This window comes from Mycobacterium sp. E3198, assembly GCF_001667015.1.
In the GTDB taxonomy this organism is placed as follows: Bacteria; Actinomycetota; Actinomycetes; order Mycobacteriales; family Mycobacteriaceae; genus Mycobacterium.
Map to the genome: position 1 here is coordinate 1 of NZ_LZIS01000099.1, position 57671 is coordinate 57671.

The 57671-nt window shown below is 68.8% G+C and carries 49 protein-coding genes, 3 tRNA genes and 2 pseudogenes (1 of these 54 running past the window's edge); 35 read left to right on the forward strand and 19 right to left on the reverse strand.

Features of this window, described 5'->3' with window-relative positions; all coding sequences use genetic code 11:
* A pseudogene (locus A5673_RS11415) lies at positions 1-220 on the reverse strand (hypothetical protein); the annotation flags it as partial.
* A 69-nt stretch (positions 221-289) separates the two neighbouring features.
* On the opposite strand from A5673_RS11415, the gene A5673_RS11420 reads away from it, so the two are divergent.
* Positions 290-1123 (forward strand): hypothetical protein, encoded by an 834-nt coding sequence (locus A5673_RS11420; RefSeq protein WP_068231541.1) that lies wholly within the window; start codon positions 290-292, stop codon positions 1121-1123.
* A 21-nt stretch (positions 1124-1144) separates the two neighbouring features.
* On the opposite strand, the gene A5673_RS11425 is transcribed toward A5673_RS11420, so the two are convergent.
* Positions 1145-2086: a class I SAM-dependent methyltransferase gene (locus A5673_RS11425; RefSeq protein WP_068231673.1), complete on the reverse strand. Its 942-nt coding sequence runs from the start codon at positions 2084-2086 to the stop codon at positions 1145-1147.
* A 136-nt stretch (positions 2087-2222) separates the two neighbouring features.
* Between A5673_RS11425 and A5673_RS11430 the strand changes: the two genes are divergently transcribed.
* The 3 genes from A5673_RS11430 (at position 2223) to A5673_RS11440 (ending at position 4485) form a co-directional block, all read left to right on the forward strand.
* Positions 2223-3221 carry a phosphotransferase family protein gene (locus tag A5673_RS11430; protein ID WP_068231544.1) on the forward strand — a complete coding sequence of 333 codons (999 nt, stop codon included), beginning with the start codon at positions 2223-2225 and terminating at the stop codon, positions 3219-3221.
* A gap of 83 nt (positions 3222-3304) precedes the next feature.
* Positions 3305-3925: a hypothetical protein gene (locus A5673_RS11435; protein ID WP_068231547.1), complete on the forward strand. Its 621-nt coding sequence runs from the start codon at positions 3305-3307 to the stop codon at positions 3923-3925.
* Between the two features lie 17 nt (positions 3926-3942).
* Positions 3943-4485, forward strand: coding sequence for a GNAT family N-acetyltransferase (locus A5673_RS11440; RefSeq protein WP_068231551.1), 543 nt, complete (start codon positions 3943-3945; stop codon positions 4483-4485).
* Between the two features lie 76 nt (positions 4486-4561).
* On the opposite strand, the gene A5673_RS29050 is transcribed toward A5673_RS11440, so the two are convergent.
* From A5673_RS29050 to A5673_RS11455, 4 genes are all read right to left on the reverse strand, one after another.
* Complete coding sequence (locus tag A5673_RS29050; RefSeq protein ID WP_156748090.1) at positions 4562-4705, reverse strand: hypothetical protein; 144 nt, start codon at positions 4703-4705, stop codon at positions 4562-4564.
* Between the two features lie 47 nt (positions 4706-4752).
* The gene (locus tag A5673_RS11445; RefSeq protein WP_068231554.1) at positions 4753-5502 is read right to left on the reverse strand and encodes a TrkA C-terminal domain-containing protein; all 750 of its coding nucleotides are present in this window, start codon (positions 5500-5502) and stop codon (positions 4753-4755) included.
* An 87-nt stretch (positions 5503-5589) separates the two neighbouring features.
* Positions 5590-5662: transfer RNA gene (locus A5673_RS11450), tRNA-Arg, on the reverse strand.
* 23 nt (positions 5663-5685) lie between these two features.
* A tRNA-Ser gene (locus A5673_RS11455) sits at positions 5686-5774 on the reverse strand.
* A gap of 90 nt (positions 5775-5864) precedes the next feature.
* Here A5673_RS11455 and hisC point away from each other — a divergent pair.
* Both hisC and A5673_RS11465 read left to right on the forward strand, forming a co-directional pair.
* A complete protein-coding gene (hisC, locus tag A5673_RS11460; protein WP_068231557.1) occupies positions 5865-6929 on the forward strand; it encodes a histidinol-phosphate transaminase in 1065 nt (354 codons plus the stop codon).
* Positions 6926-7387, forward strand: coding sequence for a DUF4334 domain-containing protein (locus tag A5673_RS11465; RefSeq protein ID WP_068231560.1), 462 nt, complete (start codon positions 6926-6928; stop codon positions 7385-7387). Before hisC ends, A5673_RS11465 begins: the two co-directional genes overlap by 4 nt.
* A gap of 150 nt (positions 7388-7537) precedes the next feature.
* Here A5673_RS11465 and A5673_RS11470 read toward each other — a convergent pair whose 3' ends face one another.
* The gene (locus tag A5673_RS11470) at positions 7538-8122 is read right to left on the reverse strand and encodes a TIGR03086 family metal-binding protein (RefSeq protein WP_197518352.1); all 585 of its coding nucleotides are present in this window, start codon (positions 8120-8122) and stop codon (positions 7538-7540) included.
* 23 nt (positions 8123-8145) lie between these two features.
* Here A5673_RS11470 and A5673_RS11475 point away from each other — a divergent pair, with 23 nt between their 5' ends.
* Genes A5673_RS11475 through A5673_RS11490 form a run of 4 tightly spaced genes read left to right on the forward strand, consistent with a single transcriptional unit; the run spans position 8146 to position 11596 of the window.
* A complete protein-coding gene (locus A5673_RS11475; RefSeq protein WP_068231566.1) occupies positions 8146-8970 on the forward strand; it encodes a crotonase/enoyl-CoA hydratase family protein in 825 nt (274 codons plus the stop codon).
* Between the two features lie 26 nt (positions 8971-8996).
* Positions 8997-10232, forward strand: coding sequence for a lipase LipE (lipE, locus tag A5673_RS11480; RefSeq protein WP_068231571.1), 1236 nt, complete (start codon positions 8997-8999; stop codon positions 10230-10232).
* 29 nt (positions 10233-10261) lie between these two features.
* Positions 10262-10453: a hypothetical protein gene (locus tag A5673_RS11485; protein ID WP_067315711.1), complete on the forward strand. Its 192-nt coding sequence runs from the start codon at positions 10262-10264 to the stop codon at positions 10451-10453.
* Positions 10454-10489: 36 nt separating this feature from the next.
* Positions 10490-11596, forward strand: coding sequence for a hypothetical protein (locus A5673_RS11490; protein WP_068231574.1), 1107 nt, complete (start codon positions 10490-10492; stop codon positions 11594-11596).
* Positions 11597-11681: 85 nt separating this feature from the next.
* Here the strand turns inward: A5673_RS11490 and A5673_RS29055 are convergent, their stop codons facing one another.
* Together A5673_RS29055 and A5673_RS11495 are read right to left on the reverse strand one after the other, a co-directional pair.
* Positions 11682-12365 (reverse strand): DUF6338 family protein, encoded by a 684-nt coding sequence (locus A5673_RS29055; RefSeq protein WP_255396641.1) that lies wholly within the window; start codon positions 12363-12365, stop codon positions 11682-11684.
* Between the two features lie 697 nt (positions 12366-13062).
* A tRNA-Ser gene (locus A5673_RS11495) sits at positions 13063-13149 on the reverse strand.
* 37 nt (positions 13150-13186) lie between these two features.
* Between A5673_RS11495 and A5673_RS11500 the strand changes: the two genes are divergently transcribed.
* Positions 13187-14158, forward strand: a complete 972-nt coding sequence (locus tag A5673_RS11500) for an NAD(P)H-quinone oxidoreductase (RefSeq protein ID WP_068231577.1) — start codon at positions 13187-13189, stop codon at positions 14156-14158.
* An 8-nt stretch (positions 14159-14166) separates the two neighbouring features.
* Here the strand turns inward: A5673_RS11500 and A5673_RS11505 are convergent, their stop codons facing one another.
* Positions 14167-15363: a cysteine desulfurase-like protein gene (locus A5673_RS11505; protein WP_068231580.1), complete on the reverse strand. Its 1197-nt coding sequence runs from the start codon at positions 15361-15363 to the stop codon at positions 14167-14169.
* A gap of 102 nt (positions 15364-15465) precedes the next feature.
* Between A5673_RS11505 and A5673_RS11510 the strand changes: the two genes are divergently transcribed.
* From A5673_RS11510 to A5673_RS11575, 14 genes are all read left to right on the forward strand, one after another.
* Positions 15466-17445, forward strand: coding sequence for a DUF6541 family protein (locus A5673_RS11510; RefSeq protein ID WP_068231584.1), 1980 nt, complete (start codon positions 15466-15468; stop codon positions 17443-17445).
* Positions 17446-17459: 14 nt separating this feature from the next.
* The gene (locus A5673_RS11515) at positions 17460-17996 is read left to right on the forward strand and encodes a bacterial proteasome activator family protein (protein WP_156748093.1); all 537 of its coding nucleotides are present in this window, start codon (positions 17460-17462) and stop codon (positions 17994-17996) included.
* A 10-nt stretch (positions 17997-18006) separates the two neighbouring features.
* The gene (locus tag A5673_RS11520; protein ID WP_068231585.1) at positions 18007-18804 is read left to right on the forward strand and encodes an ABC transporter ATP-binding protein; all 798 of its coding nucleotides are present in this window, start codon (positions 18007-18009) and stop codon (positions 18802-18804) included.
* Complete coding sequence (locus tag A5673_RS11525) at positions 18801-19718, forward strand: glycosyltransferase (protein ID WP_068231588.1); 918 nt, start codon at positions 18801-18803, stop codon at positions 19716-19718. The genes A5673_RS11520 and A5673_RS11525 overlap by 4 nt, the downstream gene beginning before the upstream one ends.
* The gene (locus A5673_RS11530) at positions 19715-20545 is read left to right on the forward strand and encodes an ABC transporter permease (RefSeq protein WP_068231592.1); all 831 of its coding nucleotides are present in this window, start codon (positions 19715-19717) and stop codon (positions 20543-20545) included. Before A5673_RS11525 ends, A5673_RS11530 begins: the two co-directional genes overlap by 4 nt.
* A 130-nt stretch (positions 20546-20675) precedes the next feature.
* Entirely contained in the window at positions 20676-21005 is a 330-nt protein-coding gene (locus A5673_RS11535; protein WP_068231595.1) for a hypothetical protein, read from the forward strand.
* 33 nt (positions 21006-21038) lie between these two features.
* On the forward strand, positions 21039-22460 hold the full coding sequence (locus A5673_RS11540) for an HNH endonuclease signature motif containing protein (RefSeq protein WP_068231598.1): 1422 nt from the start codon (positions 21039-21041) through the stop codon (positions 22458-22460).
* Between the two features lie 54 nt (positions 22461-22514).
* On the forward strand, positions 22515-23054 hold the full coding sequence (locus tag A5673_RS11545) for a 6-carboxytetrahydropterin synthase (protein WP_082958678.1): 540 nt from the start codon (positions 22515-22517) through the stop codon (positions 23052-23054).
* A gap of 133 nt (positions 23055-23187) precedes the next feature.
* Positions 23188-23667, forward strand: a complete 480-nt coding sequence (locus tag A5673_RS11550) for a GreA/GreB family elongation factor (RefSeq protein WP_068231603.1) — start codon at positions 23188-23190, stop codon at positions 23665-23667.
* Between the two features lie 102 nt (positions 23668-23769).
* A complete protein-coding gene (locus tag A5673_RS11555; RefSeq protein WP_156748099.1) occupies positions 23770-24135 on the forward strand; it encodes a GtrA family protein in 366 nt (121 codons plus the stop codon).
* 31 nt (positions 24136-24166) lie between these two features.
* Positions 24167-25531, forward strand: a complete 1365-nt coding sequence (locus A5673_RS11560) for an FAD-binding oxidoreductase (protein WP_068231609.1) — start codon at positions 24167-24169, stop codon at positions 25529-25531.
* Positions 25532-26314 carry a decaprenylphospho-beta-D-erythro-pentofuranosid-2-ulose 2-reductase gene (locus A5673_RS11565; RefSeq protein WP_068231612.1) on the forward strand — a complete coding sequence of 261 codons (783 nt, stop codon included), beginning with the start codon at positions 25532-25534 and terminating at the stop codon, positions 26312-26314.
* 32 nt (positions 26315-26346) lie between these two features.
* Positions 26347-28179, forward strand: coding sequence for a galactan 5-O-arabinofuranosyltransferase (locus tag A5673_RS11570; RefSeq protein WP_068231614.1), 1833 nt, complete (start codon positions 26347-26349; stop codon positions 28177-28179).
* Between the two features lie 3 nt (positions 28180-28182).
* Positions 28183-31431 (forward strand): arabinosyltransferase domain-containing protein, encoded by a 3249-nt coding sequence (locus A5673_RS11575; RefSeq protein ID WP_156748095.1) that lies wholly within the window; start codon positions 28183-28185, stop codon positions 31429-31431.
* A gap of 9 nt (positions 31432-31440) precedes the next feature.
* Here A5673_RS11575 and A5673_RS11580 read toward each other — a convergent pair whose 3' ends face one another.
* Positions 31441-31767, reverse strand: coding sequence for a hypothetical protein (locus A5673_RS11580; protein WP_068231620.1), 327 nt, complete (start codon positions 31765-31767; stop codon positions 31441-31443).
* A 21-nt stretch (positions 31768-31788) separates the two neighbouring features.
* Positions 31789-32088: a hypothetical protein gene (locus A5673_RS11585; protein WP_068231623.1), complete on the reverse strand. Its 300-nt coding sequence runs from the start codon at positions 32086-32088 to the stop codon at positions 31789-31791.
* Positions 32089-32210: 122 nt separating this feature from the next.
* On the opposite strand from A5673_RS11585, the gene A5673_RS11590 reads away from it, so the two are divergent.
* Genes A5673_RS11590 through A5673_RS11600 form a run of 3 tightly spaced genes read left to right on the forward strand, consistent with a single transcriptional unit; the run spans position 32211 to position 33636 of the window.
* A complete protein-coding gene (locus A5673_RS11590) occupies positions 32211-32537 on the forward strand; it encodes a helix-turn-helix transcriptional regulator (RefSeq protein WP_068231626.1) in 327 nt (108 codons plus the stop codon).
* Positions 32534-33016: an SRPBCC family protein gene (locus A5673_RS11595; RefSeq protein ID WP_068231629.1), complete on the forward strand. Its 483-nt coding sequence runs from the start codon at positions 32534-32536 to the stop codon at positions 33014-33016. The genes A5673_RS11590 and A5673_RS11595 overlap by 4 nt, the downstream gene beginning before the upstream one ends.
* Positions 33013-33636: a maleylpyruvate isomerase family mycothiol-dependent enzyme gene (locus A5673_RS11600; RefSeq protein WP_068231632.1), complete on the forward strand. Its 624-nt coding sequence runs from the start codon at positions 33013-33015 to the stop codon at positions 33634-33636. The genes A5673_RS11595 and A5673_RS11600 overlap by 4 nt, the downstream gene beginning before the upstream one ends.
* 2 nt (positions 33637-33638) lie before the next feature.
* On the opposite strand, the gene A5673_RS11605 is transcribed toward A5673_RS11600, so the two are convergent.
* Positions 33639-34778, reverse strand: a complete 1140-nt coding sequence (locus tag A5673_RS11605; protein ID WP_068231679.1) for a BTAD domain-containing putative transcriptional regulator — start codon at positions 34776-34778, stop codon at positions 33639-33641.
* 141 nt (positions 34779-34919) lie between these two features.
* On the opposite strand from A5673_RS11605, the gene A5673_RS11610 reads away from it, so the two are divergent.
* The 7 genes and pseudogenes from A5673_RS11610 (at position 34920) to A5673_RS11640 (ending at position 45713) form a co-directional block, all read left to right on the forward strand.
* Positions 34920-38192 (forward strand): arabinosyltransferase domain-containing protein, encoded by a 3273-nt coding sequence (locus tag A5673_RS11610; RefSeq protein WP_068231635.1) that lies wholly within the window; start codon positions 34920-34922, stop codon positions 38190-38192.
* Between the two features lie 5 nt (positions 38193-38197).
* Complete coding sequence (embB, locus tag A5673_RS11615; protein WP_231971009.1) at positions 38198-41422, forward strand: arabinosyltransferase EmbB; 3225 nt, start codon at positions 38198-38200, stop codon at positions 41420-41422.
* Positions 41423-41573: 151 nt separating this feature from the next.
* On the forward strand, positions 41574-42080 hold the full coding sequence (locus A5673_RS11620; protein ID WP_068231638.1) for a hypothetical protein: 507 nt from the start codon (positions 41574-41576) through the stop codon (positions 42078-42080).
* Between the two features lie 154 nt (positions 42081-42234).
* Positions 42235-42702: a hypothetical protein gene (locus tag A5673_RS11625; protein WP_068231685.1), complete on the forward strand. Its 468-nt coding sequence runs from the start codon at positions 42235-42237 to the stop codon at positions 42700-42702.
* An 8-nt stretch (positions 42703-42710) separates the two neighbouring features.
* Positions 42711-43145 carry an FHA domain-containing protein gene (locus tag A5673_RS11630; RefSeq protein ID WP_068231682.1) on the forward strand — a complete coding sequence of 145 codons (435 nt, stop codon included), beginning with the start codon at positions 42711-42713 and terminating at the stop codon, positions 43143-43145.
* A 41-nt stretch (positions 43146-43186) separates the two neighbouring features.
* Complete coding sequence (locus A5673_RS11635) at positions 43187-43912, forward strand: Crp/Fnr family transcriptional regulator (RefSeq protein WP_369806477.1); 726 nt, start codon at positions 43187-43189, stop codon at positions 43910-43912.
* A 27-nt stretch (positions 43913-43939) separates the two neighbouring features.
* Positions 43940-45713: pseudogene (locus A5673_RS11640) on the forward strand (acyl-CoA dehydrogenase family protein).
* An 11-nt stretch (positions 45714-45724) separates the two neighbouring features.
* Here A5673_RS11640 and A5673_RS11645 read toward each other — a convergent pair.
* The 6 genes from A5673_RS11645 to ag85A form a co-directional block, all read right to left on the reverse strand.
* Positions 45725-47299 (reverse strand): acyl-CoA carboxylase subunit beta, encoded by a 1575-nt coding sequence (locus A5673_RS11645; protein WP_068231641.1) that lies wholly within the window; start codon positions 47297-47299, stop codon positions 45725-45727.
* A gap of 11 nt (positions 47300-47310) precedes the next feature.
* On the reverse strand, positions 47311-52620 hold the full coding sequence (gene pks13 / locus A5673_RS11650) for a polyketide synthase Pks13 (RefSeq protein WP_068231643.1): 5310 nt from the start codon (positions 52618-52620) through the stop codon (positions 47311-47313).
* A 10-nt stretch (positions 52621-52630) separates the two neighbouring features.
* Positions 52631-54529 (reverse strand): long-chain-fatty-acid--AMP ligase FadD32, encoded by a 1899-nt coding sequence (gene fadD32, locus A5673_RS11655; protein ID WP_068231646.1) that lies wholly within the window; start codon positions 54527-54529, stop codon positions 52631-52633.
* A 246-nt stretch (positions 54530-54775) separates the two neighbouring features.
* Entirely contained in the window at positions 54776-55786 is a 1011-nt protein-coding gene (locus A5673_RS11660) for a cutinase family protein (RefSeq protein ID WP_068231649.1), read from the reverse strand.
* A 98-nt stretch (positions 55787-55884) separates the two neighbouring features.
* A complete protein-coding gene (locus A5673_RS11665; protein ID WP_369806478.1) occupies positions 55885-56763 on the reverse strand; it encodes an alpha/beta hydrolase-fold protein in 879 nt (292 codons plus the stop codon).
* Between the two features lie 159 nt (positions 56764-56922).
* Positions 56923-57671: the 3' portion of a diacylglycerol acyltransferase/mycolyltransferase Ag85A gene (gene ag85A / locus A5673_RS11670; protein WP_068231652.1), read on the reverse strand. Its footprint extends 292 nt past the window's final position; 749 of the gene's 1041 nt are visible here — the last part of the coding sequence; its start codon lies off the right edge, out of view; its stop codon occupies positions 56923-56925.

Consider the following 57671-nt stretch of genomic DNA (forward strand, 5'->3'; position numbering starts at 1 on the left):
GCTTGTCGCTCTCCGACTCCACCCAGAGCATGATCACGTCGGCGTAGCGTTCGCCGGTGTCCGGATCGGTCGCGTCGGGTTGGGGAGTGCGAAAGAAGACGAACGACTTTCCGCCGACCTGATAGATCGCGTTGCCCTTCGGGCCATCCAACCTCCTGACGTGGGGCATCGACGCGGCGATCCGATGCACGTCGCCTACCCGGGCGGGCCGATCACCCATGGCCGCGACATTACCGTCCGGATCTGTAGCATGGCGAGTGGTGTTGCGGTAAAGGGGGATTGATGAGCGGTGACTGACACGCTGTTCGCCGACGTCTCCGAATTTCAAGTGCCCGTGAATGATTCGTATCCCTACCGGGTACTTTCGATCCGCGCCTGTGACGGCACCTATCGAGATCACAACTTCGCGGCCAACTATGCGTGGATGCGGACGGCCTTGGACAGCGGGCGCCTGACATTCGGAATCGTCTACACCTATGTCCGCCCGAATTGGTTGGACAACGCCAACACGGTGCGGTCGATGATCGAGGCCGGCGGCGGACTGCATCCGCGGGTCGCCTTGATGCTCGACGTGGAATCGGGCGGCAACCCGCCCGGTGACGGTTCGAGCTGGATCAATAATTTGTACTGGAACCTGGCCGACTACACCGGCGAGCCCGCGCGAATCATCGGTTACGCCAACGCCTATGACTTCTACAACATGTGGCGGACGCGGCCCGAAGGTCTGCGGGTCATCGCGGCCGGTTACGGGTCCAACCCCGACCTGCCGGGCCAAGTCGCGCATCAGTACACCGACGGCACGGGCTTCAGCCCGAACCTGCCGCAGGGGTGTCCACCGTTCGGAAACTGCGACATGAACTCGGCCGACGGGCTGACACCGGAAGAGTTTGCCGCCGCGTGCGGCATCAGTGCGAACGGAGGATGGCTGATGGCACTCACCGACGCGGAGCAAGCCGAGCTGTTGAGCAAGGTCCGCGACATCTGGGACCAACTGCGCGGGCCGGACGGGGCGGGCTGGCCGCAACTCGGTCAAAACAGCGAGGGCCAGGACCTCACGCCCGTCGACGCGATCGCGGCGATCAAACAGGACGTGGCGGCGATGCGGGCGACTACGGCGGGCTAATCGCCCGCCCCGCCACGCATTTCATGCGCGCCGCTGCGCCGACACATACAGCGTCGGCGGCATCACGTGCCCGGCGCCGTCCGGAATGCTGCGGCCATAGCGGGCCATCAGTTCGGCGAAGGTCGCCGTCGACACGTCCCAGCCGTGATCGCGCAGCCAGGCGTCGACGGGGGTGCGTTCCTCCGGATACCAGAGGTCGTCGAAGTCGGTGATCTCGGTGTCGACCAGCCGGGCGGCCGCCGCCCGCATGCGCTGCATGTCCTCGCGCTGGCGCCGGACGAGGTCGGGGTCGGTGAATCCGGGCCCGGGCACATTCGACGCCAGCCAACTGCCCGGGGCACTCAACGAGTGGACGCGCTCGAACAGCAGGTCCTGGGCCCGCGCCGGCAGGTAACGGACCAGCCCCTCCGCCGACCAGACCGCCGGGCGCGAGGAGTCAAAGCCCGCTTCCCGCAGCGCTTTCGGCCAATCCTGGCGCAGATCGATCGGCACGTTCACCAGCCGCGCCTTCGGGTCCGCGCCGTGCTCGCGCAGCGTCTTGGACTTGAATTCCAGCACCTTGGGCTGGTCAAGCTCGTACACGACCGTGCCGTCCGGCCACGGCAGCCGCCACGTGCGTGCGTCCAGGCCCGCGGCCAGGATCACCACCTGTCGGACGCCGCCGTCGGCCGCGCCGAGGAAGAATTCGTCGAAAAACGCTGTGCGCGTTGCCATGAAGTCGATCATCAGTTGTATCCGCGCCCGCACGTCCGGCTCCAGCTCGACCGCCTTGGCCAGCAGCTTGGGGTCCGCGTAGATGCTCCACATCCCCTCGCCCGCAGCATCCACGAACACGCGCGCGAACGGATCGCTGATGAGCGGGTTCGCGCTCTCGGTCTCGGCGGCACGCGCCGCGGCGACGCCCAGCGCGGTGGCTCCCACGCTTTGCGTGATGTCCCAGGAATCGTTGTCGGTACGCGGCATCGCCATCCCCTTCAGGCCCGAAGTCCGTTAGTTCCGCATACTATTGTTCCAGCCTCCTGCGCGACCCGCCGCCCCTGCCGGGTGACCTAGGCTGCTGGACGTGGATCACGTCGACCTCGAGGCCGTAGCGGGATGGATGTCCGAGCAGGGGCTCGGCGACGGACCGCTCGAGGACGTCGCCACCGTCACCGGCGGAACGCAGAACGTCATGCTGCGGTTCACTCGGGCCGGCCGGCCATACGTGCTGCGGCGCGGGCCACGCCACCTGCGGCCGCGCAGCAACAGCGTGATCCTGCGGGAAACCAAAGTCCTTGCGGCGTTGGCCGGCTCCGACGTGCCGCATCCCCACCTGATCGCCACCTGCGAGGACCCCGCCGTGCTCGGCGATGCCGTCTTCTACCTGATGGAACCGGTCGACGGGTTCAACGCCGGCGAGGGGCTGCCGCCGTTGCACGCGGGCGACCCGGACATCCGGTTCGGGATGGGGCTGTCGATGGCCGACGCGCTGGCGAAGTTGGGTGCCGTCGACCACGTCGCGGTGGGCCTCTCGGATTTCGGCAGGCCGGAGGGCTTTCTGGAGCGCCAGGTGCCGCGCTGGCTCTCGGAGCTCGACTCCTACCGCGAGTACGACGGCTACCCCGGGCCGGAGATCCCCGGGATCGAGGAAGTGTCGGCCTGGCTGGAGCGCCGCCGTCCGGCCACGTGGACGCCCGGAATCATGCACGGCGACTACCACGCCGCCAACGTCATGTTTTCTCGCACCGGGCCCGAGGTCGTCGCGATCGTCGACTGGGAGATGTGCACGATCGGTGACCCCCTGCTGGACCTGGGCTGGCTGCTGGCCACCTGGCGCCAGCCCGACGGCTCCAGCGTCTTCAGCCACGCCCTCGGCGGCCAGGACGGGCTGGCCAGCACCGACGACCTGTTCGCGCGGTACGCCGCCAACACCACCCGTGACCTGTCGAACATCACCTGGTACACGGTGCTGGCCTGCTTCAAGCTGGGCATCGTGATCGAGGGCACGCTGGCCCGGGCCTGCGCGGGCAAGGCCGAGAAGGAGGTCGGCGACCAGCTCCACGCCGCCACGGTGCATCTGTTCGAGCGGGCGCTCACGCTGATCGACACGCAACCCTGACCGTGACCGTCCCCCTGCGGCGACCGTTCCAACCGCGCCCATAGTGCAGACATCGCGGGTCCCGGGTCGATAGCATCCGACACGTGGAAGTCGGGGACTCCGTAAGGCACTCACTCGACCACTGGGAACGCGGCGAGTGGGATGCGGCCATGGTGCACGCCGGCAACGCGGTCGATGAAACCGCGAAGAAGCGTTACCCGCAGCTGGGAGTGGCGACCCGCTACAAGCGGACGATCCGCGACTCGCTGGACATCTTCCGGGTGATGGCGGCGCCGGACATCGACTTGGAGCAGAGCCGGTTTCCCATCGTGGTCAAGTCGGACATGCCCGACGGCCGCCCCGACATCGCCGACGTCCTGTACGGCGTTCACCGCTGGAGCCACGGCCACGACGACGAACTGCCCCAGGGATTCGAACTGACTCCGCACGGGCCCCGACCCCTGGGAATCCATCTCTGGAAATCCGGGAAGATCCAGCTCCCCGCGGCGGCCGCAATCGGTCTGCTGGCGATCGCCGTGTTCGCGCCGGAGAACAAGGGGCAGGCCATCCCGGACGGCTACCAGCTGAGCTGGTACCAATACGTCTTCATCATCTGCCTGTGGTGGGGGTGGCAGGATCACTTCCGCGAGATCATCCGCACCGCCCCGATCCCGCAAACGACACTCGACTTCCCCGAGTTCTGGGATGACTGGACACCGGTTTGACGGCTGAGACTGCCAGCATGCACGCGAGCATCGGCCGGGTCCGCCCGGCAGGCCCAGAGGATGCGCCGGCCTGCGTGGCGATCTACCGCCCCTACGTCCTGAACACGGCGATCAGCTGGGAACTCGAAGTCCCGGCCGTGGACGAGATGGCGGCGCGCATCACCGCGGCTCGCCAGACCCACGACTGGCTCGTCCTCGAGCGGGACGGCCGGGTCATCGGCTACGCCTACGGGCACGCCCTGTATCGAGTGGCGTCCTACCAGTGGGCGGCTCAGACCGGCATCTACGTCGACACCGCCCACCACCGCGCCGGCGGCGGCCGCGGGCTGTACACGCAGCTGCTGCGCCGGCTCGCCGAGCGCGGCTACCGCCGAGCCATCGCCGGCATCACCCAACCCAACGAGGCCAGCAACGCTTTTCATCGATCGTTCGGGTTCACCGACGCCGGCCTGTACCGGCGGGTCGAATGGAAGCACGGCAGCTGGCACGACGTCGCCTGGATGCAACTCGATCTGCTCGGCGATGCCGATCAGGGCGCGCCGGCCGGCCCGATCACCTAGGCGGACAGGCATGCTTCAGCTCGGGACGGGCGGCGCCTTGGACGCGCCCGTCCCGAGCCGGAAGGTTGTAAGAGGGTTAGCGGCCGCCGCCGGCGCCACCACCGAAACGGCCGCCGCCGGCGCCACCGCCCATGCGGCCACCGCCCGCGCCGCCGCCGAAGCGGCCACCGCCCGCGCCGCCACCGATACCCATCGTTTCCACACTGCTGATCGTCATCATGGGCCGGAGGTTATAGCCAAATATCCGCGGCCACAACAAACTCCGTCTTAACGATTCGGACTACGCCCAGCTTCAGCCGCATGCCGCTGCACCGCACGGGCATGGGAATCGTCGCCGCCGTCGACGGTGCGGTGGTCGAGAGCGGCGATGGCGTCGGCGCGGCCATAGAGCACCAGCACGTCGCCGCACGCCAGCCGGCTGCTCGGGGCCGGATGCGCCACGTCGTCGCCGTCCGTGCGGTTGATGCGGAGCACCAGCAAGCCCTCGTCCGGCAACCGGAGTTCCGCGAGCGTGCGTCCGGTCGCCCAGTCGTTCGCCGCGATCGCCAACTCGCTGACGACGTATCCGTCCCCGAGCTCGGTCAGCACCGTGGAGTCGCGGCCCGCCAAGTCGGTCCAGCGGCGCAGTGCCCGGCCGATGAGCGCGGTCAACCAGCGGTTCACCCGGGGACTTCGGGAGAGGAACACCAGCACGATCAGCCCCGCGGCCAGCACGAAGACCCGCAACCATGAGGCCCCCTGGGCGCCGCCCCGAAACCCGAGGATCAGCGAACTCGCGGCCGCGACGAAGCCGATGTTGCCGACCAGCATCAGCAGCATCACCACGCGGCGGCGCACCGGATGGGACACCACGGTCTCGGATTCGGTGGTGGTGAAGCCCGAACCGGTGAAGGCCGACCGCGCTTGGAACCGCGCTGACTCTCCGGACATCCCCGAGGCGGCGAGCACCACGGTGGCGAACCTGGTGATGAGCAGCGAAACGGCGAGCACGGCGAGCAGCGAGGTGATGGCGTACACATCCCGAGCGTGCCCTGACGGCAAATCGGGTAAACCCACTGCTCGTGAGCGAGCCCGTTCAGAGTCAGCGCGCCTGTTCAGAGTGAGCGCGCCCGAAGGGATTCGAACCCCCAACCTTCTGATCCGTAGTCAGATGCTCTATCCGTTGAGCTACGGGCGCCTGTGTTCAGTTGTCTCGCGCGGCGGAGGCGAGAGGATTTGAACCTCCGGTCCCCTTTGAGGGGGACAACTCATTAGCAGTGAGCCCCATTCGGCCGCTCTGGCACGCCTCCATCGAACTTCCTGAGGGTACCCGAACCCCTTCGGGTGTCCGGAGAACCGCCGGAGGCATAGCGTACACAGCGCCGACATATGCTGTCGAAGTGACCGCCCGCCTGCGACCCGAGTTGGCGGGGCTTCCGGTCTACGTCCCCGGTAAAACGGTGCCGGGTTCGGTCAAACTGGCCAGCAACGAGACGGTGCACGGCCCGTTGCCCAGTGTCCGGGCGGCGATCGAGCGGGCCACCGACACGATCCACCGCTACCCTGACAGCGCCAATCTGCAACTCAAGGCGGCGCTGGCGAAACACCTCGGTTCGGACTTCGCGCCCGAGCAGGTGGCCGTGAGTTGCGGTTCGGTGAGCTTGTGCCAGCAACTCATCCAGATCACCGCCTCGGCCGGCGACGAGGTGGTGATGGGGTGGCACAGCTTCGAGCTGTATCCGCCCATGGTGCAGGTCGCCGGCGCCGTCGCGGTCAAGGTGCCCTTGGCCGACCACGTGTTCGACCTCTACGCGATGCTGGCCGCGGTCACCGACCGCACGCGGTTGATCTTCGTCTGCAACCCCAACAATCCGACGTCCACGGTCGTCGACCCCGACGCCCTGGCCCGGTTCGTCGAGGCCGTGCCGCCGCACATCCTGATCGCCATCGACGAGGCCTACGTCGAGTACATCCGCGACGGCATGGCGCCGGGCAGCCTGGAGCTGGCCCGCTCCCACAGCAATGTCGTTGTGCTGCGGACCTTTTCGAAGGCGTACGGGCTGGCGGGCCTGCGCGTCGGCTATGCCGTCGGCCACCCCGACCTGATCACCGCGCTGGACCAGGTCTACGTGCCGTTCGCGGTGACGAGCATCTCCCAGGCCGCCGCCCTCGCCTCGCTGGACGCGGCCGAGGAGCTGCTGGCCCGCACCGACGCGGTGGTCGCCGAGCGCACCCGGGTCACCGCCGGTTTACGCGAGGCCGGCTACGCGCTGCCGCCGTCGCAGGCCAACTTCGTCTGGCTGCCGCTGGGCGCTCGCACGTCCGACTTCGTGACGCGGGCGGCCGAAGCGCGCATCGTGGTCCGCCCGTTCGCGCCGGACGGCGTCCGGATCACCGTCGGGGCGCCCGAGGAGAACGACGCCCTGCTGGGGTTTGCCCGCGACTGGATCAAGGAGAACCAATGAGCCTGGCCCGCAAGAAGTTCACCGAGTTCAAGGAACGCACCGACAGCATCGCCGACGCCGAGCTGGACGACTTCTGGGCGACGCTGGAGCCCGCGACCATCGAGGGCATGATCGGCGAGTGGAAGGGCGGCGAGTTCCACACCGGCCACAAGATGAACGGCCAGCTGGAAAAGGCCGGCTGGTTCGGCAAGACCTTCGCCTCGGCCGCCGACGTGCAGCCGCTGGTCTGCCTGGACGCCGACGGGAACAAGTTCTCCAACAAGGCGATGGGCAAGGGCGAGGCCAGCCTGTGGCTCGAGGACTTCCGCGGCGAGGTCACCGCCACGATGGTCTACGACGGCCAGCCGGTGCACGACCACTTCAAGAAGATCGACGACGACGCCGTGATGGGCATCATGAACGGCAAGGGCGTCCTGGACAACGGCCGGTATTACTACTTCTACCTCGAACGGGTGTAGCTCTCCCGCTCGAGCGTGCATCTACGGCTTCGCCTGTGCGGCTGCGGCTTTCCGTGTGAGCCCAGGGCGGGATTACGGGCCGAATTGCGCCCTGAACGCACTCACGAAGCCCTCATCGCACACTCAATGGGGCGGGAAACCCTCGCGAAGCTACCGCGCCGGGTTGCGGCCCGTGAACGCGATCAGCTGCTCGAGGGCGCCGGCGTCGGCGGGCGCGTCGACCGGGTCGTCGAACCCGGCGCCGCCGCGCAGCTCCGGCCGGATGATCTGGCGCGCCAACCCCAGCACGTACTCCGACAGCGGTTCGGGGGCGTCGACCCGGTGCCCGACGGCGGCGGCGTAATCCCAAGCGTGGACCAGGAATTCGATCGAAAAGATGCCGCACGCGCTCTTCGCCGGTAGCTCGCCCTTGCCGAACGGAACGGTGCCGTCCAGGCCGCGGCGGTGCCAGGCGTCCAGGGCCGGCCGGGCCGCGGCGATGACCTGCCGCTCCACCGAATCCCCGTCGTCGCGCTCCGGCATCTCCGCGCCCACCATGCCGCCGAGGCCGGCGATCGACTTCAGCAGGTGCGCCGTCAGCTGCGTGACGTCGAACTCGCGGCACGGCGTTTGCCGGGCCAGGTCGTCGGCGGCGATCGGGTGCAGGACGCGCTGCAACACCCCGAGCGTGTCCTCGGCGCTGTGCAGCTCGTCGGTGGGCGGGGAATGAGGTCCAGGTCGCAAGTCGGGAGCCATGTTTGCCACGCTACGGTCTGCTGATGGGCGAAACCTACGAATCCGTCACCGTCGAAACGAAGGACCACGTTGCGCAGGTGACGCTGGTCGGACCGGGCAAGGGCAACGCGATGGGGCCCGCGTTCTGGTCGGAGATGCCGGACGTGTTCGCGGCGCTGGACGCCGACCGCGACGTGCGGGCCATCGTGATCACCGGATCGGGCAAGAACTTCAGCTACGGCCTGGACGTGCCCGCGATGGGCGGATCGTTCACCCCGCTGCTGTCCGGTGACGCGCTCGCCGGCCCGCGGGCGGAATTCCACCGCGAGGTCAAGCGCATGCAGGGCGCGATCACGGCCATCGCCGACTGCCGGACGCCGACCATCGCGTCGGTGCACGGGTGGTGCATCGGCGGCGGCGTCGACCTGATCTCCGCGGTCGACATCCGCTACGCCAGCGCCGACGCCAAGTTCTCCGTGCGGGAGGTCAAGCTCGCCATCGTCGCCGACGTCGGCAGCCTCGCCCGCCTGCCGTTGATCCTGAACGACGGGCACCTGCGGGAACTGGCGCTGACCGGCAAGGACATCGACGCGGCCCGCGCCGAGAAGATCGGCCTGGTCAACGACGTCTACGCCGACGCCGACGCCACGCTGGCCGCCGCCCACGCCACCGCGGCCGAGATCGCGGCCAACCCGCCGCTGACCGTCAACGGCATCAAGGACGTCCTGGACCAGCAGCGCATCGCGGCGGTGTCGGAAAGCCTGCGCTACGTCGCCGCCTGGAACGCGGCGTTCCTGCCGTCCAAGGACCTGACCGAGGGCATCTCGGCGACGTTCGCCAAGCGCCCGCCGCAGTTCACCGGGGAGTAGTGCGCCCCTCGGCTACTCTCGCGGAAGTGACTCCCGACGGCAGAATCCGCGTCCCGGCAGACCTGGACGCCGTGACGGCGATCGGCGCCGAGGACCACTCCGAGATCGACAGCGCGGCCGTCGAGCGCGTCTGGCAGGCCGCCCGGCACTGGTATCAGGCCGGCTTCCACCCCGCCATCCAGGTGGCCATCCGGCACCGCGGCCGCGTCGTGCTGAACCGCGCGATCGGCCACGGCTGGGGCAATGCGCCCACCGATCCGCCCGACGCCGAAAAGAAGCCCGTCACCACCGACACCCCGTACTGCGTGTACTCGGCGGCCAAGGGCATCACCGCGACCGTCGTGCACATGCTCGTCGAACGGGGGCACTTCTCGCTCGACGACCGGGTCTGCGAGTACATCCCCAGCTACACCAGCCACGGCAAGCACCGCACCACGATCCGGCACGTGCTGACCCACAGCGCGGGTGTCCCGTTCCCCACCGGCCCCAAGCCGGACCTGCGCCGGGCGGACGACCACGAGTACGCGCAAGAACAGCTCGGCAAGCTGCGGCCGCTGTACCGGCCGGGGCTGGTGCACATCTACCACGCGCTCACCTGGGGCCCGCTGATGCGCGAGATCGTCTACGCCGCCACCGGTAAGGACATCCGCGAGATCCTGGCCACCGAGATCCTCGACCCGCTGGGCTTCCGCTGGACCAACTTCGGCGTCGCCAAGGAGGACATCCCGTTGGTGGCGCCCAGCCACGCCACCGGGAAGCCCCTGCCGCCGGTGATCGCCGCGCTCTTCCGCAAGGCGATCGGCGGAACCGTGCACGAGATCATCCCGTACACCAACACCCCGGCGTTCCTGTCCACCGTGGTGCCCTCGTCCAACACCATCTCGACCGCCAACGAGCTGTCGCGCTTCGCCGAAATGTGGCGTCGCGGTGGGGAACTCGACGGCGTGCGGATCATCAGCCCGGAACGGATGTACGGCGCGGTCCAGGAATGCCGGCGGTTGCGGCCGGATGTCGCCCTCGGCCTGCAGCCGGCCCGCTGGGGCACCGGATACATGCTGGGAACAAAGCGCTTCGGGCCGTTCGGGCGCAACGCGCCGAAGGCATTCGGCAACCTCGGCCTGGCCAACATCGCGATCTGGGCCGACCCCGAGCGCAGCCTCGCCGCCGGCGTGATCAGCAGCGGCAAGCCCGGCCGCGATCCCGAAATCCGCCGCTACACCGCCCTGATGGACACCATCGCCGCCGAGATTCCGACCGGTTGAGCCCTGCCGGCGGTGGGAACACTGCGGGCATGGCTACCTACCGAGTGCTCAACCCGAAGGGCGACGTCGTCGCGACCAAGAACATCGACAGCGCCGACAAGGCCCACGCGTGGTTCGCCGACGACGCGGTCGAGGGCAACGAACTCGGCTGGCGCATGGAAGTCGAGCAGGACGGCGAATGGCACTTCTTCGACCACAGCGAGGGCGATCGAAGCTACTAGGGTTTGCCTCCCGACTAGCGGGGCAACCAATTACGCATGGATTCACACCGCTTCCGTAGGCTGCTGGACGCGCCCGGCCCGTTCGCGTCGGTCTACTTCGACGACTCACACGACACGCACGACGCCGAGGCTCAGCTCGAGCTGAAGTGGCGGGCGGTGCGCGAAGAGCTCGACAACCAGGGCGTCGACCAAGCCGTCATCGACGGCATCGGGGACGCGGTGCTGGGCCTGCGGCCACCGATCGGCCGCAGCGGGCGCGCGGTGATCGCCGGCCCCGACGGCGTGGTGATCAACGAGCATCTGGCGCGCCCGACCGCCAGGACCATCATCCGGGTGTCCGAATTGCCTTATCTGGTGCCCATTCTCGAGCACAGCTTCGATCACCCCGACTACGTCCTGGTGGTGGTCGACCACAGCGGCGCCGACATCACCACCCACATCGGCGGCGCACTGCGTTCGGAAACCGTCGACGGCGGCGGCCACCCGGTGCACCACGCCGCCGGAGCCGAGACCGCCGGGTACGGGGACCCCCAGCTGCGCAGCGACGAGGCCGCCCGCAAGAACGTGCGCGCCGTCGCCGACCGCGTCGGTGAGCTCGTCGACGACAAGGGCATCGGCGTGATCTTCGTCGTCGGCGAGGTGCGGTCGCGCTCGGACTTGCTGAGCACGCTGCCGGAACGGTTGCGGGATCGCGCGGTGGCGCTCGAGGTCGGGGCGCGGCACAGCGGGCACGACTTCGGCGAGATCGAGGACGCCATCGAGGCCGAGTTCGTGCAGCGCAAGTTGCGCGCGATCGACGACACAGCGCAGCGCTTCACCGCCGAGATCGGCCGGCAATCCGGGCTGGCCGCCGAGGGCCTCGACGCCGTCTGCTCGGCGCTGCGGCAGGGCGCGGTCGAGACGCTGATCGTCGGGGATGTCGGCGACGCCACCGTCGTCGCCGACGAGGACCTCACCACGATCGCGCCGAACGAGAACGTGCTGTCCGAGCAGGGCGCCGCGCCCGCGAAGACGCTGCGGGCCGACGAGGCGCTGCCGCTGTTCGCGGTGTCGGTCGGGGCGTCGCTGCTGCACGCCGGCGACCGCGTCGCGCCGGCCGACGGGGTCGGCGCCGTGCTGCGGTACGCCCCGATCCTGCACTGAACGGCGGTGGCCCAGTAGGTGCGCAGTATCCCGTTTTTGCTAATGCGCGCAAACTTCTTTACAGGGTACGAGCTCGAAGTTTGACTTAGTCTTTGTCTTCCGGAAACCCCTGATCCAAATACCCGACGGTCGCTGCACGGATCTCGTCCCCTGCGACCATATAGTAAGACCAAGAACTCACCAAGGATTGAAATTGGCCGCTTGGACTCCGACTTCTCATCGGCCACTGAGGGTGCGACCGCAATGCAATCCACTCTAGTTCGTTGGTGTCATTTTTCACTCCGTGCGCCTTGACGGCACCTTCGATGGCCGCGCCGTTCTTCAGCTCGATCGAGAGAGCGACAGCCTTCGATTTTTTACGTCGCGCCTTCCCTGTAAGTACCTCAGTCCAAACCGAATTTGGTGTTACTAAGGGATCTCGGTTGATCAACTGGATGACACAGTCACAGAGCATCGCCAGCACAACAGCAAATGCAACAATCGAAACAACCATCAGGACGACAGCCGTCAGATGCGCAAGAGCGTACTTCTCCGGCGTCTCCGCTAATTGATCTAGATCAGGGAGCCCGGGGAAGTGCCAGGCTTGCAACTGCGCCAGAGCTAGGATCGCAGGCAGTGAGAAGCCGACGCTGGAAATAACGATGATGCTCGTCTCTCGCAGCGCGCTATAGTTACGCGGGGCGTGGCGCCGCTCTCGGCGCATGAGAAATATAAAGCCAGGCGTCACGAAGCAAATAAATAATATGAACCCGAAAAGTGTCGTTGGCAATTCAGACGCCCTTTAGTTCGACTTCCTTAGGCACAGGAATGCTAGCTGCTTTCCGTGCCTGGTGCGCCTGTGTTGGTAGATGGAGGTTTCGCGTCCGTTAGCGGAGGCGGTGACACCAGCGGCTGGTCCGATTTTGCCGGTATCGACGTACTGACTTCGATATATCCTCGCTGCTCGGAATCCGGCGCCTGGAGTTGAGTGTTTTCAACGGGGGGTTCTGAGGGATCGGACGCAACCTCGGGCATATCTCCTCCTTTGCGCTGCGCTGAAATTCAGAACATACGCCTGGTACGAGCGCCGGGGAAGCAGTCGTCTGCTGAATTCCAAGGGAATAGCTACGCGCCGAGTCTTCATCGACCCGGTTGGCGGTGGCGGGGGTTGTGTGAGTTCACGACGTAAGTGACACATGAGTCGCGTCATAGGTGAAGCCTCCAGTTGACCGACAAACCCCGTCTCGCCGTCCACGACCTCGTCGACGTGACGCGGACTGTGCCCTGGGCGCCGCCAACCACCTCTGCCGACAACCGCTTCCGCACGCATACCAATCGACGTAACGGCCTGGTCGCGGCTGGCCCAGATGCCCACCGCGACTCCCCTCCACCGCACGCAACAAAACAAAGACCCCGGCCGATGGCCGAGGAATCTTTAACCGATGACGCGACTCATGTGTAACCCATGGCTCGACTCATCACATCGGCGGTGGCGGAGGGATTTGAACCCCCGGACGGTTTTAGCCGTCTCTCGCTTTCAAGGCGAGTGCATTAGGCCGCTCTGCCACGCCACCGCTGATAAGCGTAACGGTGGCTAGTAACGTCGCCGTCATGCGCGCGATCGTCGCCGAATCCTCCGATCAACTGTCCTGGCAAGAAGTGCCCGACGCCGCCGCGGGACCCGGCGAGGTGCTGATCAAGGTCGCCGCGGCCGGCGTCAATCGCGCCGACGTGCTGCAGGCCGCCGGCAAGTACCCGCCGCCGCCGGGCGCCAGCGACATCATCGGCATGGAGGTGTCGGGGGTCGTCGCCGATGCTGGCGAGGGCGTCGCGGATTGGGCTGCGGGACAAGAGGTTTGTGCCCTGCTGGCCGGCGGCGGCTACGCCGAGTACGTGGCGGTGCCCGCCGGCCAGGTGCTGCCCGTTCCCGACGGCGTGGACCTCGTCGACGCCGCCGGGTTGCCGGAGGTGGCGTGCACGGTGTGGTCCAACCTGGTGATGATCGCCCACCTGGGCAAGGGCCAGCTGCTGTTGGTGCACGGCGGGGGCAGCGGCATCGGCAGCCACGCGATCCAGGTCGCGACGGCGCTGGGCGCGCGGGTGGCCGTCACCGCCGGGTCGGCCGAGAAGCTGGAGTTCTGCCGCGAGCTGGGCGCCGAGGTCACGATCAACTACCACGACGAGGATTTCGTCGCGCGCCTGCGTGAGGACACCGACGGGGCCGACGTGATCCTCGACATCATGGGGGCGGCTTACCTGGACCGCAACATCGACGCCTTGGCCACCGACGGGCAGCTGGTCATCATCGGCATGCAGGGCGGCCTGAAGGCCGAACTCAACATCGGCAAGCTGCTGGCCAAGCGGGCGCGGGTCATCGGCACCACGCTGCGGGCCCGGCCGGTGACCGGGCCGAACAGCAAGACCGAGATCGTGCAGGCGGTGCGGACGGCGGTGTGGCCGCTGATCGCCGAGGGCCGGGTGCGGCCGATCATCGGCGCGCGCATGCCCATCCAGCAGGCCGGTGAGGCACACCAACAGCTGGTGGGCGGCAAGGTGACCGGAAAGGTCGTGCTGACCGTCTAGCGGCGCGCTCAGCCCAGCGACGCGAGCGCGCGCACCAGCTGGTCGACCTCGGCCGTCGTCGAGTAATGCGCCAGCCCGACGGTGACGGCGCCGCCCACGTCGTTGACGCCCAGCACGTCGAGCGCGCGAGAGCTCTCGTTGGTGATTGCCAGGATTCCGTTGTCCGCCAGGCGCTGCACCACGCGTTCGGCCGGGACGTCCTGCAGGGCGAAGCTGACGACCGGTATCTGCGTCTCGGGCCGGCCGATGACCATCACCAGCGGCAGGGATCGCAGCGACACCATCAGGTAGTCGAACACCCGGTTCAGGTACGCGGTGGCGGACTGCGTCGAGACGGACAGGCGTTCGCGTCGGCTCCCGCGCGCGGACTCGTCGAGGGCCGCCAGGTACTCGACGCTGGCGACCACGCCGGCCAGCAGGCCGAACTGGTGGGCGCCCAGCTCCAGGCGCGCCGGGCCGGTGGCGTTGGGGTCGGTCGAGACGGTGCCGAACGTGGCGATCATCCCCGGGTCGCGGAACACCAGCGCCCCGACCGGCGGGCCGCCCCAGGCCAGCGCGTTCACCGCCACCACGTCGGCGTCGGTCTCCTTGACGTCGAGCAACCGGTACGGCGCGGCCGCGGAGTGGTCGACCACCACCAGGCCGCCGACGTCGTGCACCAGCTTGGTCATCGCCCGCAGGTCGGTGACCGTGCCCAGCGTCGCCGACGCCGTCGACGTGGCGACCAGCCGGGTCGACTTGCCGATCAGGCTCTCCCACTGCCAGGTCGGCAGCTCGCCGGTCTCGATGTCGATCTCGGCCCACTTCACCTTGGCGCCGTAGCGGTGCGCGGCCCGCAGCCACGGGGCGATGTTGGCCTCGTCGTCGAGCCGGCTGACGATCACCTCGTAGCCCAGGCCGGCCCGCGACGACGACGCCTCGGCCAGCGAGGACAACAGGATGGCCCGATCGGCGCCCAGCACGACGCCCGCCGGGTCGGCGTTGAACAGATCGGCCACCGCCGCCCGCGCCGCGTCGAGGACCGCGGCGCTGCGCCGCGCCGACGGGTGCGCGCCGGAGGTGGTGGCGCTCGACCGGCGAAACGCCGTAGACACCGTGGTCGCAACGGAATCCGGGATGAGCATGCCGGCCGGCGCGTCGAAGTGCACCCACCCGTCACCCAGTGAGGGATGCAGTCCGCGCACCCGGGCGACGTCGTAAGCCATGCCAGCCACCTTAGAGCTTCGCAATTCCGCGAAAATTGTGACGGTAGCGGGTGCCCCTCAGGCATTGGCAAGCCGGGTCACCCGGGCAGCCATACTAGTCGAGTGGGCCTGTGGACCGGAACGCTGATCGCACTGTTCCTGCTGATCGCACCGGGTGTGATCGTCGCGCGCATCAACCAGCAAACCTGGCCGGTCGCCATTGCGGTTGGCCCGGCGCTGACCTATGGCGTTGTGGCGCTGGCGATTATCCCGTTCGGTGCGCTCGGAATCCCTTGGAACGGTTGGACTGCGCTGGCGACGCTCGCGGTGGTGTGCCTGGCGGCGACGGGTTTGCAGCTGCTGCTGGCCCGCTACCAGCGCGGCGACGCCGCGAAAGAAGGAGCGCGCGGGATCGGCCGCTGGCCGGCGGCGCTGGTGGCCGCCGGTGTGCTGCTGGGCGCCGCGCTGATCATGTGGGCGGGCTACCGCGGACTCACGCTCTGGCAGTCGATCCCCAGCACGTGGGACGCGGCCTGGCACGCCAACGAGGTGCGCTACATCCTCGACACCGGCCAGGCGTCCTCTACCCACATGGGCGAGCTGCGCAACGTCGAGACCCACCAGCCGCTGTATTACCCCTCGGTCTTTCACGCGCTGACCGCGATCTACTGCCAGCTCACCGGTGCGGCGCCCACCACCGGCTACACCCTGACCTCGCTGGCCGCGTCGGTGTGGCTGTTTCCCTCCAGCGCCGCCACGCTCACCTGGTTTCTGCTGCGCCCGATCAGCACCCAATGGCGCACGGCGGCCGTCTCGGCCACCGCCGCGGCGCTGTCGGCGTCGTTCACCTCGGTCCCCTACGTCGAGTTCGGCGTCGCGGCGATGCCGAACCTCGCCGCCTACGGCGTCGCCATCCCGACGTTTGTCCTGATCGCCTCGACGTTGCGGCACCGCGACCGCGTCCCGGCGGCGGTGCTGGCGCTGGTGGGTGTGCTGTCGGTGCACCTGACCGGCGGGTTCATCGTCATCCTGTTCCTGTTGGCGTGGTGGCTGCTGGACGCCCTGTGGCATCCGGTGCGCGGCCGCCTCGCCGACGCGCTGACCCTGGCCGCCGTCGCCCTTCCCACCGCTGCGATCCTGGCGCCGCAGTTCCTCGGGGTGCTGCGCCAGGCCGACATCATCGCGGGGCACGCGTTCCCCAGCTTCAAGAGCGTGCGGCAGGGCGTCATCGACGCGCTGCTGCTGCACACCCGCCACCTCAACGACTTCCCCACCCAATACGGCCTGCTGGTGCTGATCTACCTCGGGATGGCGATCCTGCTGTACAGGCGGATCTGGTGGCCACCGGCCGTCTGGCTGGTGCTGACCGTGGCGACGATCTACTCCGGGGCGCCGTTCCGCAATCCCGTCGGCCGCGCCATCGAGGAGTTCAGCCAGTTCTTCTACAACGATCCGCGACGCCTGGCCGCCGTGGTGACGATGCTGGTGACGCCGATGGCGGCGGTCGCGTTGTTTTCGATCGTCGCGGTCGTGGTGGGGGCGGCCAGGCTTGTCACCGGCCGGTTCAAACAGGTGCGTTCCCCGGTCTGGACCGCCGCCACGGCGGTCCTTCTTCTGCTGGCCACCGTGCTCACCGCCCGGCACTACCTCTACCGGCACATCGTGCTGTTCGGCGACAAGTACGACTCGGTGATGGTCGATCAGCGCGACCTCATGGCGATGGCCTACCTGGCCACCCTGCCCGGCGCTCACGACACGCTGATCGGCGACTCGAACGTCGACGGCAGCACGTGGATGTACGCGGTGGCCGACCTGCACCCGTTGTGGACGCACTACGACTTCCCACAGCAGACGGGGCCGGGCTACTACCGCTACATCTTCTGGACCTCGGCGCGCAAAGGTGAGTCCGACGCGAAGGTGGTCGAGGCGATTAAAGCGCTCGATATCAGGTACATCTTGACCAGCACGCCCAACGTCAGAGGGTTTGCCACTCCCGACGGGCTAAGGTCTCTGGATAAATCGGCGTCGTGGACGATGGTCTACGACAACGGTGGGGCCCGAATCTACGAGTGGCGCCCGGACGCCGCGGTGCCGCACCCTTAAAGGTCCCAACAAGGATGGTGAATGGATTGACTAACGGCAACGACGGCCCGGACGCCGACGGCATCGAGGTCATCGGCGGCGTCGACCCGCGGATCATGGCGATCCGCGACGCCGACGACGACTCCGACGAGCGTTCCCTGACCGACCTGGTCGAGCAGCCGGCCAAGGTGATGCGCATCGGCACCATGATCAAGCAGCTGCTCGAGGAGGTGCGCGCCGCGCCGCTGGACGAGGCCAGCCGCAATCGGCTGCGCGACATCCACGCGACCAGCATCCGCGAGCTCGAGGAGGGCTTGGCGCCGGAGCTGCGCGAGGAGCTCGATCGGCTCACCCTGCCCTTCAACGAGGACGTCGCGCCGTCGGACGCCGAGTTGCGCATCGCTCAGGCGCAGCTGGTCGGCTGGCTGGAAGGCCTGTTCCACGGCATTCAGACCGCGCTGTTCGCCCAGCAGATGGCCGCCCGCGCGCAGCTGGAGCAGATGCGCCAGGGCGCGCTGCCCCCGGGCCTCGGCAAGCAGGGCGGCGGCTCCGGACACGGGCAATACCTCTAAGTAGCCGACGGTGCCGGGGCCTCATATCGAGACGCGCGACGCGTGGGTGGAATTTCCCATCTTCGACGCGAAGTCACGGTCGCTGAAGAAGGCCTTCCTGGGCAAGGCGGGCGGCACCATCGGTCGCAACAACTCCAACGTCGTCGTCATCGAGGCGCTGCGGGACATCACCATGACGCTCGAGTTGGGTGACCGGGTCGGGCTCGTCGGTCACAACGGGGCCGGGAAATCGACTTTGCTGCGGCTGCTTTCGGGCATCTACGAGCCGACCCGCGGCTGGGCGAAGGTCACCGGGCGGGTCGCGCCCGTCTTCGACCTCGGGGTCGGCATGGACCCCGAGATCTCGGGCTACGAGAACATCATCATCCGCGGGCTTTTCCTGGGGCAGACGCGAAAGCAGATGATGTCGAAGGTCGACGAGATCGCCGAGTTCACCGAGCTGGGCGACTACCTGTCGATGCCGTTGCGCACCTACTCCACCGGGATGCGGGTTCGGCTGGCGATGGGCGTGGTCACCAGCATCGACCCCGAGATCCTGCTGCTCGACGAGGGCATCGGCGCGGTCGACGCCGACTTCCTGAAGAAGGCCCAGTCCCGATTGCAGAGGCTGGTGGAGCGGTCCGGGATCCTGGTCTTCGCCAGCCATTCCAACGAATTTTTGGCCCGGCTGTGCAAGACGGCCATGTGGATCGACCACGGTGTCATCCGCATGACCGGCGGCATCGAGGACGTAGTGCGCGCCTACGAGGGCGAGGACGCGGCGCGGCACGTGCGCGAGGTGCTGGCCGAGACCGCCGGACAGCCGTGAGCGACAACGTCTTTGCCGTCGTGGTCACCCACCGGCGTCCCGACGAGCTGGCCAAGTCGCTGGACGTGCTCAGCGCGCAAACCCGCCTGCCGGATCACCTGATCGTGGTCGACAACGACGGGCCTTCGGCCGAGGGCCGGGTCCGCGATCTGGTTGCCGGACAACCCATTCCGACGACCTATCTCGGCTCGCGCCGAAACCTCGGCGGCGCGGGTGGTTTCGCTCTGGGCATGTTGCATGCGCTGGCGCAGGGTGCCGACTGGGTGTGGCTCGCGGACGACGACGGGCGCCCACAAGACTCGCGCGTGCTGGCGACGCTGCTCGGCTGCGCCGAGAAGTACGGCCTGGCCGAGGTGTCGCCGATGGTATGCAACATGGACGACCCGCAACGGCTCGCGTTTCCCCTGCGGCGCGGGCTGGTGTGGCGCAGGCGCGCAAGCGAATTGCGCACCGAAGAGGGCCAAGATCTGCTCCGCGGCATCGCGTCGTTGTTCAACGGCGCGCTGTTCCGGGCGTCGACGCTGGAATCGATCGGCGTTCCGGACCTGAGGCTGTTCATCCGCGGCGACGAGGTGGAGATGCATCGCCGGCTGGTTCGGTCCGGCCTGCCCTTCGGCACCTGCCTGGACGCGGTCTACCTGCACCCGTGCGGATCCGACGAGTTCAAGCCGATCCTGGGCGGCCGCATGCACACCCAATACCCCGACAACGCCGCCAAGCGGTTCTTCACCTACCGCAACCGCGGCTACCTGATGGCGCAACCCGGCCTGCGCAAACTTCTGTTCCAGGAGTGGATCCGCTTCGGCTGGTTCTTCCTGGTGACCCGCCGCGACCCCAAGGGCCTGGTCGAGTGGATTCGGTTGCGCCGCTTGGGACGTCGCGAGCGCTTCGGGAAGCCGGGAGGGTCGGCATGACATTCATCGACGCGGCGGCCCAGTCGCGGACGTTTGCGCGCGCCCGCAGCGACCTGCTCGACGGCTTCCGCCGGCACGAGCTGTGGCTGCACCTGGGTTGGCAGGACATCAAGCAGCGCTACCGCCGCTCGGTGCTGGGACCGTTCTGGATCACCATCGCCACTGGCACCACCGCCGTCGCGCTGGGCGCGTTGTACTCCAAGCTGTTCCACCTCGATTTGGCGGTGCACCTGCCCTACGTGACGCTCGGGCTGATCATCTGGAACATGATCAACGCCGCCATCCTCGAGGGCTCCGAGGTGTTCGTCGCGAACGAGGGGCTGATCAAGCAGTTGCCGACGCCGCTGAGCGTGCACGTCTACCGGCTGGTGTGGCGGCAGATGATCCTGTTCGCACACAACATCGCCATCTATGTCGTCGTCGCCATCATCTTTCCCAAGCCGTGGTCGTGGGCCGATCTCTCGGTCATCCCGGCGCTGGGGTTGATCGTGCTGAACTCCATTTGGGTGTCGCTGTGTTTCGGCATCCTGGCGACCCGCTACCGCGACATCGGTCCGTTGCTGTTCTCGGTCGTGCAGTTGCTGTTCTACATGACGCCGATCATCTGGAACGACGAGACGCTGCGGTCGCAGGGCGCCGGGCGCTGGGCGAGCATCATCGAACTCAACCCGCTGCTGCACTACCTCGACATCGTTCGGACGCCGTTGCTGGGCGGCCACCAGGAGCTGCGGCACTGGGTGGTGGTCTTGTTGCTCACGGCCGTCGGCTGGCTGCTGGCCGCCTTCGCGATGCGGCAATACCGCGCCCGGGTGCCGTACTGGGTCTAGCAAACCGCTTCGGCCGGCCACCAAGGGCGCGATTTTGCTGCCATACGGCCTATTGAGGGGTTAAATATCCCTGTCGCAGCGAAGGCCTTATTGGGATTGGTAGGCCTGGCCGAAAGATAGGAATCGGCGCATGAACACCAAAGCTCACCTCATCAAGCGGGCACTCGCCGGCGCGCTGGCATCGGGCGCCACCGCCTTCGCCGCTCTCGGATTTGCCGCGGGGACGGCCCACGCCTTCACCTACCCGACCGCGATGTGCAACTACCACGCCTGCAGCTACATCTGGTGTCCCGGAATGCCTTTCCCGCAGCCCAGCGGCGGTACGCCGAATTGGGACATGGGCGTCTGCCACCACTTCATGATCGGCATCATGAGCCCGCATTCGCAGCCCTGGGTGAGCAACGGCGGTGCCAACCGGCAAGTCGCCCCGGAAATCATTGAGGGGGACCCGGGTCCCTAACCCGTGTCGGTCGGTCGGCCTATAGTCGAACCTATGTTCGAAACAATGGCCGACGCCGAAGTGGTGGATGCCATTTCCGATGCGGGGCGCGCGCAGAACGTGGCATGCGCGCGGGAGCTGGCGGCCATCGGTGAGCTGTATGCCCGACGGGCGCCCGATGACGATTCCGAGCGGTTCAGCTGGGTCGTCGACGGTCACGAGAACGTGGTGGCCGAGGTCGCGGCGGCGCTGCGGGTCAGCCGCGGCCGGGCCCGCGGGCGGTTACGATATGCGATCGCCCTGCGTGAGCGGCTGCCCTGTGTGGCGGAGGTGTTTGCGCGGGGCGATATCGATTTCCGGCTGGTGGCGGCGCTGGTGACGCGCACCGAGGTGGTCGATGATGCGGGGTTGATCGCCAAGATCGACGCCGCGGTTGCGCGCCATGCCCCAAAGTGGATGCGGCTATCAGGGCCCAAGGCCGCCGAGCGCATCGACATGTGGGTGGCGCGCTATGACCCCGCCGGCGTGCGAGTGCCCGGCCCGCGCAACGAGAATCGCTACGTCGAGATCGCGTCCACCGACGCGGGGCTGGCCGGGGTGTGGGCCCAGCTGCACGCCACCGACGGGGTCACTTTGGAGCGCAAGCTTGAGGCGTTGGCGAGCACGGTCTGTCGCGACGACCCGCGCACCAAAGGCCAGCGTCTCGCCGATGCCCTTGGTGCGCTGGCCGATGGCGCCGAAGCACTGGGCTGCCAGTGCGGCGGGCCGGATTGCGCTGCGCCGCAACGCGCTTCGGGGATGAACGTCGTCATTCACGTGCTCGCCGAGCAGGCCGCGGTCGATGGCAAATCGCAGGCTCCCGGGTATCTGGCGGGTTTCGGGCCGCTGCCGGCGGAGCTGGTGCGCCAGGTCGCCGGGCTGGCCAAGGTCAAGCCCCTCTGGATTCCGCCGGCCAAGGCGGAGCCGGGCTACCGGCCGTCGGCGGCGTTGGCCGAGTTCGTCCGATTCCGGGACTTGACCTGTCGCTTCCCCGGATGCGACGCGCCGGCTGAAGTCTGCGACATCGACCACACGGTGCCGTTCCCGCTGGGCCCCACCCACCCGTCCAACACCAAACTGCTCTGCCGCTACCACCACCTGCTCAAGACCTTCTATGCGCAGTGGCGGGATCGGCAGGAGCCCGACGGCACTGTGGTGTGGACCTCGCCGACGGGGCATGAGTACGTCACCAAACCCGGCGGGAGCCTGCTCTTTCCGGCGTTGGCGGTCCCTACCGGAGCGCTGGTGCTCCCCACCGATCCGGATCCGCCAGATGAAAGCCGCGGACTCATGATGCCGGCCCGCCGGCGAACCCGAGCCCAGGAGCAGGCGGCGCGGATCAGGTGGGAACGCGGCAGGAATGAAGCGCGCATGGCCGCGGAGGCGGCGCGACGCGCCGAGCGTATTGCCGCCGGCTACGAGCCACCGCCCTTCTAGCGGGGCCAAGAATCTTTCAAGGATCCGACAAGGCGCGGGCTCGACGCTGCACCCATGAATCACATCACCTTCGACGACGACGTCTACGTCGCAACCATGCACCGCGCCGACGCACCGATCGGCCGCAGCGCGCGATTCCACATGCGCAAGCTCTTCGGCGAACTCCCGTGCTGCCATCGCTCGTGGGCCAATGCGGGGAAGCGCTTCTTCCTGCACGGCTACGAGCGCAGCTTCGAAGTCGAGTTCGCCTGCGCACAAACCGAACTCGGCACCGGGCTGGTGGTCGACGTCGGAACCGTCGCCGAAATCCGGTCGGCATTGCGCTACCAGTTCGACCACACCACGCTGATCGCCGAGGACGACCCGCAGCGCGACCTGTTCGAGCTGCTGGCCGAACGTGGCGTCGTCGACCTGCGGATCATGGAGAACACCGGCATGGAGGGCTCGGCGGCCTGGGCGTTCGAGACCGCCGAGCGCATCGTCGCGCTGGCCACCGGTGGCCGGGTGTGGGTGTCCCGCATCGAGGCGCGGGAAAGCCGCAACAACGTGGTCACCCTCACCGCGGGACCCGTGACGGCCAGAGGCTGGGCGTAGCGCGCCGCCCTACTGGGTATGTGTCGAACAATCAAGTTTGCGTGCGCGTAAGGTGGCGGCTGCCTGGTGGTGGGTGCAACACTGTAGCGCTACAGGTCAGCAAGGGACGGCAGACAGGATCGGGTCGACTGACGTGAGCAAAAAAGCCAAGTCGGCGGTGGACACGGCGCGGGAAAACCTCGCCGCGGAGCTGGATCGGCTCAAGCAGCGGCGCGATCGCCTCGAGGTCGAGGTCAAAAACGACCGCGGCATGGTCGGTGACCACGGCGACGCGGCCGAAGCGATACAACGCGCGGACGAGCTCGTCGTCCTCGCCGACCGGATCAACGAGCTGGACCGGCGCCTGCGCAGCGGGCCCTCGACCTCGGACGACTCGGAAACGCTGCCCGGCGGGACCGAGGTGACGCTGCGCTTCCCCGACGGGGAGGTCGTCACGATGCACGTGATTTCCATCGTCGAGGAGACCCCCATCGGCCGCGAGGCCGAGACGTTGACCGCCCGCAGCCCGTTGGGCCAGGCCCTCGCCGGGCGCAAGGCGGGCGACACGGTGACCTACACGACGCCGCAGGGCGAAAACCAGGTCGAGGTCATCTCGGTGAAGCTGCCCCGCTGACTCACCGCCGCCGGCGACGGCCCCGATAGACTCGCCGCAATGATCCCCCCAGAACCCGGCGCCCTTCCCGCGCGCCCACACCTGGGTCTGAGGACACAGGTGATGCGTTTCGTCGTCACCGGCGGTCTGGCCGGGATCGTCGACTTCAGCCTCTACCTGGTGCTGTGGAAGGTCGTGGGGGTGCAGGTCGACCTGTCCAAGGCCACCAGTTTCATCGTCGGCACCATCACCGCGTACCTGATCAACCGCCGGTGGACCTTCCAGGCCGCGCCCAGCACCGCCCGGTTCGTCGCGGTCATGGTCCTCTACGGCATCACCTTCTCGGTCCAGGTCGGCCTCAACCACGTCAGCCTGGTGCTTCTGCACTACCGGGGGTGGGCGCCCGTCATCGCGTTCGTGATCGCCCAGGGCACCGCGACGGTGATCAACTTCGTCGTGCAGCGTGCCGTTATCTTCCGCATCCGCTGACCGACCTGGCCAAGCGGTACCCTCTTTGACGATGTTCACCACCAAGCGGCTCGCGGGCTGGGGGCGTACCGCGCCGTCGGCGGCTTCGGTGCTTTCCACTCCGGACCCCGACGAGATCGCCAAAGCCGTCGCCAACACGGCCGACTCGGGCGGGCGCGGCGTGATCGCCCGCGGGCTGGGCCGTTCCTACGGCGACAACGCCCAAAACGGCGGCGGTCTGGTGATCGACATGACCGAGCTGAACACCATTCACTCCGTCAGCGCCGACACCAAGCTGGCCGACCTCGATGCCGGGGTCAACCTCGACCAGCTGATGAAGGCCGCCCTGCCGTTCGGCCTGTGGGTGCCCGTGCTGCCCGGCACCCGGCAGGTCACCATCGGCGGGGCGATCGCCTGCGACATCCACGGCAAGAACCACCACAGCGCGGGCAGCTTCGGCAACCACGTCCGCAGCATGGACCTGCTGACCGCCGACGGCCAGGTCCGCCACCTCACCCCAACCGGTGAGGACTCCGAGCTGTTCTGGGCCACCGTCGGAGGCAACGGGCTGACCGGGATCATCCTGCGGGCCACCGTCGAGATGACCCCGACGGAGACCGCGTATTTCATCGCCGACGGCGATGTCACCGCCGGCCTGGACGAAACAATCGCGTTCCACAGCGACGGCAGCGAGGCGAACTACACCTACTCCAGCGCGTGGTTCGACGCGATCAGCGCCCCGCCGAAGCTCGGCCGCGCCGCGATCTCGCGCGGCTCGCTGGCCAAGCTGGATCAGCTGCCGAAGAAGCTGCAACGCAACCCGCTGAAATTCGATGCACCCCAACTACTTACGTTTCCCGATATTTTCCCGAACGGGTTGGCCAACAAGTACACCTTCGGGCCGATCGGCGAGTTGTGGTACCGCAAGTCCGGCAGCTACCGCGGCAAAATCCAGAACCTGACGCAGTTCTACCACCCGCTGGACATGTTCGGCGAATGGAACCGCGCCTACGGTCCCGCCGGGTTCGGCCAGTATCAGTTCGTGGTGCCGACTACCGCGGTCGAGGAGTTCAAGGGCATCATCCGTGACATCCAAAAGTCCGGGCACTACTCGTTTTTGAATGTGTTCAAGCTGTTCGGACCGGGCAACCGGGCCCCCCTGAGCTTCCCCATTCCGGGCTGGAACGTGTGCGTCGACTTCCCCATCAAGCCGGGACTCAACGAGTTCCTCAACGAACTCGACCGCCGCGTGCTGGAATTCGGCGGCCGGGTCTACACCGCCAAGGATTCGCGCACCACCGCCGAAACCTTCCACGCCATGTATCCGCGCATCGACGAGTGGATCGCCGTGCGCCGCAAGGTGGATCCGACGGGGGTGTTCGCCTCCGACATGGCCCGACGCTTGGAGCTGCTGTAGATGGTGCTGGACGCCGTGGGAAATCCGCAGACCATCCTGCTGCTGGGGGGCACGTCCGAGATCGGGCTGGCCATCTGCGAGCGCTACCTGCAAAACGCGCACGCGCGAATCGTGCTGGCGGACTTGCCCGATCATCCACGCAAGGCTGACGCCATCGACGCGATGACGGTCGCCGGCGCCAGGTCGGTCGAGTGGATCGACTTCGACGGCACCAAGAGCGACACCCATCCGGCGGTCATCGACCAGGCCTTCGCCGGAGGCGATGTCGACGTCGCGATCGTGGCGTTCGGGGTGCTGGGGGACGCCGAAGAACTGTGGCAGAACCAGCGCAAGGCCGTGCTGGCAGCCGAGATCAACTACACGGCAGCGGTTTCCGTGGGAGTGCTGGTGGGCCAAAAGATGCGCACCCAGGGTTTCGGACAGATCATCGCGATGAGCAGCGCCGCCGGTGAGCGGGTGCGGCGGTCCAACTTCGTCTACGGCTCCACCAAGGCCGGCCTCGACGGCTTCTACCTCGGCCTCGGGGAAGCGCTGCGCGAATTCGGCGTTCGGGTTCTGGTGATCAGGCCCGGCCAGGTTCGCACGTCGACGACGATCGCGCACTGGCAGGCGACCGGCGCCAAGGAAGCGCCGCTCACCGTCGACAAGGAGTACGTCGCCAACCTCGCGGTGACCGCGGCGGCACAAGGTAAGGAATTGGTTTGGGCACCAGCAGCATTCCGTTACGTGATGATGGTGTTGCGACACGTCCCGCGGGCCATCTTCCGCAAGCTGCCAATCTGAGCGCGCGCAACGCCCTGGCCACCCTGGGCCAGATGGCCGCGGCGGTGGCGGTCGCCGTGATCGTGGCCGTGCCGTCGCTGATCGCGATCGCCGGCGTGCAGTGGCCGGCCTTCCCGTCGTCGAACCAGCTGCACGCGCTGACCACCGTCGGGCAGGTCGGCTGCCTGGCCGGGCTCGTCGCGGTCGGCTGGCTGTGGCGCCGGGGGCGTCGCGTCCTGGCCCGGCTGGGCGGGCTGGCGTTCCTGTCCGCGTTCACCGTCGTGACGCTCGGCATGCCGCTGGGCGCCACGAACCTGTACCTGTTCGGCATCTCCGTCGACCAGCAGTTCCGCACCGAATACCTGACCCGCCTCGCGGACAGCGCCGCCCTGCACGACATGACCTACCTCGGGCTGCCGACCTTCTACCCGCCGGGCTGGTTCTGGATCGGCGGCCGCGTCGCGGCGCTGACGGGCACCCCGGCCTGGGAGATGTACAAGCCGTGGGCGATCACCTCGATCGCCATCGCGGTCGCCGTCGCGCTGGTGCTGTGGTGGCGGATGATCCGCTTCGAATACGCGCTGATCGTCACCACCGCGACCGCAGCGGTGACCCTGGCCTACAGCTCGCCGGAGCCCTACGCCGCGATGATCACGGTGATGTTGCCGCCGGTGCTGGTGCTGACGTGGTCGGGCCTGCGGGCCGGCGCGCGCGGCGGTTGGGCCGCGGTGCTCGGCGCCGGGCTGTTCCTCGGCTGGGCGGCCACCTGGTACTCGCTGCTGCTGGCCTTCAGCGCGTTCGCGGTGGCGCTCATGGCGGCGCTGGTATCCGGTGCCCGCTGGCGGCGGGACGGTTTCCGGGCGGCGCTCGACCCGCTGCGCCGGCTGGCCCTGATCGCCGTCATCGCGGCGGCCATCGCGAGCACCACCTGGCTGCCGTTCGTGCTGCGCGCGGCCCACAGCCCGGTCAGCAACAGCGGCAGCGCCTTTCATTACCTGCCGGCCGACGGCGCCGAACTGACCTTCCCGATGCTGCAGTTCTCGCTGCTGGGGGCGCTCTGCATGCTGGGCACGCTGTGGCTGGTCGTGCGCGCGGGCACCTCGGTGCGGGCGGGGGCGTTGGCCGTCGGCGTGCTCGCCGTGTACCTGTGGTCGCTGTTGTCGATGCTGACCACGCTGGCGCGCACCACGCTGCTCTCTTTCCGGCTGCAGCCGACGTTGAGCGTGCTGCTGGTCGCCGCCGGGGTGTTCGGCTTCGTCGAGGCCGTCGCGGCGCTCGCCCCGCGCGGGCGCGCGATCGTGCCGGTGGCCGCCGCGATCGGGCTAACCGGCGCGATCGCGTTCAGCCAGGACATCCCCGACGTGCTGCGCCCTGACCTGACCATCGCCTACACGGACACCGACGGCCACGGCCAGCGCGGCGACCGGCGGCCGCCGAGTTCCGAGAAGTTCTACCCCGTCATCGACGCCGCCATCCTCAAGGTGACCGGCAAGCCGCGCGACCAGATCGTCGTCATGACGGCCGACTACAGCTTCCTGTCCTACTACCCCTATTGGGGGTTCCAGGGCCTGACGTCGCACTACGCCAACCCGCTGGCCCAGTTCGACCTGCGGGCGGCGCAGATCGAGAAGTGGTCCAAGCTCAAGACCGCCGACGCATTCATCGATGCGCTGGACGCCTCGCCGTGGCCCCCACCGACGGTTTTCCTCATGCGCCGCGGGGCGAACAGCACCTACACACTGCGGCTGGCGCAGGACGTGTACCCCAACCAGCCCAACGTTCGGCGGTATACCGTCGATCTGCCGGCGGCCCTGTTCGCCGATCCGCACTTCGTCGTCGACAGCGTCGGGCCGTTCGTGCTGGCGATCCGCAAGCCGACCTCGTAGCGGCTGGAACTAGCATCTACCCCCGTGGACGACGCGGGAGGTAACTACCGGATCGCTCGGGTGGTTGCTATCGTCGCCGGTCTGCTCGGCGCCCTGCTGGCGATCGCGACGCCGCTGCTGCCGGTCAACCAGACCACCGCCCAACTCAACTGGCCGCAGAATGGCGCCTTCAACAGCGTCGACGCCCCGCTGATCGGCTACGTCGCCACCGATTTGAACGTCACCGTGCCGTGTCAGGCCGCCGCCGGGCTGGCGGGACCGCAGAACGCGGGCAAGACGGTGCTGCTGTCCACGGTGCCCAAGCAGGCCCCCAAGGCCGTCGACCGCGGCCTGCTCATCCAGCGCGCCAACGACTACCTGGTGCTCGTGGTGCGCAACGTCGCGGTGGTCACCGCCCCGTTGAGCGAGGTGCTCAGCCCGGCCTGCCAACGGTTGACCTTCACCGCCCACGCCGAGAAGGTCACCGCCGAATTCGTCGGCCTGACGCAGGGACCCAACGCCGAGCATCCCGGCGCGCCGCTGCGCGGGGAGAAAAGTGGCTACGACTTCCGGCCCCAGATCGTCGGCGTCTTCACCGACCTGAGCGGGCCGGCCCCGCCCGGCCTGAGCTTCTCGGCGACCGTCGACACCCGCTACAGCAGCAGCCCCACCACGCTGAAGATGGCGGCGATGATCCTCGGGGTGGTCCTGACGGCAGCCGCCCTGATCGCCCTGCACGTCCTCGACACCGCCGACGGGACCCGGCACCGCCGTTTCCTGCCCGCGCGCTGGTGGTCCGTCGGCGGTCTGGACGCCCTCGTCATCGCCGTGCTGGTGTGGTGGCACTTCGTCGGCGCCAACACGTCCGACGACGGCTACATCCTGACCATGGCGCGGGTCTCCGAGCACGCCGGCTACATGGCCAACTACTACCGCTGGTTCGGCACCCCCGAGGCCCCGTTCGGCTGGTACTACGACCTGCTGGCGGTGTGGGCCCACGTCAGCACCACCAGCATCTGGATGCGGCTGCCCACCCTGGCGATGGCGCTGACGTGCTGGTGGGTGATCAGCCGCGAGGTGATGCCCCGGCTGGGCCACGCCGTCAAGCAGAACCGGGCGGCGGCGTGGACGGCGGCAGGCATGTTCCTCGCGGTCTGGCTGCCGCTCGACAACGGCCTGCGACCCGAGCCGATCATCGCCCTGGGCATCCTGCTGACCTGGTGCTCGGTCGAACGCGCGGTGGCCACCAGCCGGCTGTTGCCGGTGGCCATCGCCTGCATCATCGGCGCGCTGACCCTGTTCTCCGGGCCGACGGGCATCGCCTCGATCGGCGCGCTGCTGGTCGCGATCGGGCCGCTGCGGACGATCCTGCACCGGAGGTCCAAACTGTTCGGCGCCCTGCCACTGGTGGCGCCCCTGCTGGCCGCGGTCACCGTCACCGCGATCCTGATCTTCCGCGACCAGACGCTGGCCGGCGAGATCCAGGCCACCGCCCTCAAGCGCGCCGTCGGGCCCAGCCTCAGCTGGTTCGACGAACACCTCCGCTACGAGCGGCTGTTCATGGCCAGCCCCGACGGGTCCGTCGCCCGCCGCTTCGCGGTGCTGGCGCTGGTGCTGGCGCTTGGGATAACCGTCGCAATGTCGTTGCGCAAGGGCAAGATTCCGGGCACCGCCGCCGGGCCGAGCCGGCGCATCGTCGGCATCACCATCATCTCGTTCGTCGCGATGATGTTCACGCCGACCAAATGGACCCACCACTTCGGGGTGTTCGCCGGCCTGGCCGGGCCGCTGGGCGCGCTCGCCGCGGTCGCGATGACGGCCGTGGCGATGCGGTCCCGGCGCAACCGCACCGTGTTCGCCGCCGTGGTGCTGTTCTTGGTGGCGTTGTCCTTCGCCAGCGTCAACGGCTGGTGGTACGTCTCCAATTTCGGTGTGCCCTGGTCGAATTCGTTCCCCGCCTGGCATTACGCCTTCGCCACCGCGCTGCTCGGGCTCACCCTGCTGGTGCTGCTGCTGGCGGCGTGGTTCCACTTCGTCGATCCCCACAACGGCGCACCCAAAACCCGCCTGGGCGCGCGAGTCGCCGGAATTGTCCAGTCCCCGTTGGCAATTGCGACGTGGATCCTGGTGGTTTTCGAGGTGGCGTCGCTGACGCTGGCGATGACCGACCAGTACCCCGCATGGACGGTGGGCCGCTCCAACCTCGAGGCGCTCACCGGCAAGTCCTGCGGCCTGGCCGAGGACGTGCTGGTGGAACAGGACCCCAACGCCGGCATGCTGGCACCCGTGACGGGCCCGGTGGGCCCGTCAGTAGGAGAAGCCCTGGGCGCGGGCCTGTCGGAAGCGTTCACGCCCAACGGCATTCCAGCCGACGTCCGCGCCGACCCGGTGATGGAACGTCCGGGCGACCGCAGCTTCCTCGGCGACGAGAAGGTGACCACCGGCGCGGAGGCCGGCACCGAGGGCGGCACCACGCCCGCCCCGGGAATCAACGGCTCGGTGGCCCAGCTGCCCTACAACCTGGACCCGGCGCGCACGCCGGTGCTGGGGAGCTGGCGGCCGGGCATCCAGTTGCCCGCTCACCTGCGGTCGGGCTGGTACCGCCTGCCCGCCCGCGACAAGGCGGGGCCGCTGCTGGTGGTCAGCGCGGCCGGCCGCTTCGACCCCCGCGAGGTCCAGGTGCAGTGGGCCACCGACGACCAAGCGGCCGGCGGACACCCCGGCGGGTCCTTCCAGTTGTCGGACGTGGGAGCGTCCCCCGCGTGGCGCAACCTGCGACTGGCGCTGTCCGCCATCCCCGGCACCGCCACCCAGATCCGCCTGGTCGCCGACGACGACGATTTGGCGCCGCAGCACTGGATCGCGCTGACGCCCCCGCGGATTCCGCACCTGCGCACGCTGCAGGACGTGGTCGGCTCGTCCGACCCGGTCTTCCTGGACTGGTTGGTCGGGCTGGCCTTCCCCTGCCAGCGACCGTTCGGCCACCAAAACGGCGTCGACGAGACACCCAAATGGCGCATCCTGCCGGACCGATTCGGCGCCGAGGCGAACTCGCCGGTGATGGACAACAACGGCGGCGGCCCGTTGGGCGTCACGGAGCTATTGGTGAAGGCGACCACGATTGCGACGTATCTGAAGGACGACTGGTCCCGCGACTGGGGCTCGCTGCAGCGGTTGACGCCGTACTACCCCAACGCCCGGCCCGCCGATCTGCAGCTGGGGGTCGCGACGCGCAGCGGCCTGTGGAATCCGGGCCCGCTGCGCCGTACCTAGCGTCGTGCTTCAGCTTCCCGGCGGCTCAGGACACCAGAACAGGCCGCAGTTTCCCGGCGGCTTTCGGATCGGTGCGGGCGGATCAGCGCCGTCCCAGATCGTGTTCCAGCGGCCACCGACGTTGCCCTTCGGGCCGCCAACCAGCAGGTACCAGGTGTGGCAGACGCCCATGTCCCACCGGATGTCGGCCTGCGGCAGGGGCTGTCCCGGACACCATTGATGGGGGCCCTCCGCCCAGGAATCGGCGTGTGCGATTCCGGTGGCGGCGCCGAGGCCGGCCATCGCCACGCCGGTCGACAGCACCGCCCCGGCGATCATCCGCTTCAGCGTGTTCATCGCTGTCAACTCCTCTCGTCGTCACAGGCCGGGCAGGCACAGCCCGGGGATGCAGCCCAAGTCTGGCGGAGGCGTGTCGCCCTCGTAGACGAAATGACCGCGGTTGGCCTGGAATCCGTAGTCGACCCAGTACCAGGTGTGGCAGACGTTCATGTCCCACACCACGTCGGTCTCCGGCAGGTGTTGGCCCGGACACCATTGGTACGGACCGCGGGGCTTGGCCTGCGCGGTGCCGGCGGCAAGCCCCACCCCGGCCACGGCGAAGGTGACCGACAACAGGCCCCCGGCGATGAGCCGCTGCGCGTAGCGATGGGCGCTCATGGGTTTCCTCCTCTGCCTCGGCGGCTGAAGACAGCGGAAGTGTGGCGCATGCCGATTGCGAAATTCTTGCGGCGCGACGGGCCCTTGATCCCGGGGCATCGGTAAGTCTAGACTTACGGTTCGTGGCCACTTACCAAACGGTCGGTGACGCATGGCTGGCGCTGGCCGACGGCACCCGGCGCTCGATCGTCGAACGCCTCTCGCACGGGCCGGCGGCGGTCGGCGAGCTGGCCCGCGATCTGCCGGTCAGCAGGCCGGCCGTCTCGCAGCACCTCAAGGTGCTCAAATCCGCGGGCCTGGTCCGCGACCGGGCCGCCGGCACGCGGCGCGTCTATCAACTGGACCCGACCGGCCTCGAGGCGCTGCGCGGTGAGCTCGACCGATTCTGGGCCCAGGCGCTGGCCGGCTTCGCGAAAACCGTCGAGGAAATGGAGGCAGAACCGTCATGACGCGGACACCGAACGTCACCCACCACGTCGTCGTCAACGCCCCGATCGAGCGAGCGTTCGCCGCCTTCACCGAGCGCTTCGGCGACTTCAAACCGCGCGAGCACAACCTGCTGGCCGTTCCCATCGCCGAGACCGTGTTCGAGCCGCGGGTGGGCGGGCACATCTACGACCGCGGCGTCGACGGCAGCGAATGCCGGTGGGCGCGGGTTTTGGTCTACGAGCCGCCCCACCGCGTGACGTTCACATGGGACATCGGCCCGACCTGGCAGCTGGAAGCCGATCCGTCCAAGACCAGCGAGGTCGAGGTTCGGTTCACCGCCGAGCCCGGTGACCGCACCCGCGTCGAGCTCGAACACCGCAACCTGGACCGGCACGGCGCCGGCTGGGAGTCGGTCGCCGACGGCGTCGACGGGGACGCCGGCTGGCCGCTGTATCTCGATCGCTACGCGCGGCTGCTCAGCGCCGGGGCGCGCCCATGACCGCGACCCTGATGACGATGGCGTGCGCCGAGCGGGCCGACCTCGCCGACTTCCTGGCCACGCTCACCCCGCAGGACTGGGCGGCGCCCACCCTGTGCTCCAAGTGGACCGTCAAAGACGTTGTGGCGCATGTGATCAGCTACGAGGAGTTAGGCCCCGCGGGTCTGCTGAGGCGGTTCGCGAAGGGCTGGGTGGTGCGGGCCAACCAGGTGGGCGTCGACGAGTTCGCCGCGCTGAGCCCGCAACAGCTGCTGGACTTTGTGCGCGACCACCTCACCCCGAAGGGGCTGACCGCGGGCTTCGGCGGCATGATCGCGCTCGTCGACGGCACCATCCACCACCAGGACATCCGGCGCTCGCTCGGCCGGCCGCGCGCCGTCCCCACCGACCGGTTGCAGCGGGTGCTGGATCTGGTGCCCGGCAATCCCAGGCTCGGCGCCGGGCGCCGCATCAGGGGACTTTGCCTGCGCGCCAACGACATCGACTGGACGCACGGCCGCGGGCCCGAGGTCACCGGCCCGGGCGAGGCGCTGCTGATGGCGATGGCGGGCCGGCCGGCGGCGCTGGCGGACCTGGACGGGCCGGGCCTGCCCACGCTGGCCAAGCGGCTCACGAAATAGCCTCAGGCCGGGCGCGTTTCGAAGGTGAACTCGTGGCCGCCGATGCGGATGCGGTCGCCGTCGGCCAGGGCGGCGCTGCCGCGAATGCGCTGCCCCTGCACTTCCACCCCGTTGGTGGACCGCAGGTCGGTCATCATGAAGCCGGTTCCGGTGTCGGTGATGACGGCGTGGTGGCGGCTGACGTCGGTGTCGTCCAGAACGACGTCGTTGTCGGTGAAGCGCCCGATCCGGGTGATGGCGCCGGTGAGCGGGTGGAGCCGTCCGGTCTGGTCGCGCAGCCCGGCGGGTACCGACTCGGCCAGTTGGATCCCCGCGGTCGTCGACTCCTGCCGGTACACGTCACGCTTGTGCGTGGTCAGGTCGGCCCGCCTCAGGCCCAACGGTTCCTGGCGCAAGATTCGTTCGTGCAGTGCGCTGACGGTGCGGCCCGGGTCGATGCCGAGCCCCTCGGCCAAGGCCGTCTTGAGCCGCCGGTAGGCACCGAGCGCGTCGGATTGGCGCTCAGTGACGTAGTAGGCGGTGATCAGTTGCGCCCACAGCGGTTCACGGTACGGATGCTCGGCGGTGAGCGCCTCGAGCTCACCGATCACCTCAGCGGCCCGCCCGCACGCGATCTCGGCCTCGGCGCGCGCGGTGTGAGCGGCCACCTTTTCTTCCATCAGTGCGGTGGCGAAGGCGTCGACGAACGCGTAGTCGTGCAGGTCGTCGAGCACCGGCCCGCGCCATTCGCCCAGCGCCAACGAGAAGTGCCGGCTGGCCTCGTCGAAGCGGCCCGCGGCGGCGGCCTGGTTGCCCGCGACCTTCGCGGCGGTGAAGCGCCCCAGGTCGCAGTCGGCGTCGGCGACGCTCAGCTGATACCCCGGCGGCGCGCTCGCCAGCACCTGGTATGGGTCGACGCCGGCGCTGCGCAGCAGCCGGCGCAGGTTGGACACGTGGGCCTGGATGCTGGTGCGCGCGGCGGGCACCGGATCCTCATCCCACACCGCATTGATCAGCGACTCGACGGACACCGGCCGGTTGCGGTTGATCAAGAGCATGGCCAGCACCGCCCGCTGCTTTGGCGCGCCGACCGGGACCCGCACCCCATGGCTGGTCATCAGCAACGGTCCCAAGGCACCAAACCCGAGACCTGCACTCGTCATCGCGCCGCCAGCCTCCTGGGTCATCGGGGCCGTTCTTGACACGAGAGTTTATTTCGTGGAAGGGGCGCGGCAAATCATCGGCGCGTCGCGGCGGCCCTGCGTCCTCAAGTCACTCAGTCGCGTCCCTTACCATCGAGCCTCGTGCCCCACGACCGTACTGAGCGATCGCCGCGCACCTCACGGTCGATCGCCGTCGCCGCGGGACTCATCGGCCTGCTGTTGTGCATCACCGTTCCCTTGCTCCCGGTGAAGCAGACGACCGCGACCGTCCTGTGGCCCCAGGGAGCGGCGGACGGGCACGTCGGGCAGGTCACCGCCCCGCTGGTGTCGGGGGCGCCGCGCGCGCTGGACATCTCCATCCCGTGCCCGGCGATGGCCACCCTGCCCCCGGCCGGCGGGCTGGTGGTGTCGACCCTGCCGGCGGCCGGAGTGGACACCGGCAAGAACGGGCTCTTCGTGCGGGCCGACAAGGACGTGATCGTCGTCGCGTTCCGCGACACCGTGGCCGCGGTGGCGAAGCGCTCGGCGGTCGCGGCCGGCGCCTGCAGCGTCCTGCACCTCTGGGCCGACGCGGGTGCCGCGGGCGCGGACTTCGTCGGCATCCCCGGCGCGTCCGGCACCCTGCCGCCGGAGAAGAAACCACAGGTCGGCGGGATCTTCACCGACCTGAAAGTGCCCGCGCAGCCGGGACTTTCGGCCCGCGTCGACGTCGACACCCGGTTCATCACGGCGCCCACCGCACTCAAGGCGGCGGTCATGGCCGTGGGCACCCTCGCGGTGCTGGTATCCATCGCCGCGATGGCGGCGCTCGATCGGCGCGACCGCGGGGCGCGGATCCGCAGGCCCTCGTGGCCGCGCATCGGCGCCGCGACGTGGCTCGCCGACGTCGGCGTGATCGGAACGCTGCTGCTCTGGCACGTGATCGGCGCGACGTCGTCGGACGACGGCTACAACCTCACCATCGCCCGGGTCGCACCGAAGGCCGGCTACGTCGCCAACTACTACCGCTTCTTCGGCACCACCGACGCGCCGTTCGACTGGTATCTCGCGGTGCTCGCCAAGCTCGCGTCGGTGAGCACGGCGGGCGTGTGGATGCGCATCCCGGCCCTGTTGGCCGGCGTCGCGTGCTGGCTGATCATCAGCCACTGGATGCTGCGCAGGCTGGGCCCCGGCAGGGGCGGCCTGGGCGGCAACCGGGTTGCGGTGCTCACCGCGGGCGCGGTGTTCCTCGCCGCCTGGCTGCCGTTCAACAACGGGCTGCGACCCGAGCCGCTGATCGCGCTGGGCGTCGTGGCGACCTGGATGCTGGTGGAACGCGCGATCGCCCTGCGTGCAATCGCGCCCGCCGCGGTCGCCGTCTTCGTCGCCATGCTCTCGGCGGCCCTGGCCCCACAGGGGCTGATCGCCGTCGCCGCGCTGCTGACCGGGGCCCGCGCCGTCGCCCAGGCGATCCGCCGCCGCCGGGCGACCGACGGGCTGCTCGCACCGCTGGCGGTGCTGGCCGCGTCGTTCGCGCTGATCCTGGTGGTGGTGTTCCGCAGCGAGACGCTGGCCACGGTGGCGGAGTCGGCGCGCATCAAATACAAGGTCGGCCCGACCATCGCCTGGTATCAGGACTTCCTGCGCTACTACTTCCTCACGGTGGAGTCCAACCCCGACGGGTCCATGGCGCGGCGATTCGCCGTCCTCGTGCTGCTTCTGTGCCTGTTCGGGATGCTGGTCGTGCTGCTGCGACGCGGCGGGGTGCCCGGTTTGGCCGCCGGCCCGGCGTGGCGGCTGATCGGCACCACCGCGGTCGGCCTGCTGCTGCTGACCTTCACGCCGACGAAGTGGGCCGTGCAGTTCGGCGCGTTCGCCGGGCTGGCCGGCGCCCTGGGCGCGGTCACCGCGTTCGCCTTCGCCCGGATCGGCCTGCACAGCCGCCGCAACCTGACGCTGTACGTCACCGCGCTGCTGTTCGTGCTGGCGTGGGCGACCTCGGGCATCAACGGCTGGTTCTACGTCGGCAACTACGGGGTGCCGTGGTACGACATCCAACCCGTCGTCGCCAGCCACCCGGTGACGTCGATGTTCCTGACGCTGTCGATCATCACCGGCCTGCTCGCCGGCTGGCAGCACTTCCGGATGGACTACGCCGGGCACACCGAGGTCAAGGACAACCGGCGCAACCGCGTGCTGGCCTCCACCCCGCTGCTGGTGGTGGCGACGATCATGGTCCTCGGCGAGGTGGGCTCGCTGGCCAAGGGCGCCGTCTTCCGCTACCCGCTCTACACGACCGCCAAGGCGAACCTGGCCGCGATCACGAGCGGCCTGTCGCCGAACAGCTGCGCCATGGGCGACGACGTGCTGGCCGAGCCCGACCCCAATGCCGGCCTGCTGCAACCGGTTCCGGGTCAGCAGTACGGACCCGCGGGCCCGCTGGGGGGCGTCAACCCCGTCGGGTTCAAGCCCGAGGGCGTCGGCGACGACCTGAGGTCCTACCCCGTGGTCACCAAGCCGGGCGTGGTGAACTCCGACGCGTCGCCCAACAAGCCCAACGCCACCATGAGCGACTCGGCGGGCACGGCCGGCGGGCGGGGCCCGGTCGGGGTGAACGGATCGCACGCGGCGCTGCCGTTCGGCCTCGACCCGGCGCGCACGCCGGTGATGGGCAGCTATGGCGAGAATTCGCTGGCCGCCACCGCGACCTCGGCCTGGTACCAGCTGCCGCCGCGCACCGGCGACCGGCCGCTGGTGGTGGTTTCGGCCGCCGGCGCCATCTGGTCGTATAAAGAGGATGGCACCTTCACCTACGGGCAACAGCTCAAACTGCAGTGGGGCGTCGCCCGGCCCGACGGCTCCACCCAGCCGCTCGCGGAGGTACAGCCGATCGACATCGGGCCGGAACCGGCGTGGCGCAACCTGCGGTTCCCGCTGACCTGGGCGCCGCCGGAGGCAAACGTGGCACGCATCGTCGCCTACGACCCGAACCTGAGTTCCGAGCAGTGGTTCGCGTTCACGCCGCCGCGCGTCCCGGTGCTGCAGACCCTCCAGCGGCTGATCGGATCGCGCACGCCGGTGCTGATGGACGTCGCCACCGCCGCCAACTTCCCGTGCCAGCGGCCGTTCTCCGAGCACCTTGGCGTGGCCGAACTTCCGCAGTACCGGCTTCTGCCCGACCACAAACAGACGGCCGCGTCGTCGAACGGGTGGGAGGCCGGCGAAGCCGGCGGCCCGTTCCTGTTCACCCAGGCGATGCTGCGCACCTCGACGATCTCGACATACCTGCGGGGCGACTGGTACCGCGACTGGGGATCGGTCGAGCAGTACTTCCCGCTGGTGCCGGCCGACCAGGCGCCGCCGGCCGTCGTCGAACAGGGTGTGACCACAGTGCGCGGCTGGAGCCGGCAGGGACCGATCAGGGCGCTGCCGTGAGCGTCATCAACCACGAACAGCAGGCGGCCGCCGCGCGGGGCGAGGCCCGCGACGGCGTGCGCGTGACGCGCTGGGTCGCGACGATCGCGGGGTTGCTCGGCTTCGTCTTGTCGGTCGCGACGCCGCTGCTGCCGGTCGTGCAGACCACCGCGATGCTGAACTGGCCGCAAAACGGCCAACTGAACAGCGTTACCGCGCCGTTGATCTCGTTGACGCCGGTCGACGTGACGGCGAGCGTGCCGTGCGCCGTGGTGCGCGGCCTGCCGCCCGACGGCGGGGTGGTGCTCAGTACCGCGCCCAAGAAGGGCAAGGACGCCGCCCTCAACGCGCTGTTCGTGGTGGCCAGCAGCCAGCGCGTCGACGTCACCGACCGCAACGTGGTGATCGCCAGCGTGCCGCGGGATCAGGCGGCATCCCCGAATTGCCAGCGCATTGAGGTCACCTCCACCCGCGCGGGCACCTTCGCCACCTTCGTCGGGCTGACCGACCCCGCGGGCAAGCCGGTGGGCGGGGGTTTCGCCGACCCCAACCTGCGGCCGCAGATCGTGGGCGTGTTCACCGACCTGACCGGGCCGGCGCCGCCGGGGCTGCGGTTCTCGGCGACCATCGACACCCGGTTCTCCACCACGCCGACCACGCTGAAGCTGGCGGCGATGATCGTGGCGATCCTGTCGACCATCGTGGCGCTGATCGCCCTGTGGCGGCTGGATCAGCTGGACGGCCGGCGCATGCGGCGCTGGATTCCGCAGAACTGGCGCAAGTTCACCCTGGTCGACGCCGCGGTGATATTCGGCTTCTTGCTGTGGCACCTGATCGGCGCGAACTCCTCCGACGACGGCTACATCCTGGGCATGGCCCGGGTCGCCGACCGCGCCGGCTACATGTCCAACTATTTCCGCTGGTTCGGCAGCCCAGAGGACCCGTTCGGCTGGTACTACAACCTGCTGGCGCTGATGACCCACGTCAGCGACCACAGCCTGTGGATGCGGTTGCCCGACCTGATCGCCGGGCTGGTGTGCTGGCTGCTGCTGTCGCGGGAGGTGCTGCCCCGGTTGGGGCCGGCGGTGACCTCCAGCGCCGCCGCTAACTGGGCGGCCGGCCTGGTCCTGCTCACCGCGTGGATGCCGTTCAACAACGGGCTGCGCCCCGAGCCGATCATCGCGCTCGGTTCGCTGGTCACCTACGTACTGATCGAGCGGTCGATGCGCTACAGCCGCCTGACGCCGGCGGCGCTGGCGGTCATCACCGCGGCATTCACGTTGGCCGTCCAGCCCACCGGCCTCATCGCCGTGGCCGCGCTGATCGCCGGTGGCCGTCCGATCGTGCGCATCCTGGTCCACCGTCACCGCCTGGTCGGCACCTGGCCGCTGGTCGCCCCGATGCTGGCCGCCGGTTTCGTGATCCTCACCGTCGTCTTCGCCGACCAGACCCTGTCAACGGTGCTGGAAGCCACCAGGATTCGTACCGCGATCGGTCCGAGCCAGGCGTGGTACACCGAGAACCTGCGCTACTACTACCTGTTCCTGCCCACCGTCGACGGCGCGGTGTCGCGGCGATTCGGCTTCCTGATCACCGCGCTGTGCCTGTTCACCGCCGTGTTCATCATGTTGCGGCGCAAGCGGATTCCCGGCGTGGCCCGCGGGCCGGCGTGGCGGCTGATGGGTGTCATCTTCGGCACCATGTTCTTCTTGATGTTCACGCCGACCAAGTGGGTGCACCACTTCGGGCTGTTCGCCGCGGTGGGCGCGGCGATGGCGGCCCTGACCACGGTGCTGGTGTCGCACGAGGTGCTGCGCTGGTCGCGCAACCGCATGGCGTTCGCGGCGGCGGTGTTGTTCGTGCTGGCGCTGTGTTTCGCCACCTTTAACGGCTGGTGGTACGTGTCCAGCTACGGCGTGCCGTTCAACAGCGCCATGCCGAAGCTCGCCGGAATCACCGTCAGCACAGTCTTTTTCGCTCTCTTCGCGATCGCCGCGCTCTGGGCGACCTGGCTGCACTTCGCGCCGCGGGATCGCGGCGAGGGCCGACTGGCCCGCGCGGTGACGGCGGCGCCGGTGCCACTCGCGGCCGGGTTCATGGCGCTGGTGTTCGTCGCCTCGATGGTCGCCGGGATCGTGCGCCAATACCCCACCTACTCCAACGGCTGGTCGAACCTGCGGGAATTCGCCGGTGGCTGCGCGCTGGCCGACGACGTGCTCGTCGAGCCGGACAGCAACGCGGGCTTCATGGCGCCGCTGCCCGACAGCTTCGGCCCGTTGGGCCCGCTGGGCGGGGTGAATCCGATGGGCTTCTCGCCCAACGGGATACCGGAGCGCACCCTGGCCGAGGCGGTCCGCGAGACGGCGGTGCCGCAACCGGGCACCGACTACGACTGGTATGGGCCGACCAAGCTGAGCGCACCCGGCATCAACGGGTCGCTGGTGCCACTGCCGTACGGCCTGGATCCCGATCACGTTCCGGTGGCCGGCAGCTACACCACCGGCCCGCAACAGCAGAGCAAGCTGACGTCGGCGTGGTATCAGCTGCCCAAGCCCGACGACGGGCATCCGCTGGTGGTGGTGACCGCCGCGGGCACCATCACGGGCAACAGCGTGCTGCACGGCCACACCGCGGGCCAGACGGTCGTCCTCGAATACGGCAGGCCCGGCCCGGGCGGTGACGTGCTGCCGGCCGGGCGGCTGGTGCCCTACGACCTGTACGGGGAGCAGCCGAAGGTGTGGCGCAACCTGCGCTTCGCCCGGTCCCAGATGCCCGCGGACGCGGTAGCGGTCCGGGTGGTGGCCGAGGACCTGTCCCTGACGCCGGAGGACTGGATCGCGGTGACCCCGCCGCGGGTGCCGGAGCTGCGCTCGCTGCAGGAGTACGTCGGCTCGTCGCAGCCGGTGTTGCTGGACTGGGCCGTCGGGCTGGCCTTCCCGTGCCAGCAGCCGATGCTGCACGTCAACGGCGTCACCGAGATCCCGAAGTTCCGCATCACGCCCGATTACAACGCCAAGAAGCAGGACACCGACACCTGGGAGGACGGCGTCAACGGCGGCCTGCTGGGCATCACCGACCTGCTGCTGCGCGCCCACGTGATGTCGACCTACCTGTCCCGCGACTGGGGCCGCGACTGGGGCTCGTTGCGCAAGTTCGACACCATTGCCGACGCCCGGCCTGCGCAGCTCGATCTGGGCACCGCGACCCGCAGCGGGTTGTGGTCACCGGGCGAGATCCGAATCAAGCCCTAGCTAACTCCTGAACGTTAATTTGTCGCCGGTCGAATAATCGGCCTTAATTGACGTTCCGGTAATCGTCGAGCAAATGTTTAATGTGCGGAACTCCGGGTCAATACCTATCTCCCGTGTGGGGTAACTAACACTTCCGTTAAAAGGTGGCCCGATGCACACTCTGACCCGCTTAGGTACCTCCGCCGCGGCGCTTGCCGTCGCGATCTCCCCGGCGGCGACCTTCCAGATCGTCCACGCGGCCGCCCAGGGCGGCACCAGGGTCGTTCTCGACGGTGACAACCGGCGCTGCGATTTCAGCAGGGTGAACGAGGCGGCGTGGATCCCGCGGGCGGAAGAGGGCACCGGTTCGGCGCTGATCAGCACCTCCGGATCGACAGCCGTCGCGCAGGTGCACGTGGCGATCCCCAACGAGCCGGGCACGCACTACGACGTCGGCCTCATTCAGGAACCGCGCCCCTCGTCAGCGACATGTGGCCCCGGGGCGCCCGGAACCGCCTTTACCGGGATGGACACCGACGGCGCCGGCAACGCGACGGTGACCGTCCAAGACGGCATTCGGCCGGGCACGACGGGCGTGTGGGTGATTGTCGAGCGCGCAAACCCGAACTCGCAAAACCCCGCCGAGTACTACACGTCCGAATTCCTGGTGCCGGTATAACCCGTTCGGGGCCGGCGCGCTGATCCGGTAACCCGGTCGTCTCCGAGGACGAACGCCCCGCACCTACGGGACTTCGGTCCCTATTTCGACCCCTCGGTCGAATGGTCCGATACAGGTGTCGAGTAAAGACGGGCGTCGGATGAAAGGCACGCCGATGAACGCTTCAGCGGAGTCTTTGGCACGGACGCGCTTTTTCGCGCGCGTCCTCGGTCCATTCCTCGTCATCGTGGACGTCACGGCGGTGGCGCGCGCTTCGGACATGCAGACGCTGCTGTCGCAGTTCGAGGCGAATTCGATGTGGGCGTTTGTCAGCGGCGCCTTCATTCTGCTGTTCGGGCTGGTCTTGGTGGCCGCTCATCAGCACTGGAACGGCGCCGTGGCGATCATCGTTTCGTCGTTGGGCTGGCTCATCGTGCTGCGGGGGTTGCTGCTGGTGGCCTTTCCCAAGGCTTTTGTCGCGGTGGCCAACAGCATGATCGGCGCGCAGGGCTGGTGGATTTCGCTTTGCATCGTCTTCGCCCTCGTCGGGCTGTATCTGACCTACATCGGCTGGGCCCCGGCGCCCCGCCGGCCGGCATCGCACGCGGCGGCCACCACCGCGGATCTTCCGCGGGCAGCGTGACCACGACGGTGTCCACGCCAGCGCCCGACGAAAGCACCGCGGACATCGGCCCCGCTCTGCGCACGAACCTGCGCGACGAGTTCGACACGTCGGCGGCCGTCGCCGACGCGGCGGTCGAAGATATGGCGACGATGGGGCGGGGCTCGGGCATGCTGATCGTGAAGCGGGGCCCCAATGCCGGGTCGCAATTCGTCTTACAGCAACCCATCATGTCGGCAGGACGGCATCCGGCCAGCGACATCTTCCTCGATGACATCACGGTCAGCCGCAGGCACGCCGAATTCCGAAGGGAGAACGGCCACTTCAGGGTCGTCGACCTCGGCAGCCTGAACAGCACCTATCTCAACCGCGAACCCGTCGATTCGGCGGTGCTGGCCAACGGCGACGAGATCCAGATCGGCAATTTCCGTCTGGTTTTCCTCACCGGGCCGGCGACCGGTTGACACCGACGAGGAGAACTTTCGTGAGCGACGTGGACCAAATCCTGACGCGGCTGCTGCGCGAGGCCGGGATATTGCGCCACGTCGAACCCGAGACCGCCTCGGCGATGATCAGGCAACTGAGTACGGCCGAATTCACGGCGGGACAAGTAATTTTCTCCCAGGGAGACCCCGGTGATCGGGTGTACATCATCGTCACGGGCAAGGTCAAAATCAGCTTGCGGGGCCCCGGCGGCCGCGACAATCTTCGGGCGATCATGGGCCCGACGGACGTCTTCGGCGAGCTGGCCGTGTTCGATCCGGGTCCCCGATCCTGCACCGCCACGGCGATCACCGACGTTCGCGCGGTGTGGGTGGACCGCGCCACGCTGCGTGCCTGGATGGCCCACCGGCCGGTGATCGCCGAGCAACTGCTGCGCGCACTGAACCAGCGGCTGCAACATACCGAGGACCAACTCATCCAACTCATCTCCAGCGATGTGGCCACCCGCGTGGCGCACCAACTGCTGTTACTGGCCCGGCGATTTGGCACCCGCGAGCGCGATGGGCTGCGGGTCGCGCACGAGCTCAGCCAGGACGAGATGGCTCAACTCGTCGGCGCCGACCGCGTGTCGGTCAACAAAGCGCTGCGCGATTTCGTTTCCAGCGGCTGGATCACGTTGCAGGGCAAGGATGTACTGATCACCGACCCCGACGCACTCGCCCACCGTGCGGTGGCGGGCGCCGCCGTGGGCGTCTATCGGCGGCGACCGCTGCGCGCCACCGCATGACGACCGCCTTGGCGTAGCGTCTTTCTCATGAGCGACTACGCCGCTGAGCCGGTGGACAGGCTGCCGTTCTCCACCGAAGAGAAGTCGCAGCGCTACGAGACCGACAACTACCGCGGAGCGGTGGGTCTCAATTGGTACCTGACCGATCCCACCCTGCGGTTCACCATGGCCTACTACCTGCAGCCCGATGAATTGGCCGTGCTGGAGCCCCATCTCGCGCGCATCGGTGACCTGATGGGCGGGCAGGTGGGCGCGCTGGGCCGAGGAAACCGACCGCAACCCGCCCCGGCTGGAACGCTACGACCGGTGGGGACACGACGTCAGCCGCGTCGTCATGCCGGCGTCGTTCACGCAGTCCAAGCGCGCGGTGCTCGACGCGCAGCAGGACCTGCGCGGCGCGGCGCGCCGCGCCAAGGTGAGCTCGGGCCTGGCGCTGTTCGCGTCGAATTATCTGCTCAACCAGGCCGACATCGGGATGGGCTGCGCGCTGGGCACCGGCGGCGGGATGGTGCAGTCGCTGGTGTCCGCCTACGCGCCGCCCGATGTGGCCGAGCACGTGCTGGGGAAGTTCGCCTCCGGCGAATGGGCGGGCGAGACGGCCCAGTTGCTGACGGAACGCACCGGCGGCTCCGACCTCGGCGCGCTCGAGACGACGGCCACGCCCGCCGGTGACGCCTGGATTCTCAACGGCTTCAAGTGGTTTGCGTCCAATTGCGCGGGTGAGGCGTTCGTCGTGTTGGCCAAGCCCGAAGGGGCGCCGGACTCGACCCGCGGCGTCGCCAATTTCCTCGTGCTGCGCGACCGCCGCGACGGCTCACGCAACGGCGTGCGGGTGCGCCGGCTCAAGGACAAGCTCGGCACCCGCTCGGTGGCCTCCGGCGAGGTCGAGTTCGTCGACGCCGAGGCGTTCCTGCTGTCCGGTGAACCCGGCGCGGACACCGGCCCGGCCGACGGCCGGGGACTCGGCCGCATGATGGAGCTGACCAATGCCGCGCGGTTGGGCATCGCGCAGTTCGGGCTCGCCAACGCCCGCCGCGCGTTGGTCGAGTCGCTGTGCTACGCCCGGCAGCGCCACGCCTTCGGCGGCGCGCTCATCGACAAGCCGCTGATGCGGCGCAAGCTCGCCGAGATGATCGTCGACGTCGAGGCGGCGCTTGCGCTGGTCTTCGACGGCACCGGCGCCGCCAACCACCGCCAGCCCCGCGCCGTGCGGCAGCGCATCGCGGTCCCCGTGACCAAGCTGAAGGTGTGCCGGCTCGGGATCACCGCGGCGTCGGATGCGATCGAAATCCACGGCGGCAACGGCTATATCGAGACGTGGCCGGTGGCCCGGCTGCTGCGCGACGCGCAGGTGAACACCATCTGGGAGGGCCCGGACAACATCCTGTGCCTCGATGTGCGGCGCGGCATCGAACGGGCCGGCGCCCACGAGGCGCTGCTGGCGCGACTGCGCGACGCCGTGTCGGTGTCCGATGACGACGAGACCACTCGCCTGGTCGCGAACCGCGTCGAGGACCTCGATGCGGCGATCACCGCGTGGGGCAAGCTGGACGGCGGCGTCGCCGAGGCGCGGCTTTTTCCGCTGGCGCAGTTCATGGGCGACGTCTACGCGGGCGCCCTGCTCACCGAGCAGGCCGCGTGGGAGCGGGAGACCGGCGGCGGGGAGCGCAAGGCGCTCGTCGCGCGGCTGTACGCGCAGCGCTACCTGGCCGATCGGGGGCCGCTGCGCGGCATCGACGCCGACTCCGACGAGGCGCTGGAGCGGTTCGACGAGTTGGTCGACGGGGCGCTCACCCTTTAGCGCGAAGGAGGCTAGACCGGGATCAGGCCGTGCTTGCGGGCGACGCGGAACCACAGCTGCTTGTCCCGCAGCAGATGCATCGACTTGCGCAGCAGCAGCCGGGTCTGGTGCGGGTCGATGACCGCGTCGATGAAGCCGCGCTCTGCGGCGGTCCACGGGATCGCCATGTTGAGGTTGTAGCCCTCGATGAAGTCCTTCTTGATCTGCTGCGCCTCGGGGGTGGTCGGGTCGGGGAACCGCTTCATCAGCAGCTGCGCGGCGCCCTCGGCGCCGATCACCGCGATGCGCGCCGTCGGCCAGGCGAAGTTGAAGTCGGCGGTCAGCTGCCGGGAGCCCATCACGGCGTACGCGCCGCCGTAGGACTTGCGCACCGTGATCGTCACCTTCGGCACGTCGGCCTCCACGACGGAGTAGAGGAACCGGCCGCCGCGTTTGATGATCCCCCGCTTCTCCTCCTCGGCACCCGGCAGGAAGCCGGGCGTGTCCACCACGAAGACCAGCGGGATGTTGAACGCGTCGCAGAACCGGATGAACCGCGCCGCCTTGTCGGACGCCTCGTTGTCGATCGCCCCCGACATGTGCATGGGCTGGTTGGCGATCACGCCCACGGGGTGGCCGTCGACGCGCGCGTACCCGGTGATGATGGCGGGCCCGTGCTGCGCGGCGACGTCGAGGAAGTCGCCGTCGTCGAAGATGCGCAGCAGGATCTCGTGCATGTCGTAGGCGGCGTTGTCGGAGTCGGGCACGATGGCGTCGAGCTCCAGATCGGTCGGGGTGATCTCCGGCTCCAGACCGGGATTGACGATCGGCGGCTTGTCGAAGCAGTTCGACGGCAGGAACGACAGGTAGTCGCGGACGTACTGGAACGCCTCCGCCTCGGAGTCGACGACCTGGTGAATGTTGCCGTAGCGGGCCTGGGCGTCGGAGCCACCGAGCTCGTCGAGGGTGACCTCCTCGCCGGTGACCTCCCGAATCACGTCGGGCCCGGTGACGAAGAAGTAGCCCTGGTCGCGCACCGAGACGAGGAGGTCGTCCTGGATCGGCGAATACACCGCTCCCCCAGCGCATTTGCCGAAGATGAGGGAGATCTGCGGCACCAGCCCGCTCAAAGCCTCGTGCCGGCGGCCCAGCTCGGCGTACCAGGCGAGCGAGGTGACCGCGTCCTGGATCCGGGCGCCACCGGAGTCCTGGATGCCGATGATCGGGCACCCGACCATCGCGCACCACTCCATCAGCCGCGCGACCTTGCGGCCGAACATCTCGCCGACGGTGCCCTGGAACACCGTCTGGTCGTGGGAGAACACCCCGACCGGCCGGCCGTCGATCATGGCGTGACCGGTGACGCACCCGTCCCCGTACAGCGCGTTCGGGTCGTTCGGCGTCTTGGCCAGCGCCCCGATCTCGAAGAAGGTGCCCGGATCGACCAGCGCGTGCACGCGGGCGCGCGCGCTCGGGATGCCCTTCTTGTCGCGCTTGGCCGCGGCCTTCTCGCCGCCGGGCTCCTTGGCCAGCTCGAGGCGAGCGTGCAGCTCGGCCAGCTTTTCCGCGGTGGTGTGCTGAACGGGAGCCGGGACGGTTTCGGTCACTACTCGCCTACCTAACTTCTCTGGCTGGTTTTAGCAGCGATCCCGTTCAGCGCCTGGGTCATGTGCGCGCCCACCTTGGCGATGATCGGCTCGTCGATGACCTGGATGTGCTCGCCACCGACCGGCACGACCTCGAGGTCGGCCACGTGCTCGCCCCACCCGCCATCCGGCTTGCGGGTGGCGTAGCGCGGTTCGAACATGATCGCGTCGTCATGGTAGCGATCGGCCATGTAGAGCGTGACGTGCCCGTCGTACGGCTGGATCTCGGCGGTGTCGATGGCCCGTTGGTCCAGATACGACGTGCGCTGGTGTTCGATGATCCCGCCCGGGATCTGCACCCCGCTCGCCTTGACCGCGTCGAGCACGAGCTGGACCTGCCCCGCGTCGTCGAGCTCCTCGAGCTGCTCGTACGGGATCTCGTCGATGCTGACGTTGAAGGTCTTCTCGGCGAACCGCGCGTAGCGGTCCCAGCGCTTGCGGATCTCCTCCTTGGTCTGCGGGATCTCCTCGCCCGGCCGCACCGCGTCGATGAGGCCGACGAACTCGACGTCCTTACCCATCTGCTTGAGGCCGATCGCGCAGGCGTAGGCCAGCGCGCCGCCCAGCGACCAGCCGGCAAGAATGTACGGCCCGTCGCCCTGCATTTCGATCAGCTTCGGAACGTATTGCGCCGCACGCTCTTCGATCGACCCCTCGACCCGCTCGAGGCCGTACATCGGGGTGTCGGACGGCAACCGGTTGAGCAGCGGCTCGTAGACCACCGTCGAGCCGCCGGCCGGGTGGAACACGAAAACCGGCGGCTTGGTGCTGCCCTCCGGCCGCGCCCGCAGCGTGCGGACGAACCCGTCGACCACCCCGGCCTCCAGGTACTCGCGCACCTTCTCGGCCAGCGCCTCGACGGTCGCCGACGTCAGCACGTCCTCGGCGGAGATCGGGCCTTCCGCGCGCTCCGATAGCCGCTCCGCCATCTTGGCGGCGGTGTCGGCGTCCAGCTTGGGCAGCGGGTTGAAGATGCCGCCAGGTGACTTGCCGGTCACGATCGCCCACGTGGCGAAGGTGACCCGCTCGGCGGCGTCGCGCGGCGGCACGTCGGAGTTCAGCGCCTTGGCGACCGCCTCCTGGTTGAGCGCTTCGGCCACCCCGGACACCTTCGGCTGTCCGCCGTTCGCGCCGGGCCCCGACGGGTTCGTCGGCGGCGGCGGGACCGCAACGTCGGAGGCCGGCGGCGCTTGCGTCTCCGGCTCGGCCTGCGGGTCGGGCGCCGGCGCCACCACCGACGTGGCCGTCGCGCCGCTGAGCAGCTCGGCCTGCTCCCGGGCGATTTCCTCGGCCGTCTGCGTCTTCTGGTGCTCGGCCAGCTGCTCGACCTCGTCGCGGTGTTCGACCGCGTACTCGATCAGTTTCTCGACGGCGTAGAGGTTCGCGTCGCGCACGGCCGTCAGCTGAATGGGCGGCAGGTCGAAGTCGTACTCGACGCGGTTCTTGATCCGCACCGCCATCAGCGAGTCGAGGCCCAGCTCGATCAGCGGCACCTCCCACGGCAGGTCCTCGGGCTCGTAGCCCATGGCGGCGCCGACGATCGCGCCCAGCCGGTCGGCGATGGTCTCGCCGGAGTCCGGTGACCACTTGGTGAAACCGGCCGGCATGTACCGGTTGGTCAGGCTGTCGCCGAGCGCCTCCTCCTCCGAGCCCTCGGCGGGAGCCTGCGCCGGCGCCGCGCCGTTGGACGGGGCCGCGATCGCCGTGCCCGCGCCCACCGCCGCCGGCAGCACCGACTCGGCGCCGCCCCGGGTCACCAGCGCGTCGTACACCAGCGTGAACGACTCGTCGATGCGCGCGTGCACCTGAACCGACGCGCCCCCGGGATGCCGGGTCAGCGTTGTCACCAACCGGGAGCCCTCCCCCGGCTTGGCCCGCTCCTCCGCGGCCGTCAGCTGCGCGCCCGGAAGGACTTCCGCAGCAGCGGCTTTCACCAGCGCCGCCAGGTCCGTCAACCCCTTGGGCGCGTACTCCCAGACGTGGCGGCCGTCCGGCAGCGCGACGTGGTTGCCGGGCATGAGCACCGAGCCGCTACTGGTGGCGACGTGCACGTCCAGCCAGTGCTCCTTGCGCTTGAACCGGGTCGGCGGAATGTTCGCGTAGTCGCGGGGCCCCGTCGCGCGGGTGAACAGCGTTCGGGGATCCAGGTCATGCCCATAGACGTACAGCTGCGCCAGGGTCGAGACGATCGACTCGACCTCGTCCTGCTTGCGCGCCAGGGTCGGGATCAACTGGGCGTCGTGCAGGCCGGCGTCCGCCGTCGTCAGGCCCACCTGCATCAGCGCGACGGGGTTGGGCGCCAGCTCCAGGAACGTGGTGTGCCCGCTGTCGACGGCGTTGCGGATCCCGTGGGTGAAGTAGACGCTGTGGCGCAGCCCCTTCTTCCAGTAGTCGACGTCGTGGATGGGCTCGGCGCCGGGCTTGATGTAGCTGCCCTCGTGCACGGTCGAGAAGATGCCGCACGTCGGGCTCATCGGCTTGATGCCCTGCAGTTCCGCGGCGAGCTCGCCCAGCAGCGGGTCCATCTGCGAGGTGTGGCTGGCGCCCTTGGTCTGGAACTTGCGGGCGAACTTGCCCTCGGATTCCGCGCGGGCGATGATCGCGTCCACCTGCTCGGGCGGGCCGCCGATGACCGTCTGCGTGGGCGCGGCGTAGACGCACACCTCGAGGTCGGGGAAGTCGGAGAACACCGTCTTGATCTCCTCGGCGGAGTATTCCACCAGCGCCATCAGCCGGATGTACTCGCCGAACAGCATCGCCTCGCCCTCGCCCATCAGATGGGAGCGGGAGCAGATGGCCCGGGTGGCGTCGCGCAGCGACAGGCCGCCGGCGAAGTAGGCCGACGCGGCCTCGCCCAGCGACTGTCCGACCACCGCGGCGGGCTTGGCGCCGTGATGCTTGAGCAGCTCGCCCAGCGCGATCTGGATCGCGAAGATGGTGACCTGGGTGGTCTCGATGCCGTAGTCCTGCGAGTCATCGAGGATCAGCTCGAGCACCGAGTAGCCCAGCTCGTCCTGGACCAGCGCGTCGACCTTTTCGATCCACTGCGCGAAGACGTCGTTGCGCAGATACAGGCTCTTGCCCATCTTGCGGTGCTGCGCACCGAAACCGGCCAGCACCCACACCGGGCCGTTACTCACCGGCCCGTCGACGCTGAACACGTTCGGCCGCTGCTTGCCCTCGGCGATCGCGCGCAGGCCCTTGATGGCCTCCTCGTGGTCGTGCGCCAGCACCACCGCGCGCGAGCGACCATGGTTGCGGCGAGACAGCGACCGCCCGATCGATTCCAGCGACGACGCCTGGCCCTCGGGGCTTTCCATCCAGTCCGCGAGCTCGGTGGCCGCGGCCTTCTTCCGCGAGGTCAGGAACGCCGAGACGACAAGCGGAATAACCGGTGGCGGAAGCTCTTGCGCCGCAAGCTCTTCCAGCGCGGCCTCCTTGAGGCTCAGCGCCTCTTCGGTGATTTCCGGGAGGTCGGGCTCTTCCTCCTCGGCCGCCGCGGAGGCGTCGGGGATGATGTTGCCGAAGTCGTCGAACCGCAGCGAGTGCGCCTCGAACGTAGGCGTTTCGGCCGCTTCGGTGGCCTCGGGCCGGGGCTCCGGCTCCTTTTCGACGACGTCGCGGGGCAGGACCTCGCGGACCACCACGTGCGCGTTGGCGCCGCCGAAGCCGAAGCTGGACACCCCGGCCAGCGCGTAGCCGCCGTAGCGCGGCCAGTCGGTGGCCTGGTCGACGAACTTCAGGTGCATCGCGTCCCAGTCGATGTACGGGCTGGGGCCCGCGAAGTTGAGCGACGGCGGCAACTTGTCGTGCTGCAGCGCCAGCACCACCTTGGCCATGCTGGCCGCGCCGGCGGCCGACTCCATGTGCCCCACATTGGTTTTCACCGCGCCCAACAGCGCCGGACGGTCGGCCGGACGGCCCCTGCCGACGACCCGGCCCAGCGCCTCGGCCTCGATCGGGTCACCGAGGACGGTGCCGGTGCCGTGCGCCTCGATGTAGTCGACGTTGCGCGGATCGATGCCGGCGTCCTTGTAGGCCCGGCGCAGCACGTCGGCCTGCGCGTCCTGGTTCGGCGCGATCAGGCCGTTGGACCGGCCGTCGTGGTTGACCGCGGTGCCGGCGATCACGGCCAGGATCTGGTCGCCGTCGCGGCGCGCGTCGTCGACCCGCTTGAGCACCAGCATGCCGGCGCCCTCCGAGCGGGTGTAGCCGTCGGCGTCGGCGGAGAACGACTTGATCCGGCCGTCGGGGGCCAGCACCGCGCCGATCTCGTCGAAGCCCAGCGTCACCGCGGGCGTGATCAGCGCGTTGACGCCGCCGGCCACCGCAACGTCGGCCTCGCCGTTGCGCAGGGCCTGCACGGCCTGGTGGATCGCCACCAGCGAGCTCGAGCACGCGGTGTCCACCGCGACCGAGGGCCCGCGGAAGTCGTAGAAGTAGGACACCCGGTTCGCGATGATCGACGGCGAGTTGCCGGTGATCGCATACGGGTGCGCGACGGTCGGGTCGGAGATGGCCAAGAAGCCGTAGTCATGGTTGGAGACGCCGACGTACACGCCGACCGCCTCGCCGCGCAGGCTCGACGCCGGGATGCGCGCGTGCTCGAGCGCCTCCCAGGTCAGCTCCAGCGCCATCCGCTGCTGCGGGTCGATGTTGTCGGCCTCGGTCTTGGCGATCGCGAAGAACTCGGAGTCGAAGCCCTTGATGTCCTTCAGGTAGCCGCCGCGGGTGCGGGCCTTGGCGACCCGCTCGGCCAGCCGCGGCTCCTCCAGAAATTCCTCCCAGCGGCCCTCGGGCAGGTCGGTGATGGCGTCGCGGCCCTCGATCAGCGCCTGCCAGGTCTCGTCGGGGCTGTTCATGTCGCCGGGCAGCCGGGTGGACAGACCCACGATCGCGATGTCGACGCGCTCCGCGGGCCCCTTGCGCGACCAGTCGACGATGTCGACGTCGTCGTCGGGCCGCTCGGGTTCGCCCTCGATGATCCGGGTGGCCAGCGACTCGATGGTCGGGTGCTGGAACGCCACCGCGACCGACAGCGTGACGCCGGTCATGTCCTCGATGTCGGCGGCCATCGCCACGGCGTCGCGCGACGACAGGCCCAGCTCGACCATCGGCACCGACTCGTCGATCGAGTCGGGCGACTGCCCGGTGGCCTTGGCCACGTAGTTGCGCAGCCACTGGCGCATCTCGGGGACCGTCATGTCGGTCTTCTTGGCGGGCAGATTCTCCTGCGTGTCCTGGGGTTCGTCGTCCGCGTTGAAATCGTCTATGTCAGCCATGGTTCCTGGTTCAGTCGTTAGCGCCGGCGAAGGCGGTCGGGGAACCGATGCCGCTGCGCAGGCTTCCGTCGAGGTAGGCGGCGCGGCAGGCGCGGCGCCCGATCTTGCCGCTGGAGGTACGCGGGATGGTGCCGGCCTGCACCAGCAGCAGGTCGCGCACCGTGACCCCGTGCCGCACGGCGATGGCAGCCCGGATGTCGTCGGCGATGGGCTGGTAGTCGAGCTTGTGCGTGCCGGCGGCGCGTTCGGCCACGATCACCAGCTGCTCCGAGCCGTCCTCGGCGTCGTACTTGAGGCCGGCGTGCGGGTTGTCGAACACCTCCTGGGGCAGCTGGTTTGCCGGGACGGAGAAGGCGGCCACGTAGCCGGTCCGCAGCGCCCGGCTGGCTTCCTGCGCGGAGTACTCGAGGTCCTGCGGGTAGTGGTTGCGGCCATCAATGATGACCAGGTCCTTGATGCGGCCGACGATATAGAGGTGGCCGTCGTGGTAGGTGCCGTAGTCGCCGGTGCGTACCCACAACCCGTCGTCGGGGGCGCCCTCGGCGTGTGACTCGCTGATCCGGGACTTCAGGATGTTGCGGAATGTCTGGTTGGTCTCTGCCTCCTTGCCCCAGTAGCCGATCCCCAGGTTGTTGCCGTGCAGCCAGATCTCGCCGACCTGCCCGTCGGCCAGCTCGGTGGCCGTGTCGGGGTCGACGATCACCGCCCACTCGTCGACGCCGATGACGCCCGCGGACACCTGGGCGACGGCGTTCGGCGCGTCGGCGGGGACCTCCACGAAGCGCTGGTTGTTCATCTCGCCACGGTCGACGTAGATGACCCGGGGCGCCTCGTCCATCGGGGTGGTGGAGACGAACAGCGTGGCCTCGGCCAGGCCGTAGGACGGCTTGATGGCGGTCTCGCGCAGGCCGTAGGGCGCGAACGCGTCGTAGAACTTGCGCATCGACGCCGGCGACACCGGCTCGCTGCCGTTCAGGATCGCTTTCACGTTGCTCAGGTCCAGCGGCGGTTCCCCGTCCTTGGGCACGCCGCGCAGCGCGGCGTGCTCGAACGCGAAGTTCGGCGCGACGGTGATGACCTCGCAGTCCGGGTCGTCGTCGGGCTTGCGTGCCATCTCGCGGATCCAGCGGCCGGGCCGGCGCACGAACGCGGCCGGGGTCATGAAGGTGAAGTTGTGGCCGATCACCGGCGACAGCAGCGCCGTGATCAGGCCCATGTCGTGGAAGAACGGCAGCCAGGACAGCCCGCGGTCCGCCTCCTTGCCTTCGAGCCCGTTGAGCACCTGCAACACATTGGTGGGCAGGTTCAGGTGGGTGATCTCCACGCCGGTGGGGGTGCGGGTGGAGCCCGAGGTGTACTGCAGGTAGGCGATGGTGTTCTCGTCGGCCTCGGGCTCCTGCCAGGTGGAGGCGACCTCGTCGGGCACCGCGTCGACGGCGATGACACGGGGCCGTTCCTTGGCCGCGCGGGCGCGGATGAACTTGCGGACGCCTTCGGCGGCCTCCGTGGTGGTCAGGATCGTCGACGGCGTGCAGTCGTCCAGCACGGCGTGCAGCCGGCCGACGTGACCGGGCTCGCTCGGGTCGAACAGCGGCACGGCGATCCTGCCGGCATACAGCGCCCCGAAGAACGCGATCAGGTAGTGGAGGTTCTGCGGGCACAGGATGGCGATGCGGTCGCCGGGTTGGGTGACCTGTTGCAGGCGGGCGCCGACGGCGCGGTTGCGGGCGCTGAACTCGGCCCACGAAATGTCGCGGTATTCACCGTCGCGCTCGGTGGAGAAGTCGATGAATCGGTAGGCCAGCTTGCCACCGCGAACCTTCGCCCATTTTTCAACGTGACGAACCAGGTTCGTGTTGTCCGGGAACCTGATTTTTCCATTCACGATGAACGGGTTGTGGTACGCCATGCCGCCCTCTCCTGTCACAACCTGTGTCGGTCGGCGTGGCCGACCGCTTCGGTGCCGGCTGCGCCGACGGGTCCTCTATACACGAGCCGGCTTTGAACGGCCTGCGGTCGGGAGCGCCGGGCCTTGCGGCCGCAACGAAGCTCTAATTGCTCTTAATTTTCTCTTAATGTTAGGTGCCGCCTCGCGGCAGACCAAATCACAAGGTACCGCCGATCGCGTCACGGATTCGCCTAGGTCGCGGGGGTGTCACCCATGTTTGGGGTGCGGCGCGTTTTCGATCAGCCCGCGGGCCCAATTGAGCGTCCAGTCGGTCGCCGGCGCCCCGTCCAGATTCCAAAAGTCGGTGGTGGCGTACAGGGCGTGGACCGGTTGGCCGGCGCCACCGGCCAGGGTGTTCAGGGTTTCCGGCAGCTTGGCCACGCTGAACGCCTCGTTCGGCGCGGCGCAGATGAGGTCGCCGGGCGCGCAGATCTCGTTTGTCTTGGCGTTCAGCGCGCCGAAACCGCCGGGCCGGGCACCGGTCATGGTCAGGCCGAGGCCCGACAGCACCGGCACCTCGTGCAGGGTGATCTCGGCGCCCTCGCCGGGCGGGTTGGGTCCGATGTCGTTGCCGACCCCGTCCTGGCGGCGACCGTCGGCGATCAACGTCACACCCAGCACCAGGTCGTCGTCGACGGGCCCGCGGCCGTTGCCGATGTCGCTGGCGATGTCGCCGATGATCACCGCGCCCTGCGAGAACCCCATCAGCACGTAGCTGGTCAGCGGGCACTTGTTGTTCATGTCGGTCATCGCCTGCACCGTCGCGCGGGTGCCTTCGGCCCGGCTGTCGTTGTACGACATCTGCGTGTCGCCGCTGAGCGGGTTGCGGAACTGCGCGGTGTAGGGGGTGGTGTACGTCTGCACCCGGGAGGAGGGGAACTGCTGGGAGATGTCCGCGGTCACCTTGTGCAGCAACGCATTCGGGAATTGCGTCGGATTGAGTGGATCGTCCTGGGGGGCCGACTCCCACGTGCCCGGGACGTTGATCAGCTGGACGTCGGGGCACGACGCGTCCTGGGAAGCGGGCCGCGGCTTGTGCGGGTGCGTCGTCGTGGAGGTCGGCGGCAGGATGCCGGGCGGCACCGCGCTGGGCGGCGACTTGGGGCCCCGCAGCAGCATCACCACGGCCACGATGACCAGCAACACGACGCCGGCCACCGCAAGGGCGGCGATCCAGGCGAGGGTCCGGTGGCGTTTGCGCCGCGCGCTCGGGGTCATGTTCTCCTGCCGGCAGAGTCGGTCGATCGCAGCTCGATACCAGGCAAACGGCCGTCCCGCCCGCTGCTGCGCTCCCTACACGGTACCGGCGTTTGGGACTAGCGGATCGCGCCCACGATGTCGCCCGACATGGCCCCCAGCTGCCCCGACCACGAGCCCCAGCCGTTGTCGCCGCCGCCGGGGAAGTCGAAGTGACCGTTGTGTCCGCCGTTGCTGCGGTACTGCTGGTAGAACATCCGGCTGTTGCCCATCGCCTCGGCGGCCTGGCCGATCATGGCGGCGGGATCGCTGGCCGCGTCGGTGGTCGGGCTCCACACCCACACGCGGGTGTTGTTCTGCGCCAGCAGCGCGGCGTGCACCCAGGGGTCATGCCACTTCCACCGGCCCAGCTGCGGGGCGCCCCACATGCCGTTGCCGTCGACGCCGCCGAACTGCTGCAGGCCGGCCAGGATCGAACCGTTCGTGGTGGTGTTGGACGGGTACAGGAACCCCGATAGCGAGCCGGCGAAGCCGTAGCGGTCGGGGTGGAAGCATGCGAGCGCCATCGCGGCGTAGCCGCCCTGGGAGGCGCCGACGGCGGCGTGGCCGCCGGGGGCCAGGCCCTTGTTGGCGGCCAGCCAGTTGGGCAGCTCGCTGGACAGGAAGGTGTCCCACTGCTTGCTGCCGTCGTTCTCCCAGTTGGTGTACATGCTGTAGGCGCCGCCCGCGGGCGCCGCGACCGAAATGCCCTTGCCGGCGAGCGTGTTCATCGCGTTGCCGGCGGTGACCCAGTTGCTGACGTCCGGCGCGGCGTCGAACGCGTCCAGCAGCACGACCATGTGCGGGCCGCCGGCCAGGAAGGCCACCGGGATGTCGCGGCCCATCGCCGCCGACGGAACCATCAGGGTCTCGTAGCCCGCGGCGCGGGCCTTCCCGATGGGACCCGCCATCCCCAACGCCAAGACCACGCCCAACAGCAACGCTGACAGACCCCGCACGACCCTCATGTCCACCCTCCATCGTCTAGTCGCTGTGTGCAGATTAGCCAGCGCCGCAAGCGCCCCGCCCCGGGGGTAGTGAAACAGATCACACCGGCCGCGAACAACTAGCGGCGGGAACCCCGAAAGGTGCCCGCCGCTAGTCGTGTTGCCGTGTATTTAGGTGCCGGTGCCCTGGTTGCCCGCGGCCGCGGCGGTAGCCGGGCCGGCGCCGGGCGTGGCGCCCAACGTGGACTGCAGGTCACCCTTCATCGCGTTGAGCTGCGCGCCCCAGTACGGCCAGTCGTGCGTGCCGTTGGCGTCGAAGTTGAACACCGCGTTGTGGCCACCGGCCTGGTTGTAGGCGTCCTGGAACTTCAGGTTGCTGGTTCGCACGAAGCCCTCGAGGAACTTGGCGGGCAGGTTGTCGCCACCGAGGTCGGACGGCTTGCCGTTACCGCAGTAGATCCAGATGCGGGTGTTGTTGGCGACGAGCTTGCCCACCTGCAGCGACGGGTCGTTGCGCTGCCAGGCCGGGTCGCTCGACGGCCCCCACATGTCGTCCTTCTTGTAACCGCCGGCGTCGCCCATGGCCAGGCCGATCAGCGACGGCCCCATGCCCTGCGACGGGTCCAGCAGCGCCGAGAGCGAGCCGGCGTAGATGAACTGGTTGGGGTGGTAGGCGGCCAGGATCAGCGCGGACGAACCGGCCATCGACAGACCGACGGCGGCGCTGCCGGTCGGCTTCACCTGCTTGTTGGCCTGCAGGTACGCCGGCAGCTCGCTGGTCAGGAAGGTCTCCCACTTGTAGGTGGTGCACCCGGCCTTACCGCACGCCGGCTTGTACCAGTCGGAGTAGAAGCTCGACTGGCCGCCGACCGGCATGACCACGGCGATGCCCGACTGGTTGTACCACTCGAACGCCGGGG

Excerpts from the sequence above, each read along its gene's own strand:
- A5673_RS11425 (WP_068231673.1), bottom strand. The coding sequence starts at position 2,086 with ATGCCGCGTACCGACAACGATTCCTGGGACATCACGCAAAGCGTGGGA.
- A5673_RS11430 (WP_068231544.1), top strand. The coding sequence starts at position 2,223 with ATGTCCGAGCAGGGGCTCGGCGACGGACCGCTCGAGGACGTCGCCACC.
- A5673_RS11440 (WP_068231551.1), top strand. The coding sequence starts at position 3,943 with ATGCACGCGAGCATCGGCCGGGTCCGCCCGGCAGGCCCAGAGGATGCG.
- A5673_RS29050 (WP_156748090.1), bottom strand. The coding sequence starts at position 4,705 with ATGATGACGATCAGCAGTGTGGAAACGATGGGTATCGGTGGCGGCGCG.
- A5673_RS11465 (WP_068231560.1), top strand. The coding sequence starts at position 6,926 with ATGAGCCTGGCCCGCAAGAAGTTCACCGAGTTCAAGGAACGCACCGAC.
- A5673_RS11470 (WP_197518352.1), bottom strand. The coding sequence starts at position 8,122 with ATGGCTCCCGACTTGCGACCTGGACCTCATTCCCCGCCCACCGACGAG.
- A5673_RS11475 (WP_068231566.1), top strand. The coding sequence starts at position 8,146 with ATGGGCGAAACCTACGAATCCGTCACCGTCGAAACGAAGGACCACGTT.
- A5673_RS11485 (WP_067315711.1), top strand. The coding sequence starts at position 10,262 with ATGGCTACCTACCGAGTGCTCAACCCGAAGGGCGACGTCGTCGCGACC.
- A5673_RS11490 (WP_068231574.1), top strand. The coding sequence starts at position 10,490 with ATGGATTCACACCGCTTCCGTAGGCTGCTGGACGCGCCCGGCCCGTTC.
- A5673_RS11500 (WP_068231577.1), top strand. The coding sequence starts at position 13,187 with ATGCGCGCGATCGTCGCCGAATCCTCCGATCAACTGTCCTGGCAAGAA.
- A5673_RS11505 (WP_068231580.1), bottom strand. The coding sequence starts at position 15,363 with ATGGCTTACGACGTCGCCCGGGTGCGCGGACTGCATCCCTCACTGGGT.
- A5673_RS11515 (WP_156748093.1), top strand. The coding sequence starts at position 17,460 with ATGGTGAATGGATTGACTAACGGCAACGACGGCCCGGACGCCGACGGC.
- A5673_RS11530 (WP_068231592.1), top strand. The coding sequence starts at position 19,715 with ATGACATTCATCGACGCGGCGGCCCAGTCGCGGACGTTTGCGCGCGCC.
- A5673_RS11535 (WP_068231595.1), top strand. The coding sequence starts at position 20,676 with ATGAACACCAAAGCTCACCTCATCAAGCGGGCACTCGCCGGCGCGCTG.
- A5673_RS11540 (WP_068231598.1), top strand. The coding sequence starts at position 21,039 with ATGTTCGAAACAATGGCCGACGCCGAAGTGGTGGATGCCATTTCCGAT.
- A5673_RS11545 (WP_082958678.1), top strand. The coding sequence starts at position 22,515 with ATGAATCACATCACCTTCGACGACGACGTCTACGTCGCAACCATGCAC.
- A5673_RS11555 (WP_156748099.1), top strand. The coding sequence starts at position 23,770 with ATGCGTTTCGTCGTCACCGGCGGTCTGGCCGGGATCGTCGACTTCAGC.
- A5673_RS11560 (WP_068231609.1), top strand. The coding sequence starts at position 24,167 with ATGTTCACCACCAAGCGGCTCGCGGGCTGGGGGCGTACCGCGCCGTCG.
- A5673_RS11565 (WP_068231612.1), top strand. The coding sequence starts at position 25,532 with ATGGTGCTGGACGCCGTGGGAAATCCGCAGACCATCCTGCTGCTGGGG.
- A5673_RS11570 (WP_068231614.1), top strand. The coding sequence starts at position 26,347 with ATGGCCGCGGCGGTGGCGGTCGCCGTGATCGTGGCCGTGCCGTCGCTG.
- A5673_RS11580 (WP_068231620.1), bottom strand. The coding sequence starts at position 31,767 with ATGAACACGCTGAAGCGGATGATCGCCGGGGCGGTGCTGTCGACCGGC.
- A5673_RS11585 (WP_068231623.1), bottom strand. The coding sequence starts at position 32,088 with ATGAGCGCCCATCGCTACGCGCAGCGGCTCATCGCCGGGGGCCTGTTG.
- A5673_RS11595 (WP_068231629.1), top strand. The coding sequence starts at position 32,534 with ATGACGCGGACACCGAACGTCACCCACCACGTCGTCGTCAACGCCCCG.
- A5673_RS11600 (WP_068231632.1), top strand. The coding sequence starts at position 33,013 with ATGACCGCGACCCTGATGACGATGGCGTGCGCCGAGCGGGCCGACCTC.
- A5673_RS11605 (WP_068231679.1), bottom strand. The coding sequence starts at position 34,778 with ATGACGAGTGCAGGTCTCGGGTTTGGTGCCTTGGGACCGTTGCTGATG.
- A5673_RS11620 (WP_068231638.1), top strand. The coding sequence starts at position 41,574 with ATGCACACTCTGACCCGCTTAGGTACCTCCGCCGCGGCGCTTGCCGTC.
- A5673_RS11625 (WP_068231685.1), top strand. The coding sequence starts at position 42,235 with ATGAACGCTTCAGCGGAGTCTTTGGCACGGACGCGCTTTTTCGCGCGC.
- pks13 (WP_068231643.1), bottom strand. The coding sequence starts at position 52,620 with ATGGCTGACATAGACGATTTCAACGCGGACGACGAACCCCAGGACACG.
- fadD32 (WP_068231646.1), bottom strand. The coding sequence starts at position 54,529 with ATGGCGTACCACAACCCGTTCATCGTGAATGGAAAAATCAGGTTCCCG.
- A5673_RS11660 (WP_068231649.1), bottom strand. The coding sequence starts at position 55,786 with ATGACCCCGAGCGCGCGGCGCAAACGCCACCGGACCCTCGCCTGGATC.